This is a genomic window from Marinomonas sp. S3726, assembly GCF_000967665.1.
Classification (GTDB): Bacteria; Pseudomonadota; Gammaproteobacteria; order Pseudomonadales; family Marinomonadaceae; genus Marinomonas.
In genome coordinates this window covers 115,343-173,013 of record NZ_JXYC01000005.1, presented here as the reverse complement: position 1 = coordinate 173,013, position 57,671 = coordinate 115,343, and the positions used below count along the sequence as shown (strand labels likewise).

The 57,671-nt window shown below is 41.7% G+C and carries 53 protein-coding genes and 1 riboswitch (2 of these 54 running past the window's edge); of the genes, 22 read left to right on the top strand and 31 right to left on the bottom strand.

Annotated elements, in window-relative coordinates; translation table 11 throughout:
• Both purL and tadA read right to left on the bottom strand, forming a co-directional pair.
• A protein-coding gene (gene purL, locus TW85_RS05405) for a phosphoribosylformylglycinamidine synthase (protein WP_046016061.1) crosses the window boundary here: on the bottom strand, positions 1-623 show its 5' end (the start). Its footprint begins 3,283 nt before the window's first position; 623 of the gene's 3,906 nt are visible here — the first part of the coding sequence; its start codon is at positions 621-623; its stop codon lies beyond the left edge, outside the window.
• Positions 624-720: 97 nt separating this feature from the next.
• Positions 721-1,230 carry a tRNA adenosine(34) deaminase TadA gene (gene tadA / locus TW85_RS05400; RefSeq protein WP_046016060.1) on the bottom strand — a complete coding sequence of 170 codons (510 nt, stop codon included), beginning with the start codon at positions 1,228-1,230 and terminating at the stop codon, positions 721-723.
• A gap of 92 nt (positions 1,231-1,322) precedes the next feature.
• On the opposite strand from tadA, the gene TW85_RS05395 reads away from it, so the two are divergent.
• Positions 1,323-1,751: a CBS domain-containing protein gene (locus TW85_RS05395; protein WP_052701892.1), complete on the top strand. Its 429-nt coding sequence runs from the start codon at positions 1,323-1,325 to the stop codon at positions 1,749-1,751.
• 47 nt (positions 1,752-1,798) lie between these two features.
• Here the strand turns inward: TW85_RS05395 and TW85_RS05390 are convergent, their stop codons facing one another.
• The 10 genes from TW85_RS05390 to TW85_RS05345 all read right to left on the bottom strand — a co-directional run bounded on the left by TW85_RS05390 (position 1,799) and on the right by TW85_RS05345 (position 14,871).
• Positions 1,799-2,038 carry a cold shock domain-containing protein gene (locus TW85_RS05390; RefSeq protein WP_046016058.1) on the bottom strand — a complete coding sequence of 80 codons (240 nt, stop codon included), beginning with the start codon at positions 2,036-2,038 and terminating at the stop codon, positions 1,799-1,801.
• Positions 2,039-2,115: 77 nt separating this feature from the next.
• Complete coding sequence (gene fhuB, locus TW85_RS05385; RefSeq protein WP_084616126.1) at positions 2,116-4,077, bottom strand: Fe(3+)-hydroxamate ABC transporter permease FhuB; 1,962 nt, start codon at positions 4,075-4,077, stop codon at positions 2,116-2,118.
• On the bottom strand, positions 4,074-5,009 hold the full coding sequence (locus tag TW85_RS05380; RefSeq protein ID WP_046016057.1) for an iron-siderophore ABC transporter substrate-binding protein: 936 nt from the start codon (positions 5,007-5,009) through the stop codon (positions 4,074-4,076). Before TW85_RS05380 ends, fhuB begins: the two co-directional genes overlap by 4 nt.
• On the bottom strand, positions 5,003-5,770 hold the full coding sequence (locus tag TW85_RS05375; RefSeq protein ID WP_046016056.1) for an ABC transporter ATP-binding protein: 768 nt from the start codon (positions 5,768-5,770) through the stop codon (positions 5,003-5,005). Before TW85_RS05375 ends, TW85_RS05380 begins: the two co-directional genes overlap by 7 nt.
• Complete coding sequence (locus TW85_RS05370) at positions 5,758-6,501, bottom strand: siderophore ferric iron reductase (RefSeq protein WP_046016055.1); 744 nt, start codon at positions 6,499-6,501, stop codon at positions 5,758-5,760. The genes TW85_RS05375 and TW85_RS05370 overlap by 13 nt, the downstream gene beginning before the upstream one ends.
• 38 nt (positions 6,502-6,539) lie before the next feature.
• Positions 6,540-8,672 (bottom strand): TonB-dependent siderophore receptor, encoded by a 2,133-nt coding sequence (locus tag TW85_RS05365; RefSeq protein ID WP_046016054.1) that lies wholly within the window; start codon positions 8,670-8,672, stop codon positions 6,540-6,542.
• 106 nt (positions 8,673-8,778) lie between these two features.
• Positions 8,779-9,672 (bottom strand): AraC family transcriptional regulator, encoded by an 894-nt coding sequence (locus tag TW85_RS05360; RefSeq protein ID WP_046016053.1) that lies wholly within the window; start codon positions 9,670-9,672, stop codon positions 8,779-8,781.
• A 146-nt stretch (positions 9,673-9,818) separates the two neighbouring features.
• On the bottom strand, positions 9,819-12,602 hold the full coding sequence (locus TW85_RS05355) for a valine--tRNA ligase (protein WP_046016052.1): 2,784 nt from the start codon (positions 12,600-12,602) through the stop codon (positions 9,819-9,821).
• A gap of 144 nt (positions 12,603-12,746) precedes the next feature.
• Positions 12,747-13,145 carry a hypothetical protein gene (locus TW85_RS05350; protein ID WP_157196892.1) on the bottom strand — a complete coding sequence of 133 codons (399 nt, stop codon included), beginning with the start codon at positions 13,143-13,145 and terminating at the stop codon, positions 12,747-12,749.
• Between the two features lie 268 nt (positions 13,146-13,413).
• On the bottom strand, positions 13,414-14,871 hold the full coding sequence (locus tag TW85_RS05345; RefSeq protein WP_046016050.1) for a leucyl aminopeptidase: 1,458 nt from the start codon (positions 14,869-14,871) through the stop codon (positions 13,414-13,416).
• Positions 14,872-14,992: 121 nt separating this feature from the next.
• Here TW85_RS05345 and lptF point away from each other — a divergent pair, with 121 nt between their 5' ends.
• Positions 14,993-16,120: an LPS export ABC transporter permease LptF gene (gene lptF / locus TW85_RS05340; protein ID WP_046016049.1), complete on the top strand. Its 1,128-nt coding sequence runs from the start codon at positions 14,993-14,995 to the stop codon at positions 16,118-16,120.
• Positions 16,117-17,178, top strand: a complete 1,062-nt coding sequence (lptG, locus tag TW85_RS05335) for an LPS export ABC transporter permease LptG (protein WP_046016048.1) — start codon at positions 16,117-16,119, stop codon at positions 17,176-17,178. Before lptF ends, lptG begins: the two co-directional genes overlap by 4 nt.
• An 88-nt stretch (positions 17,179-17,266) precedes the next feature.
• Here the strand turns inward: lptG and TW85_RS05330 are convergent, their stop codons facing one another.
• On the bottom strand, positions 17,267-17,695 hold the full coding sequence (locus TW85_RS05330) for an RDD family protein (protein WP_046016047.1): 429 nt from the start codon (positions 17,693-17,695) through the stop codon (positions 17,267-17,269).
• 112 nt (positions 17,696-17,807) lie between these two features.
• On the bottom strand, positions 17,808-18,974 hold the full coding sequence (locus TW85_RS05325) for an aminotransferase class I/II-fold pyridoxal phosphate-dependent enzyme (protein ID WP_046016046.1): 1,167 nt from the start codon (positions 18,972-18,974) through the stop codon (positions 17,808-17,810).
• 179 nt (positions 18,975-19,153) lie between these two features.
• Here TW85_RS05325 and dksA point away from each other — a divergent pair, with 179 nt between their 5' ends.
• The 10 genes from dksA (at position 19,154) to TW85_RS05270 (ending at position 29,519) form a co-directional block, all read left to right on the top strand.
• Positions 19,154-19,594 (top strand): RNA polymerase-binding protein DksA, encoded by a 441-nt coding sequence (dksA, locus tag TW85_RS05320; protein WP_046016045.1) that lies wholly within the window; start codon positions 19,154-19,156, stop codon positions 19,592-19,594.
• A gap of 31 nt (positions 19,595-19,625) precedes the next feature.
• A complete protein-coding gene (gluQRS, locus tag TW85_RS05315) occupies positions 19,626-20,477 on the top strand; it encodes a tRNA glutamyl-Q(34) synthetase GluQRS (RefSeq protein ID WP_046016044.1) in 852 nt (283 codons plus the stop codon).
• Positions 20,478-20,544: 67 nt separating this feature from the next.
• Positions 20,545-21,957 (top strand): sigma-54 dependent transcriptional regulator, encoded by a 1,413-nt coding sequence (locus TW85_RS05310; protein WP_046016043.1) that lies wholly within the window; start codon positions 20,545-20,547, stop codon positions 21,955-21,957.
• Positions 21,958-22,456: 499 nt separating this feature from the next.
• Entirely contained in the window at positions 22,457-23,890 is a 1,434-nt protein-coding gene (gene pcnB / locus TW85_RS05300) for a polynucleotide adenylyltransferase PcnB (protein ID WP_046016041.1), read from the top strand.
• Positions 23,883-24,359, top strand: a complete 477-nt coding sequence (gene folK / locus TW85_RS05295; RefSeq protein ID WP_046016040.1) for a 2-amino-4-hydroxy-6-hydroxymethyldihydropteridine diphosphokinase — start codon at positions 23,883-23,885, stop codon at positions 24,357-24,359. Before pcnB ends, folK begins: the two co-directional genes overlap by 8 nt.
• Before the next feature lie 24 nt (positions 24,360-24,383).
• Positions 24,384-25,208 (top strand): 3-methyl-2-oxobutanoate hydroxymethyltransferase, encoded by an 825-nt coding sequence (gene panB / locus TW85_RS05290; RefSeq protein ID WP_046016039.1) that lies wholly within the window; start codon positions 24,384-24,386, stop codon positions 25,206-25,208.
• Positions 25,208-26,062 carry a pantoate--beta-alanine ligase gene (panC, locus tag TW85_RS05285; protein WP_046016038.1) on the top strand — a complete coding sequence of 285 codons (855 nt, stop codon included), beginning with the start codon at positions 25,208-25,210 and terminating at the stop codon, positions 26,060-26,062. Before panB ends, panC begins: the two co-directional genes overlap by 1 nt.
• 111 nt (positions 26,063-26,173) lie before the next feature.
• Positions 26,174-27,820 carry a glucose-6-phosphate isomerase gene (pgi, locus tag TW85_RS05280; protein WP_046016037.1) on the top strand — a complete coding sequence of 549 codons (1,647 nt, stop codon included), beginning with the start codon at positions 26,174-26,176 and terminating at the stop codon, positions 27,818-27,820.
• A gap of 182 nt (positions 27,821-28,002) precedes the next feature.
• A complete protein-coding gene (locus TW85_RS05275; protein ID WP_046016036.1) occupies positions 28,003-28,542 on the top strand; it encodes a heme NO-binding domain-containing protein in 540 nt (179 codons plus the stop codon).
• On the top strand, positions 28,539-29,519 hold the full coding sequence (locus TW85_RS05270) for an ATP-binding protein (protein WP_046016035.1): 981 nt from the start codon (positions 28,539-28,541) through the stop codon (positions 29,517-29,519). Before TW85_RS05275 ends, TW85_RS05270 begins: the two co-directional genes overlap by 4 nt.
• 98 nt (positions 29,520-29,617) lie before the next feature.
• On the opposite strand, the gene TW85_RS25325 is transcribed toward TW85_RS05270, so the two are convergent.
• The 12 genes from TW85_RS25325 to TW85_RS05210 form a co-directional block, all read right to left on the bottom strand.
• On the bottom strand, positions 29,618-30,733 hold the full coding sequence (locus TW85_RS25325) for a response regulator (protein ID WP_052701889.1): 1,116 nt from the start codon (positions 30,731-30,733) through the stop codon (positions 29,618-29,620).
• A gap of 245 nt (positions 30,734-30,978) precedes the next feature.
• Positions 30,979-31,455, bottom strand: a complete 477-nt coding sequence (gene greA, locus TW85_RS05260; protein WP_046016034.1) for a transcription elongation factor GreA — start codon at positions 31,453-31,455, stop codon at positions 30,979-30,981.
• Positions 31,455-34,670 (bottom strand): carbamoyl-phosphate synthase large subunit, encoded by a 3,216-nt coding sequence (gene carB / locus TW85_RS05255; protein ID WP_046016033.1) that lies wholly within the window; start codon positions 34,668-34,670, stop codon positions 31,455-31,457. The genes greA and carB overlap by 1 nt, the downstream gene beginning before the upstream one ends.
• Positions 34,671-34,687: 17 nt before the next feature.
• Entirely contained in the window at positions 34,688-35,830 is a 1,143-nt protein-coding gene (gene carA, locus TW85_RS05250) for a glutamine-hydrolyzing carbamoyl-phosphate synthase small subunit (protein WP_046016032.1), read from the bottom strand.
• A gap of 297 nt (positions 35,831-36,127) precedes the next feature.
• Entirely contained in the window at positions 36,128-36,733 is a 606-nt protein-coding gene (locus TW85_RS05245) for a DJ-1/PfpI family protein (RefSeq protein ID WP_046016031.1), read from the bottom strand.
• Between the two features lie 3 nt (positions 36,734-36,736).
• Positions 36,737-37,195: a ribosomal protein S18-alanine N-acetyltransferase gene (gene rimI, locus TW85_RS05240; protein ID WP_052701887.1), complete on the bottom strand. Its 459-nt coding sequence runs from the start codon at positions 37,193-37,195 to the stop codon at positions 36,737-36,739.
• Between the two features lie 7 nt (positions 37,196-37,202).
• Positions 37,203-37,871 carry a TetR/AcrR family transcriptional regulator gene (locus TW85_RS25320; protein WP_052701886.1) on the bottom strand — a complete coding sequence of 223 codons (669 nt, stop codon included), beginning with the start codon at positions 37,869-37,871 and terminating at the stop codon, positions 37,203-37,205.
• 43 nt (positions 37,872-37,914) lie between these two features.
• Positions 37,915-39,267: a DUF1302 family protein gene (locus tag TW85_RS05230; RefSeq protein WP_046016030.1), complete on the bottom strand. Its 1,353-nt coding sequence runs from the start codon at positions 39,265-39,267 to the stop codon at positions 37,915-37,917.
• Complete coding sequence (locus TW85_RS05225) at positions 39,267-40,106, bottom strand: outer membrane lipoprotein-sorting protein (RefSeq protein WP_084616124.1); 840 nt, start codon at positions 40,104-40,106, stop codon at positions 39,267-39,269. Before TW85_RS05225 ends, TW85_RS05230 begins: the two co-directional genes overlap by 1 nt.
• 36 nt (positions 40,107-40,142) lie before the next feature.
• Complete coding sequence (locus TW85_RS05220) at positions 40,143-42,509, bottom strand: MMPL family transporter (protein ID WP_046016029.1); 2,367 nt, start codon at positions 42,507-42,509, stop codon at positions 40,143-40,145.
• Positions 42,510-42,847: 338 nt separating this feature from the next.
• On the bottom strand, positions 42,848-43,690 hold the full coding sequence (locus tag TW85_RS05215) for a hypothetical protein (RefSeq protein ID WP_052701885.1): 843 nt from the start codon (positions 43,688-43,690) through the stop codon (positions 42,848-42,850).
• A 72-nt stretch (positions 43,691-43,762) separates the two neighbouring features.
• Positions 43,763-45,313: a 2-isopropylmalate synthase gene (locus tag TW85_RS05210; RefSeq protein WP_202904831.1), complete on the bottom strand. Its 1,551-nt coding sequence runs from the start codon at positions 45,311-45,313 to the stop codon at positions 43,763-43,765.
• Between the two features lie 232 nt (positions 45,314-45,545).
• A riboswitch (cobalamin riboswitch) is annotated at positions 45,546-45,776 on the top strand.
• A 62-nt stretch (positions 45,777-45,838) separates the two neighbouring features.
• On the opposite strand from TW85_RS05210, the gene TW85_RS05205 reads away from it, so the two are divergent.
• The 7 genes from TW85_RS05205 to TW85_RS05175 all read left to right on the top strand — a co-directional run bounded on the left by TW85_RS05205 (position 45,839) and on the right by TW85_RS05175 (position 51,913).
• A complete protein-coding gene (locus TW85_RS05205) occupies positions 45,839-46,516 on the top strand; it encodes an energy-coupling factor ABC transporter permease (protein ID WP_046016027.1) in 678 nt (225 codons plus the stop codon).
• A 108-nt stretch (positions 46,517-46,624) separates the two neighbouring features.
• Positions 46,625-47,401 (top strand): ABC transporter ATP-binding protein, encoded by a 777-nt coding sequence (locus TW85_RS05200; protein ID WP_046016026.1) that lies wholly within the window; start codon positions 46,625-46,627, stop codon positions 47,399-47,401.
• Positions 47,402-47,432: 31 nt separating this feature from the next.
• On the top strand, positions 47,433-48,404 hold the full coding sequence (locus TW85_RS05195; protein WP_046016025.1) for an ABC transporter substrate-binding protein: 972 nt from the start codon (positions 47,433-47,435) through the stop codon (positions 48,402-48,404).
• 6 nt (positions 48,405-48,410) lie between these two features.
• The gene (locus TW85_RS05190) at positions 48,411-49,481 is read left to right on the top strand and encodes an iron ABC transporter permease (RefSeq protein WP_052701884.1); all 1,071 of its coding nucleotides are present in this window, start codon (positions 48,411-48,413) and stop codon (positions 49,479-49,481) included.
• Between the two features lie 141 nt (positions 49,482-49,622).
• Positions 49,623-50,417, top strand: coding sequence for a transporter substrate-binding domain-containing protein (locus TW85_RS05185; protein ID WP_197477843.1), 795 nt, complete (start codon positions 49,623-49,625; stop codon positions 50,415-50,417).
• A gap of 95 nt (positions 50,418-50,512) precedes the next feature.
• A complete protein-coding gene (locus TW85_RS05180) occupies positions 50,513-51,325 on the top strand; it encodes an amino acid ABC transporter permease (RefSeq protein ID WP_046016024.1) in 813 nt (270 codons plus the stop codon).
• Positions 51,326-51,427: 102 nt separating this feature from the next.
• Positions 51,428-51,913 carry a DUF1456 family protein gene (locus tag TW85_RS05175; RefSeq protein WP_046016023.1) on the top strand — a complete coding sequence of 162 codons (486 nt, stop codon included), beginning with the start codon at positions 51,428-51,430 and terminating at the stop codon, positions 51,911-51,913.
• Positions 51,914-51,987: 74 nt separating this feature from the next.
• On the opposite strand, the gene TW85_RS05170 is transcribed toward TW85_RS05175, so the two are convergent.
• From TW85_RS05170 to TW85_RS05160, 3 genes are all read right to left on the bottom strand, one after another.
• The gene (locus TW85_RS05170; RefSeq protein WP_046016022.1) at positions 51,988-52,434 is read right to left on the bottom strand and encodes an NfeD family protein; all 447 of its coding nucleotides are present in this window, start codon (positions 52,432-52,434) and stop codon (positions 51,988-51,990) included.
• A 2-nt stretch (positions 52,435-52,436) separates the two neighbouring features.
• Positions 52,437-53,369: an SPFH domain-containing protein gene (locus TW85_RS05165; protein ID WP_046016082.1), complete on the bottom strand. Its 933-nt coding sequence runs from the start codon at positions 53,367-53,369 to the stop codon at positions 52,437-52,439.
• 116 nt (positions 53,370-53,485) lie between these two features.
• Positions 53,486-54,409 (bottom strand): DMT family transporter, encoded by a 924-nt coding sequence (locus TW85_RS05160; RefSeq protein WP_046016021.1) that lies wholly within the window; start codon positions 54,407-54,409, stop codon positions 53,486-53,488.
• A 164-nt stretch (positions 54,410-54,573) separates the two neighbouring features.
• On the opposite strand from TW85_RS05160, the gene TW85_RS05155 reads away from it, so the two are divergent.
• Positions 54,574-55,473: a LysR substrate-binding domain-containing protein gene (locus TW85_RS05155; protein ID WP_046016020.1), complete on the top strand. Its 900-nt coding sequence runs from the start codon at positions 54,574-54,576 to the stop codon at positions 55,471-55,473.
• Positions 55,474-55,546: 73 nt separating this feature from the next.
• Here the strand turns inward: TW85_RS05155 and TW85_RS05150 are convergent, their stop codons facing one another.
• Both TW85_RS05150 and thiL read right to left on the bottom strand, forming a co-directional pair.
• On the bottom strand, positions 55,547-56,026 hold the full coding sequence (locus tag TW85_RS05150; protein ID WP_046016019.1) for a phosphatidylglycerophosphatase A: 480 nt from the start codon (positions 56,024-56,026) through the stop codon (positions 55,547-55,549).
• An 84-nt stretch (positions 56,027-56,110) separates the two neighbouring features.
• On the bottom strand, positions 56,111-57,061 hold the full coding sequence (gene thiL / locus TW85_RS05145) for a thiamine-phosphate kinase (protein WP_052701883.1): 951 nt from the start codon (positions 57,059-57,061) through the stop codon (positions 56,111-56,113).
• A 228-nt stretch (positions 57,062-57,289) separates the two neighbouring features.
• On the opposite strand from thiL, the gene TW85_RS05140 reads away from it, so the two are divergent.
• Positions 57,290-57,671, top strand: partial view of a DM13 domain-containing protein gene (locus tag TW85_RS05140; RefSeq protein WP_238326162.1) — the 5' portion only. It continues 32 nt past the right edge of the window; only the first 382 of its 414 coding nucleotides appear in the window; its start codon is at positions 57,290-57,292; its stop codon lies off the right edge, out of view.

Genomic DNA, 57,671 nt, shown 5'->3' with positions numbered 1-57,671 from the left:
AGCTCAATGTCATTTGGATTACGGCCCAATTCAACAAAGGCAGTTACCAAGTAATCAATCTCATCATCGGCAAGCGCTAAACCTAAAGATTGGTTAGCCTCTTCAAGTGCAGCACGACCACCCGCTAAGATATCAACTTGTGATAAAGGTGCAGGAGTTGCTTGTGCAAAAAGTTGCTGAGCTTGCGCTTCACCAGATAAGACACTCTCTGTCATACGGTCATATAGCGCAGGAATAACAAGCGCTAATTCAGCCTCAGTTAAAGGCGCATCACTATGGATAAAATACTCTACGCCACGTTCAACACGAGCGATATCTTGCAAACCACAATTGTGTAGGATATCCGTTGCTTTCGATGACCAAGGAGAAATAGTGCCTAGACGTGGAACCACCAGCACATTTTGTGAAGAAGTGTTCACTGTTTCAGACTTAGCACCATAAGTAAGTGCTTTGCTCAATACGGTTTCCTGCTCAGCAGAAAGTGATTGAGCATCTAGAAGTTCGACGAAATGCAAATATTGCGCATCAATATCAATTACGGCTGGTACTGACTTTTGAACATTGGCCAGTAACTTTGTCTTACGAAACGCGGATAGCGCCGAAGAACCTTGCAAGGTAAGCATGACGTTTATTGCCTCGATTTGTGGTTTGAAGTGATGGGGCGTATTCTAAATCAAGCCAGCAAACCTAAGCTATAAAAGTCGTGTTTTTTTAACAGTTTTATGACGACTTTTTTTGTTCTTGAGCTAATTTTGAGGCGGTTCTGATCTTTTTCTTTTGATCTCGTCGATATTGAAAAAAATCGCTCAGCTTTTGTGAAGCTAAAGGCCCTAAAACACCCGCCTCAACCTTGACTGAATGGTTAAGAAAGTTCTGTTCAAAAAATCGATGCTGGGACTCAACCACACCACTTTTTGGCTCTGTCGCGGCGTAAACGACTCGCTCAATTCTGGCATGCACAATGGCACCTGCACACATAGAACAAGGCTCTAAAGTAACGTAAAGTGTTGCCTTTGGTAAACGATAGTTAGCCACATTTTTACAGGCATTTCGAATGGCTTGAATTTCAGCATGGGCAGTCGGGTCACAGGTTGAAATAGGCGAGTTATAGCCTTCACCAATAATTTCATTATCTAATACTAAGAGAGCGCCAACAGGCACTTCCCCTTCAGTTGCGGCTTTATCAGCCAAAACTAAAGCGCGTTCCATCCAGTATTCGTCACTGAACATTGACTTACCTCACGAAAAACTTGATTGTTTACAGGTATAAACTAACTATAAGTTAGGCTTATACAGAATTTTTTATGGAAGGAGTTCACCCTGTGCAGACCGTTTCTGATCTTATGGTTACCAACTTAGTCACTTTGGCTGAGACCGCCTCCCTTGCTGATGCTAAAAAAATCATGCAAGACAAGAATATTCGAAACTTGCCAATTATTGATGATGAAGGAAAATGCATCGGCATGTTAACCCAACGAGAATATTTAAAACATGCTTTTTACCTTGTGAGCCAATTTGGAACTGGCATGTTGAGTAAAAAAGAAATGCAAACACCCGTCAGTAAAGCAATGAACACTGACATGCTAACGATAGAAAAAGATACTCATCTTGATACTGCGGCAGAGTTTTTTGTTGAAAACAAATATGGCTGCCTACCTGTTGTAGACAAGGGCACCTTGGTCGGTATTTTAACACCTATAGATTTTGTGAAATTAGCACGTAACCTGCTAAGTGAAAAAACAGAAAATTAGAAGATAAAGGCCTAACACTATTTTAGCGTTAGGCCTTTTTATGAAGATTATTCAGCCACTGACGTTGCAACCTCTTTAGCGTATAGAGCCACTTCACTCGCTTGCTGTCCAAAATCGTTTTCAGTAATAAAAAAAGACACGGCTTGGCCTTTTTTCAAGGTTTTATGGCCTTCACTGACTATCGATTTGTAATGTACAAAAACATCGGCCTCATTATCTCTTTGAATAAAACCAACACCTTTGGCGTCATTAAACCACTTTACGGTACCCTTTAGCTTCTCTGTCATTGATCGCCTCTTTTTATTATTCTCAATCAATTCGACCCACCAGCCTTAGCTAGCGAGCTTAGCTGTCACCTCGCGCCTTAAGATACACTTCTGTTTCTCAATAACAAAAGCATAAAAAACACCCCACCTATAATGGCGGCCATGGTGCCAGCTGCAAGTTGATTAGGATAAATTACCATTTGACCCAGCCAATCTGCAAGTTGAAGGAAGCCCGCACCTAAAAGTGCCGATAGCAATATCTGAGTTGAGACTTGTCGCGCACCTAACAAACTTGCTAAATGAGGAGCAACAATACTGACAAACGCAATGGGGCCGAGAATAGAAGTCACTAATGAACATAAACTAACAGACAGAATTAATAACAATATAAAGGCACGTTTTACATTCACACCACGCGCGGCTGCAACCTCACGCCCCATGGACATTAATGTTAGCCATCTGTGTAAACTCAAGCTAATCAGAATAAGCACACTCACCCCTAACATCAAAACCCATGCTTGATCTGGTTTAACCCGATAAGTAGAGCCTGCGAGCCAACGCAAGATGTCATAAACCTCCTCCGTTCCTTTCATCAAAACGCCCTGTACCAGGGTTTCAATAAAAGCGGACAGAGCCACACCGGTTAAAATCATAGGAGCAGGTGCAAAACGAAAACGCGAGCCCAACACAAGCAAAATAAGCAGGATTAAAAAGCTGCCAGAGAAAGCAACTAATGGACCTAATTCGCCAATGCGCCACCCCAAGAAACCGCTCGTTGCCACAAGCGCCAGAACCGCGCCAGCAGACACTCCCAATAAATCAGGGCTTGCCAATGGGTTATGAATTAAACGTTGCATAATCACACCAGAAACAGCCATACCAGCACCAGCGGCAAGGCTTGCGACTATTCTTGGCCAACGAATCGGCCACGCAAACTCATCTGGCCAACGAAAATTTAATCCATTATCCATATGAGTAAGTAAAGCTAGCAATACAATAACAAGCAGCACTAAACCACTCACTAACAATTTAGTAGAGGTGAAAGACGCTTTGCTATAGTGAGTTAAATAGGTGATTTTATCTTGCTGAGAAAGGCGTTTTTGAATTAGCCAAATAAGTAGAGGCGCTCCTAAAAAGGCGGTAGTTAACCCAGTCGGTACCACTTCAAACGTGATCGTATTGAGATATAAGGCAAGACTATCGGCAACAACAAGTAGTATGGCGCCTAATAAGGTCGAAATATACAGCTCTTTACCTGCAGCTCTTGCACCTATTAGCCTAGCAAGATTAGGGGCAACCAAACCGAGGAAACCAACAATCCCAACCATGGTGATCGCTGCTGAAAGCATCCAAAGCCCAACAAGCATAAGCACCAGAAACAGAGCAGCAACATTCAAACCTCGACCAGAAGCAGCACTTTGTCCCATCTTCAAAAGATCTAACGGCTTACCTGCAAAGCCCAGTATTGCTAACCCAAGCAAGCAATGTGGCCATAACCAATGAACCTTCTCCCAGCCATTTTGGCTCAGATCCCCAGCCCCCCAGATAAAGAGGTTCTTGGCATATTGATCATTCATTAGAATCAATGCGATGGCGATAGCACCAAATAACAGGTTAACCGCCATGCCAGATAGCACCACAGATAAGCCTGTCAGGTTTCGCACCCCACAAATCATCAACACCAAAGCTAAAGCGATACAGGCTCCTAGCATAGCGGCAAATACTTGATATTGGCTTTGCCCCTCTGGCCAAACCACAGCAAGTATAATTAAGCCCAGCCAAGCACCACTGGAAGAGCCAAGTGTGGCAGGAGATAACAAGGGGTTGCGGGTCAGCTGTTGAATAACACTGCCAATCAACCCCATGCAAGCACCGACTAATAAAGCCATTACCAACCTAGGCAAACGTGAATAAGCCCAATCTATTTGTTCATAACTTTGATCTAGTTCTTGGTTAATCAGAATCTGCCCTTGCTGCCATAAGGAAAGGTCACTATCAATTTGCAAAGATAAAACACAGATAAAAGGCAAACTTACGCACAAAAGCAAAAAACGCATCATTGCTGTTTAGCAACCTCTAACAAGGAGTCTGTCATTGCTTGAGCTAAGTATTGTAAAGACATAGCGCCACCATAAGTCCAAGTAGAGGCAACCGATGCTACATTCCCTTGTTTTACAAAAGGCATACTGCGCCAAAGTGGCGACTTAGCGAGCTTTTTCTCGAAATGGAATGGTTTAAAGTAAAGGACAACACCCTCTTTAATACCTCTAAGAGATTTAAGGCGCTTTTGAGTTACTCCCCATTGTGTACTTGCTAAAGGCATAGCCGTTTGCAAGCCTAAATGCTCAAGGGCATATTGTGGCATGGCATTATCACCATATACATAAGCAGAAGTAGTACTGGCAAAACGTAAGCTAGTAACTTTAGGCAAACCTGCTGGAAAAGCGGCATTAAGCTGACCTCTTAGCTGCTCAAACACCTGCTGCCTAGCGGCCAATTTTGCTTGGGCATGGGCCTCTTTATCCAAGAGTTTTGCCAAGGTTAAGAAGACTTGATCCGCTTTTTCCTGATTATTATGATCGCGCTGATAAGTATCAAAGAAGACAACAGGTGCGATTCTCTCTAACTTAGCTTGAATATCCTTAAGTGCTGCCCCAATCAGGATAACATCAGGCTTAAGTTGGGCTAGCTTTTCAAGATTAGGCTCTGCTCGCCCACCTATATCGACACTTGATGCGGGTAATACAGGCTGCGCCACCCATTCTTGGTAAGCTTCTCGCTCTGGAATCGCCACAGGCTCAAGGCCTAACTCAATCACATCTTCAACCAGCTCCCAACTCAGTGCAGCAATACGCACAGGTGTTTGAGAAAAGACCTGTTCGCCCTGACTATCTTGGATTCTAACCTCCGCCAATACTGAAACCGAAAACACTAGAGCAAGGCAACTAAGGCTTACCTTGAACCAGCTAGACACTAAATTAATCATTAACATATAAGAGCCACTTTACTATCGTTTGAAGGGTGATCAATCAAAGACATAGGTACGCCGTACATGGCCTCTAGACGCTCTGATTGCATAAATTGGGCGGGGGTGCCCTGAAAGAAACATTGCCCTTGTCGCATGGCTAATATGTGATCCGCAAAACGAGATGCCAAGTTGATATCATGTAAAACAATAATCATGCCTTGGCCTGTTTCACGATTTAATTGCTGCAACAATCGCATTAATTCATATTGATGAGAGATATCCAGCGCAGACGTGGGTTCATCCAATAAAAGGACGGGAGATTGCTGAGTAAGCAACATAGCAACCCAAGCACGCTGACGCTCACCACCGGATAAGTCATCAATAAACTGATCGGCATAATGGGCGATTCCCACCAGCTCAATCGCCTTGTCGACTATATCGCTATCCTGTTTCGTGAAGCGACCAAATGCCCCATGCCACGGATAACGCCCCATGCAAATTAACTCTCTTACACTTAGACCTGCTGCACTGGGTAGCCCCTGAGGCAAATAGCCTATTTTTTGTGCCAGTTGTCGTTGCGATAAGGACTGTATATTTTGTTTATTGAGTAGCACCTCACCCTGATCCGGTACTAATTGATTCGCTAAACTTTGAATCAAAGTCGTTTTACCGGACCCATTGTGCCCCAACACGACACACACTTGGTCACTGGGTAAACTCAGATGAGGAATTGAGAGAATGGTGCGCGATGCCCGTTCAACTTTAATATTGTTTAATTCGAACATGAGCTCTTCTTTTTTGATTTATGACGAGGACAAGCAATACATAAATCGCCATCCTCTCTTTGATAGTGCAAACAGCAGGTATGTCGAATAAAGCGCACTTCATCTTGTTCATACTTAAGTCCACGCATCGACACTAAGGGTAGATTGAGTATTTTCGCCCATAAAGGCAGATCATCAATAAGCTGCTGAGGGGAGAGCAAAGAAAAGTGTGTTGCCTGCACAAGAGACTCAATGAACTGATCCGCAAGCAACGCCTGATACATCACAGATTTACCACCAAATAAATCCATGAATACTTCTGTTGATGGTGAAAAGATTTGATTCAACTGATACCCAGCTAGGTAAATGAGTTGATCACGATTACCTGCTTGCCAAGTATCATCTTCTAATTCGTATCCTGCGACATAATCCTGTGTTCGAGTTTGCTTCATCCGACCTAGGCTTGTGGGTACATAATTAAGCTGATACACACAAATCAAAGCAAGATAGATAGGTTGCCAGTTAATAAGCCCCCAACTTCTGATGCGCCAATATGAAGATCCGGCTTCAGGGTAATTGCGAGCCAGATAAGTATGTAATTCAACTAAGTTTTGCTCAGATAAAGTTAAAGCCAATGCCTTATCAGCATTAGCTTCTCCTTGTACCTGAGTGTTTACTCTTGTTTCTTTACCAGCCAATGCGGGGATACATTGACTGGCACTGAGAAACAAGCGCTCCACTAATCTAGCCATGCAAACCTCTCAGAGATTGCACTGCAAATAGCAAACACCTAGAACTCATAACGCCCACTTAGCTCAAACGCTCTTTCATCACCAAACCAACAATTACTTGCGTCATAACAGCTATAGTAGGTTTCATTAAGTGCATTTGAGACAGAAAGACGCACACTAGCACCCGCTAAAGAAGCCGAGGTATTTTCTAAGTCATAGGCCATAGATAGATCGACTAAAGTAGCACTAGGTACTGTATTTGAGTTGGCTGCATCGAGTTGCATTTTACCGATATAACGCACACCAGCCCCCACTTGCGCACCTTGCATCGTACCCTCGGTGAGTTGATAGTTTAACCAAGTAGACACTTGCTGCTCAGGCACCCAAATTGGTGTATTACCTTGAATACCACTGTTATCTTTAGTCACTTCTACATCTTGTACAGTCACTGCAACACGTACATCCATTTGTTCAGACAAGGCTTTATGTAGATCTAACTCAACGCCGCGAGAACGAACCTCTCCCACTTGGATTTTGTCATAAGCCGTACCCGCTGGATCTCGCGTTAATACATTTTCCTTTAAAATTTGGTAAGTCGTTAGACTTGCTTGAGTACCATTACCTTCATACTTAACCCCTAGCTCTAACTGATTAGCGGTTGAGGTGTCATAAGCTTTACCATTTTTGTCACTGCCTGAAACTGGCTCAAAGCTTTGCGCATAACTAACGAAAGGCGAAAAGCCATTTTCCATTTCATAAAGGGCACCCACTCGGCCTGTTAGCTGCGCTTGATCAACTTTGGTATTAGTATTCGAACCATATTTAACACCCTGCTCTTGCGAGTGGTAATCATCATAACGGGCACCAGCAATCACAACCCATTGGTCTATACGCATCTGATCTTGCAGATAAACACCTGTTTGCTCTTTTTCAATATCAAAGTCACTGGTATAACCAGAGGCTGCAAAGTTCAAACTGCCAGCAGAAATCTGATAGTGATTTGGGTTATATAAATCAATACTGGGTGCGACGGCATCTTCATACTTGATGTCTGATTCCAATTTAAAGTAATCAACACCAACCAACACATTATGCTCAACCTCTCCTATATCAAAGGCGCCAGAGAATTGGTTATCTAAGGTAATGCCCTTGCTATCTTCATCCGTTAAATAAGCACGACGATTCAACGTTCTCTCATCAGAATCTAGACTCGTTGAATAGGTATTTTCTTGATAGGCCGATGCATCCATTAAACGCACATTCTGCAAGAAGCTCCAAGTATCGTTAAACCTATGATCAAGCTTATAACCGAGTAATAGCACTTCTTTTTCAAAAGTTTCCCAATTTGCATCACCGGCATAAGCATCCGAACCTAGTGGACCATTAATATTGCTATAGACAGTTCCTTTAGAAGGTAATGAACTATAAACACCCATACTTGGGTCTTTTTGATAGTACATATTAAAGTTTATAAGTGTGTCTTCACTAACCCTCAAATCTAAGGATGGAGCAATGACGATGCGCTCTTCTTCTGAGGTGACAGCTTGCCCATCTTTGCTTCTCACTAGCCCAACAAGGCTGTAATTAAGAGAGTCACTTAAGGCCCCACGACTTTCAAATTCGACTTCTTTTTTATTGTCACTTCCCACAGACACTTCAACACTATGGGCACTTTCTGCTTGTGGGGCTTTACCAATGACATTAACCATACCGCCAGGTGGCATAGCGCCATATAAAGTCGATGTTGGTCCTTTAAACACTTCCACTTGATCAATTGCAATGGCATCAATTTGTGGCTGCAAGTTCCAATCATTGAACAATAACTGCAAGCCATCGTAATAATTTTGGTAGTTAGTAAAACCCCGTATATTGAAAAGATCCAAGCGGGTTACTGCACCACCACGAAGTTCAGTATTAATCCCTGACACATAGCGCACAGCTTCTGCCACACTTTCAGTACCGCGCACATCCAGCTCTTCTTCCGTGATATGTGAAATTGCCTGTGGCGTTTCTGCGAATTCCAGTTGAGTCTTGGTTGCTGTATTTCGATAGGCCTGCCCTTTAATCACTAAAGGATCCATGACATAAATATCGGAATCACCTGTCTGCACATCATTTGCAGATAACTGAGTGGATGCTAAGGCCACAGAGAAAGCGATTAATGTGGGGGTAAAACGCGCAGAGGTTTTCATTAAAGCTCCAAAGAATAAAAGAAAATATTGATAATGATTCTCATTTTATTAATTTGAGTTTTTTGAAACTTAACTTTTTGGTGCATCTTTAATCACTATAGAAATATTATCTTGGTGCAATAGGCAGCCAAAATTCCATATAGCTTGAAGGAGAGTAAGGATCATATTGAGGTGAGTACATTTCTAACTCATAACCTGTGATGCCATTGTAGTTAGATTCCGGTAACCAATGACGGATAAACCAAGAAACCGCTGACTCCAAAGAGCTCACCTTTCCTTGCACAGGGATAACAGCATATTCCTGTGCTGGAACCTGTATAGAGGCATGGTTATCTAGGTTGAGACCTTGATAACCAGCCCAGTATTGTAACTGCCCTGGGTTTTGAGCATGACCATGGGTATTAATCACACCAATTGGGTTAGTACTAGATGCATCACACTCAGAAGGTAGCTCAAGTGATCGCCAAAGCTTAGGGACTCGCTCTAGAAAATTGGGTGTCGCTGAAAAAGGACCATTAATCCAATCGAACACACCAGATAAGGCAAACGCCTCTTTGCTTTCAATGCGAATTTGCATAAAGCTTTTAGCATCTTGGGGCAGAGTATAAGCATGTTCACGATATTGAAGCGGTGTACGCAAACCTTGGCGCTTACCACGGTTACGATATTCTCTTGGAGAGCAGGTGAACATTTGTTTGAAGGCTCGACTAAAGCTTATTTCAGAGTCAAAACCACACTCTAAAGCAATATCCAGGTGCCTTTGATTTGTAGAGAGCAGGTTTTCTGCTGCCTGACTCAACCTAAGCTCACGTACATATTGTGCAACAGTGAGGCCGGTTTCTTCACCAAAAATCCGCTGTAGCTGCCAGCGAGACCAACAGCTTTTTTCTGCTAGGCTCACCACACTCAAGGATTCATCAAGATGGCAATGGATATAATCCAAAACCGCTTCAATACGGGTCAATCTGCTATGCACTGTTGGAGCTGTAGAATATGTCATGATACTAAATGATAAACTTTAATTGAGAACGATTATCATTTATTTGCATGAAGTTGTCAAAACTGAAGCTTATTACACAAAAAAGCCCCTTACTCCGTCTTAAAGAGTAAGGGGCTTTCAATCAACTCAGACGAAAAACTCACCTCTTATAGAGATTCGATACTCGCCTTTTGTTCATTTAGCTTAGCAACTGTCAGTGTCAAATCAGCCAATTTGGCTTGCTCTTTTTCAACTACTGCAGCAGGTGCTTTCGCAACAAAGCTTTCATTGCCAAGTTTACCTTGGATGCGTTGAAGGTCTTTGCTGGCTTTATCAATTTCTTTTTGCAAACGAGCAAGTTCAGCGTCTTTGTCGATCAAACCAGCCATAGGCACAAGCACTTCCATATCACCAACAAGCGCTGTTGCAGACATAGGCACTTCATCGCCTTCATTCAGCCAAGTAACGCTTTCTAGCTTGGCTAGCTTCTGCAAGAAATTCATATTGCTTTGTAAGCGTGATTTATCTTGCTCACTACCATTACGCATAAGTACGTTCAGGGCTTTCGATGGCGCTATGTCCATTTCGCCGCGAATGTTACGAATACCAACGATAACGTTTTTGATCCACTCAACATCTGCTTCTGCAGATTCGTCTTGCTTAGCCGTTTCCGCTTGTGGGTAAGCTGCCATCATCACGGTATCACCTTCAACGCCCGCCATAGGTGCAATCTTCTGCCAAATTTCTTCGGTCAAGAAAGGCATCATAGGATGTGCTAATCGCAGGAATGACTCAAGCACTCGAACCAAGGTACGACGTGTACCTAGAAGCTGTGCTGGTGTTGCATTTTCATCCCAAAGTACAGGTTTAGAAAGTTCTAGGTACCAATCACAGTATTCATGCCACATGAACTCATAAAGCGCCTGTGAAGCAAGGTCATATCTATGGGTATCAAAAGCTTGGTTAACAGCAGCTTCAGCTTTTTGTAAACGAGAAATGATCCATTTATCCGCTAAAGACAGTTCTGCATCACCACCATTCTGACCACAATCGTGTTCTTCCGTATTCATCAGAACATAACGTGTTGCGTTCCAAATCTTATTACAGAAATTACGGTAGCCTTCCAAACGGTTCAGGTCGAACTTGATGTCACGACCACCAGACGCAAGCGAGCACAAGGTAAAGCGCAACGCATCTGTACCATAAGCTTGAATGCCATCTGGATAAGTTTCACGAGTGGCTTTCTCAACCTTAGCGGCTAGTCGTGGCTGCATCATACCTGAAGTACGTTTGCTCACTAGGCTTTCAAGATCAATACCGCCAATCAAATCCAATGGGTCAATAACATTACCCTTGGACTTAGACATCTTATCACCGCGTTCATCGCGAATAAGACCCGTAATATAAACCGTTTTAAAAGGTACCTTGTTAGTAAACTTCAAGGTCATCATTATCATTCTGGCAACCCAGAAGAAAATAATATCGAAGCCGGTTACCAAAACATCAGATTCACTGAAAGCTTTAAAGTCTTCCGTTTCTTCAGGCCAACCTTGGGTAGCAAACGTCCAAAGCGCAGAAGAGAACCAAGTATCTAGTACATCGTTATCACGATTCAAAGTTACATCAGCCGCTAAACCATATTTAGCACGTACTTCGTCTTCTGTGTTAGCAACATATACCTTGCCTTCTGCATCATACCAAGCAGGAATTTGGTGACCCCACCAAAGCTGACGAGAAATACACCAATCTTGTAGATCACGCATCCAAGAGAAATAAGTGTTTTCCCATTGCTTAGGAACAAATTGAATGTCGCCGTTTTCAACTGCTTCAATCGCAGGTTTAGCTAGTGTCTCAACCGCAACATACCATTGGTTAGTTAAATAAGGTTCGATTACCGCATTACCACGTTCACCACGAGGTACTTTTAGTTTGTGATCATCGACTTTCTCTAACAGCCCAAGCGCATCAAAATCTGCAACAATTACCTTACGAGCTTCGAATCTATCTAAACCACGATATTTCTCAGGTGCAATATCATTAATCGCTGCATCATCAGTAAAGATATTAGTTAAAGGTAGGTCGTGACGCTTACCCACTTCATTATCGTTAAAGTCATGGGCAGGGGTAATTTTCACACAACCTGTACCAAAGTCTTTATCGACATAAGAGTCAGCAATGATAGGGATACGACGATCAACCAATGGCAACATAATTTCTTTGCCAACTAGATCAATGTAACGCTCATCTTCAGGGTCAACAGCAACCGCTTCATCACCTAGCATGGTTTCAGGACGTGTTGTCGCAACGACTATATAGTCTTTACCATCAGCGGTTTTAGCACCGTCGGCCAGAGGATAACGGAAATACCACATGAAGCCATTTTCTTCTTCAGAAATAACTTCAAGATCAGAGATTGCAGTGTGCAATACTGGGTCCCAGTTCACCAAACGCTGACCACGGTAAATAATGCCTTCATCAAACAAACGTACAAATACTTCTTGTACCGCAGCAGACATACCTGGGTCCATGGTGAAACGTTCTTTATCCCACGCAACAGAGTCACCCATGACACGCATTTGATCAGAAATAGTACCGCCAGACTGAGCTTTCCAATCCCATACTTTTTCAAGGAATTTTTCACGTCCTAGGTCATGACGTGTAATGTTATCTGCAGCTAGCTGTCTCTCCACAACCATTTGCGTTGCAATACCCGCATGGTCAGTACCTGGCTGCCACAAGGCACGCTTACCTAGCATTCTTTCACGACGAATCATGGCATCCATTAAGGTATGCTGGAAGGCATGGCCCATGTGTAAGGTACCCGTCACATTCGGTGGCGGAATCATAATAGAGAAAGGGTCACCCTCGCCCTGAGGTGTGAAATAGCCATTTTCTTCCCAACGTTGGTAAATTGGCTGTTCAATGCTTTGCGGTTGGTAGGTCTTTTCCATTGTGATGTCTTAAACTTTTTTAAATTGCGTGAATTTGATATGAAACTTAATTGCCGACTAGTATAACGCGACAGACGTTGATAAAGAATATCCACGACGAATCGATGTTCATTGTTACTAATAAATTAACTAATTTATTCTGGCTTATTGTTTCTTAGGAGTCTTTGTAAGCTCTAATTCGTTAACCACTTCTTCAATCAAGCTTGGCAGTAATTTCGCAAAAGCCTTTTCAATGGCTTGCTGCAACCTTGCAGGATCTATTTCTAGTGATTCATCAGAGGGAGATTGAGGCTCTATGACACTCTCTGCTGCAGTCGAAGACGCTGCAATGAGTTCCTCCTTCTCTTGGGGATCGTCTAGCTCGGTATCTGCACCTTGCGCTAGAACTTGGGACAGGTGCCCTTCTTGGCTAACTTTTGGCGCTAATCCTTCACCAACCACATCCATCAAGATAGGAATATCGTCTTGATTCCTAAGTGCTGATATGAGAACACTCTCATCCGGCTCAGGAATAAACTCTTCTTCTCTTGTGTGGTTAGACATAAAAGCACCCAAAAACGCTAACAGAAAATACATGTCAAAAATAACCAAGCCGCTTTTAACTCACACTTGATTTAATTATCAACATCGAGCTAACACTTTCTCATTGGAGCAAGTAAATGTCTAGGTCAAGAAAATGAAAATACGATATTTGTTAAAAATAACAAAGATTCAGTTTCCATAAGTGCCTAAAAAGCAAAAAGGCCGCAATCAATGCGACCTTTTATAATAAGCTTGCCACTAATCCATATTAGATTAGCAATAGCAGTGACTAGTTTGCCTTAGACAACAAGTACTGAGTTAGCAAAGCAACTGGACGTCCACTCGCGCCTTTTTTAGCGCCACCTGTCCATGCTGTTCCTGCAATGTCCAAATGCGCCCAAGGATACGACTTAGTGAAACGAGACAAGAAACATGCTGCAGTAACAGAACCCGCTTCTTTACCGCCTATGTTAGCAATATCAGCAAAATTACTATCTAGCTGCTGCTGATACTCATCATCAAGTGGCATTGGCCATACTTTATCTGCTGACACCTTACTCGCACCACGAAGATCATCATGTAATGCTTCATTGTTGGTATACATAGCAGAGTTAACGCCACCCAAAGCAACCACGCAAGCGCCAGTTAGTGTCGCTACATCAACAACGGATTTAGGCTCAAAACGCTCAATGTAAGTCAGCGCATCACATAAAACCAAACGCCCTTCAGCATCCGTGTTAAGAATCTCAACCGTCTGACCAGACATAGTCTTAACAATATCGCCTGGTTTTGAGGCATTACCATTAGGCATATTCTCTGCTGCTGCAATTACCGCTGTAAAATTCAGCTTAGGCTTAAGTTCACAGATCGCCTTCATAGTACCGAATACACTTGCTGCGCCACACATGTCGTATTTCATTTCATCCATGCCAGGTCCTGGCTTTAACGAAATACCACCTGTATCAAAGGTAATACCTTTACCCAGCATGACATAAGGTGCTTCACCTTCATCACCGCCTTTATAAGACATGACAATTAAATAACTTGGTTGATCACTACCGCGACCAACAGACAACAGGCAATCCATACCCAACTCAGACATACGACTTTCGTCAACTAGCTCAACGTCGATACCATAATCTTCACCTAGCGTTTGCGCTTTAGAGGCAAGATAGCTTGGCGTACAAACATTACCCGGCAGATCTCCTAGGCGACGTGCAACAGCAGAACCTGCAGCCGTTGCAACACCTACATCAAGTGCGCCTTGATCTGAACCTTCAAACAAGATGCTTTCAATTGTTAGAGCCTGATCATCTTGCTTAAAGCCTGTAAATTGATAAAAGCCTTCATGTAGCCATTGTGACGTTAGGCTAAGCACTTGTGCTTGTGTATGTTCTGCAACTGCTAACTCAGCCCCCGCAAAAGCAATGCTTGCATATGGTAAGCTTTTAACTTTTGCCGCAATGGCCGCCATTACTTTACGTGCGCTAGCGTCCGATAGGGTGTCGTCTTTACCAATACCCACAAGCAAAACCGCTTGTGCATAGTCTTGACTAGCAACGGGTAGCAAAAGGGTTTCAGCTAACTTACCAGAAAACACTTTTGACTCGCGTAGTTGCGAAATAAGTCCAGCTGTATTTTCATCGACCCAACTGGTTGATTGGGGTAACGCTGCTTCAGTTGGTACTAGGGTAACGACCAAATCAGCTTGGACCGCAGATAGGCGATCGAATAACGCTGTATTCATGAGTGTTTCCTTTAAAATTTATTATAAAAAAACTGGATAAAGCCCTTATTACCAAGGGATAATGGGTACAAAGCTTCAACAATCAACCCCAAGCACTATACAAAATACTTAAGAGGTACGTTTGAAATTATTCAGATACTTGGCGAAAGAAGTGTTGGTGTCAACCATGGCCGTCAGTTTTATTCTTTTATTAATTATAGCCAGTGGTCGTTTCGTCAGCTATTTAGGCCGTGCAGCTGAAGGAAAAATGTCATTTGAATTTCTTTTCATCATTCTTGGGTTCCATATTCCGAGCTTTTTACAAATTATCATCCCTCTATCCTTTTTCTTATCTTTGCTCCTCGCGTACGGCAGACTTTATATAGAAAACGAGATGTCTATTTTATTTGCCTGCGGCATTAGCAAAGTAAAACTCATGCTTTACACCTTAGGCATTGCCTTAATTGCAACCTTATTAAATGGTTTTATTAGCCTTTGGCTTGCCCCGACCAGTGAGTATCAATCGAAGCTTGCTGAGCAAGAGCAGAATCAACTGACTGTTTTTGACTTTATCCAACCCGGCCGTTTTCAAGGAAAAGGTTTTAATACAACCTATGTGGCCGAATTGACTCAAGAAGAAGGTTGGATGAAGGATGTATTTATTTCTAATACCGCCGTGGTAGACGGTAAAAGAGTCCCCACCCAAACCTTAGCTACCCATGCAGAACAGCTTAAATTAGAAGATGGCAGCACTTACCTTGTCTTTAAAAATGGCAGTCGTTTTGAAGGGACCCCAGGGGAGAAAGACTACAAAATCACCTTATTTGATACCTATGCAGTTTTAATGGACGAAAGCGATACGTTTGCCATCAATAATCCAAACACCAAACCCTCTCATGAGATTTGGGCAAGTGATGATCTTAAGGACCAAGCTGAATGGCAATGGCGTATCAGCCTTATTATTATGATTCCAATTTTAGCCATCATTGGCACGTCATTAAGCCAAGTAAACCCAAGACAAGGCCGCTTCTTTAAAATGCTGCCTGCAATCCTACTCATGATACTTTATCTGGGCATGATGATTTGGGGCCGAACAGCCCTAGAAAAAGGCAGGATTCCGAGCGAAATTGGCCTTTGGTGGATTCATGGCATCTTTGGTTTTATCGCCGCTTTTTTATTTTTAAACTTTAACGAGGTTAAACTCTTCCAAAAAAAGCCGGTTACAAGTTCTAAATCAAACCTCTCAGGCACAGGTAAACAATCAGCATGAAGCAACTTGACTCTTATATAGGCAAAGGCGTTGTCTGGTCGTTTTTTGCTGTCGCATTTGTTTTACTAGGTTTAGATTACGCTTTAACTTTTATCGAACAAGTTAAGAAAATCAATGAGTTCTATACTATTTCAAACTTGTTAGAAGTACTTGTTTTAAGGCTTCCTGGTAAGTTTTCCGAATACATTCCTATCGCATCCTTAATTGGCACACTCGTTGGCCTTGGCGCACTGGCCACCACCTCTGAACTTACTGTTATTCGAGCTGCCGGCATTCCTATTTGGCGTATTGGTTGGTCTGCGATTAAACCTATTTTAATCATCTCTTTGGTTGGCGTAGGGATTTCAGAATTTATTGCGCCAGATGCAGACCAAAAGGCAGACCTTATTGAGAAGTTGAGAAAGCAACGCTCCTCAGAAAACATTATCGCCGGCGGGGTTTGGCTAAGATCTGATAATAGCTACATTTATATTGGTGCTGCAGATAAAGAAGGCACGCTTTATGATATGCAGATTTTCACATCTAAAGAGCAAATGCTAACCAATACACAGTTCGCTAAAACTGTTCATCATGCAGACCAAGACAATTGGATTCTGAATTCTGTTAAAAGCACGACCTTCTTTGAAGATAAGGTGGAGTCCGTTGAGCTTGAGCAAAAAGACTGGCAAATGGCATTCAAGCCAGAACACTTATACCTAGCCACACAAGAGCCGGAAGCACTCTCTTTAAGCCAGTCGCTATCCTATCAGGATTACCTTACAAATCAGGATTTAAACACCTCACGCTACCAGCTAGAGTTTTGGACTAAGGCCCTTAGACCTTTTGCTTCGATAGCCTTAGTTATTATTGCGCTATCGAGTGTTTTCGGCCCATTACGTTCCTCCACTATGGGCAGCCGCATTTTCTCAGGTGTCATCATAGGTATCGTATTCCAGAATGGTCTTAACCTCTTTGGTCGTATGAGCTTAGCTGCGGATTTTCCGCCTCTGCTCGGTGTACTCATCCCTATCGCTATCTGCCTTATCATAGGAACAATTCAGCTCAAACGAGCCAAATAACAAGCACAAAAAAGGGCTACATAAATTAATGTAGCCCTTTCTAAAATTCGACACCCTGCTGGCTAAACCTTATATAAAAGACTCGCCATTAGGATTTCTGCTGTTTTTTATGATCAATAAAGACAAGTCGACTCTGGCTTAATTTATCGTGCCAAGTCAGGCCTTCTTTATCAAACAGTGACCACAAAAAACCCAAGCCAAATACAGCCCAAGATAAAATAGCGAACACCATACGAGCACTGGCTTGCTTAACCGTTAAAGGGCCGCCTCTTTCATTGACGACTTTTACCTTCCAAACTTGCATCCCCAAGGTTTGTCCTGGGGCACACCAGAATTTCACAAAAAACGCCCAACTAATAAAGAGTAGCACCCAGAAAAAGAGAGTACCGTCCACTGCCTCACCATCGTTTAGCATGACAGCAGCAAGGGTTGCTACAAAATACAGTGCCAATAAAATAATACTATCGTAAACAGCTGCTGCCAGACGACGCCACAAAACCACTTGCACCTGATTCATTAACTCATTTTTCCTAATTTAAATTAGCTCAAGTTGAGAGAGGGGCAATAATGCCCGCTCCCCATCACAGCATTCAAGCTATTTTCTTCTATTCACTCAAATTTAACCCTGATTATGACCCAAGAGACATGAAGCGCTTAATTCTAGTCAAAGCCTCTTTCAGTCGATCTAAGTCACAGGTATAGGCAAAACGTACGTATTTATGAGCTTCTTCAACACCAAAGTCAGCACCCGGCGTCAGAGCAACACCTTCTGCTTCTAATAAAGCAAGACACCAACCCATCGCATTATCTGTAATTGAAGATACATCCACATAAATATAAAAAGCCCCTTGTGCAGGCACAGCTGGCGTCAATCCCATGTCACTTAAGCCTGCTAGCAAGAGTTGTCGCCTTAAATCTAGCTCACCTCGACGCCTTTCAAACTCTTGCATAGATGTATCAGAAAAAGCATCTAATGCGGCATATTGAGAAACAGAAGGCGCTGAAATAAAAAAGTTCTGTGCCAATTTAGTTGCGCCTTCAATCGCCCACTCAGGTACGACAACCCAACCCAAGCGCCAGCCTGTCATGGCAAAGTATTTTGAAAAGCTATTAATGACAAAAATATCATCAGATAAGGAAAGTGCAGTAAAGTCTTCTCCTTGATATACCAAACCTTGGTAAATCTCATCCACCATTAGATGACCACCTAATTGATTGACTTCATCAAGCGCCGCTTGTAAATACTCTTTAGAAAGGACTGCACCCGTAGGATTAGCAGGTGACGCTAGCCAAAGACCCGCACTTTGGTCATTCCAATGACTTTTAATATCTTCAATGGGAATTTCAAAATTTTGCTTAGGCTGGGTTGCTATCAAGTTTGCCTTCGCCCCGACCTGAATCAAAAAATGTCGATTACAAGGATAACAAGGGTCAGGCATAAGCACGTTCTTACCCGCATCAACCATTAAACTTGCTAGTAGTTGTAAGGCTCCTGATGCACCTGGGGTAACAATAATGCGGTTAGGATCAAGCTCAACTTGATATTTATTCAGGTAATGCTGAGCAATTTTTTGTTTTAATTGAGGTAAACCTGTCGCCGAGGTATAACCCGTTAAGCCTTGCTCAATCGCATCTACACCGGCCTTCTTTACCGCCTCAGACGCCACAAAATCAGGCTCTCCCACCTCTAAATGAATTACATCAACACCTTGGGCTTGAATTTCTTTTGCACGTCCCAATATAGCCATGACTTGAAAGGGAGAAATTTGTTCAACACGGTTCGCCAATTGACTCATCTATACTCTCTTAACATAATTAATAAACTTAACTGGTTGCTTTATTGCATTCACTTACTAAAAAAGCCATTAAATAAGTGGTTTCATGACAAATAATTTGGTAAGTTTCCGGCCGCAATAAACACCACCCAAAAAATATATGTACAGGTTACCACACGGATTACCTGCGAAGTGAGGCGCTGCATATGCCAGATATGAGTTCTGAGTCGTTAATGAAAGACTTCACCCCTTACGAAGCGAAGGAAGGTGAAGAGTACATGAACGAGCAACAGTTAGACCATTTTAGAAATATTTTGCTTAACTGGAAGCAAAATCTAATGGAAGAAGTGGATCGTACTGTTAGCCATCTAAAAGAAGAAGCGGTTAACTACGCTGACCCTAATGATAGAGCCAGCCAAGAAGAAGAGTTTAGTCTTGAGCTACGTACTCGCGATCGCGAACGTAAGCTAGTGAAAAAAATCAATCAGACTATCGAGCTAATTGATGAAGATGACTACGGTTTCTGTAATCACTGTGGCATCGAAATAGGCATACGACGCCTAGAAGCAAGACCAACAGCGACCCTTTGCATCGACTGCAAAACGTTAGCTGAGATCAAAGAAAAACAGACTGGTAGCTAATTTCTTCTAGCTACTAGCTCTATATTTGATTATGCACTCTTCGTATGTAGGCCGGTTTGCACCTTCACCATCCGGCCCACTGCATCTTGGCTCACTTGTTAGTGCGTTAGCCAGTTACCTTGACGCCAAGCACAATGGCGGCAAATGGCTTTTACGTATCGAAGATGTCGACAGCCAACGCTGCAAACCCATTCACAGTCAAGACATCATAGATACCCTTTCTAGCTACCATATGAGTAGTGATGAAACCGTCATATATCAAAGCCAGCAAACGGACATTTATCAAAAGCACCTTTCTCAGCTGATCAAGAGCAATAAGGCCTTTCCCTGCCAATGCACTCGGCAAGCTTTAAAACAAACCCAAGGTAAACACACTCAAGTTTGTGATTCGAACACAGAACAAGCACACTCCTGGCGCTTTCTATCAAGTTCAGATGACATATCCTTTTTTGATCGCCTAATGGGTCAGCAAATTCAAAACCCTCTTGCGCAAATTGGTCATAGCATTATCAGACGCAAAGACCTTGATTACGCCTATTTGCTCGCCGCTGTCATTGATGACCATATTCAAGGGGTTAATCAGATAGTGAGAGGAACAGACCTACTGGAAACAACGGCTGCCCAGATAGATTTATTACAAACCTTTGGTTGGCCTCTTCCTGAGTATTGCCATATCCCTTTAGTTAAAAACGAACATTCATTAAAGCTCAGCAAACAAAACCATGCTCCAGCCATTAAAAAAGCAGATATCGATACATTTAAGTTAGCACTTAAACATCTGAATCAACCGATCCCTTACACAAATAACCTAACTGACGCCATGCATTTCGCGATTAAACATTGGTCACTAAGACAGGTTTATCAAGTCCAGACACAAACATAAATAGGGTGCTAGCCCACATAAACCCTGTGTGTATAATGGTGACATCAGTAGTTAATGGTGATACCCAATGAAACACATCCTGTTCATTCATGATAATACGCCCTATTTCAACGACATAGCCAGTTGGTTACAGCAGATTGATTTTCTCATTTCTGAAGCTAGCTCGATTGAACAAGCCAAAAATTATTATCAGGTATCTAGCTTTGATGCGGCCTTTATCATTCAAGACTGTTTGGGCCCTGAGTACGAACAAGAAGCCAATGGCCTTACTCCTTGCCCAATCATAGTACTTGATGACAAACCTAGTTTGAACAAAGCGGTAAGCCTCATGGCAGCAGGTATAAAATATTACCTCCCTTTACCGACTGACCCTGAAACCTTATTAGAAAAAACACTCACAACCATTAATAAGCAAGTGCAAGCAAATCACTTAGCGATTAGCACCTCTACTAACACCAAAACTAAAAAGCACACAGGCAAGCCCCAGACAGCTCCGTTTAGACGCCTTATCGGTAATAGCCCACCTATGAAGCAGCTATTTAAAGATCTAGAGAAGATAGCCTGTACAGATGTAACTGTATTAGTGCGTGGAGAGTCAGGCACAGGTAAAGAACTGGTAGCACAAGCGATTCATGACCTAAGTGAGCGTAGCAGTGAAGATATGATCAGCGTTAACTGTGCCGCTATCCCAGAGAGTTTGATAGAGTCAGAACTCTTTGGTCATGAAAAGGGCGCATTTACTGGTGCAGCCTCAACACGTGACGGCCTCATTGCCGCCGCTGACAATGGCACACTCTTCCTTGATGAAATAGGCGAACTACCTATAGAAGCTCAAGCTAGGCTTTTACGTGTGCTTCAAGAAGGTGAAATTAGACGAGTCGGTGCGACCCAATCTTCTAAAGTCGATATCAGGCTAGTCACCGCGACCCACAGGGATCTAAGGCAGATGGTTGCTGATGGCCTTTTCAGGGAAGATTTATATTATCGTTTATATGTCATGGAAGTTCTCCTTCCTCCTTTAAGGGACAGAGGACGCGATATCAGCTTAATTTGCCAATCACTCATCACTAAAGTGTGCCAAAGACATAATAAAACCGAATTTGCTTACACAAAAGAGTTTGATCAAGCCATCATTGCTCACAATTGGCCTGGTAATGTTAGGGAATTAGAAAACGCCATTGAAAGGGCGGTTATTCTAAGTGACGACTTTCTCGACCCAGACGCTCTAAAGCTTTATAAAAGTCAGGCAAACCCATTACTACCTAACAACCAAACACCCACAGAAAAAATAGTAAACACCAACCCTGAAACTCAGTTTTCACTGCAAGGAACCAGCCTTGACGACTACTTAAAAAGTTTTGTAAGCCACAATCAAGGCAAAATGACAGAAACTCAACTAGCATTAAGTTTGGGTATTTCTAGAAAAAGTTTATGGGAAAGAAGACAAAAACTTGGAATACAACGAAAAGTAACACCTTAAGTAACAATTGATACTTAAAGGAACACGAAAAAATCTTTAAAAAATCACTTTTTTGCCCTTTAAAAATAAAAAACGTTACTTTTCAACAAGATACAAAAATTGGCACAACAAATGCCTTATAGTGATCACAACGATAATAAGATTGACCCATAATAATAAGTTAATCATCGAGTGTAGGTTCCTAAAATAAAAATAAAATCTTGGAACACTCTGACCTCTCAAAATAAAAATAAAATCTGAGGTCAGGGAAAGAAAAATTGCTTTGGATAATTGATTTTTTTTGATATGCAAGCCTTCGGGCAATGAAAACATTGCAAAAATAAAAATAAAACTTGAGTAGAACTGCAGCAGCAGCACCAACTTTGTTTTCGGAATTAATATCTTCATGTATCCAAAGCAATTATTTTGTTTTAACAAATCCCCTCTAGCAAGCCTGTGTAATAAATTCGTTTTCCCGTGTAGAATACTCACTTTCTTTAATTGAATAATTTGTACTCTAATGCTGACAAGTTTTAAGTCTCTGGTTCGAAAGGCAACTGACCTTTTCACCCCCAAAAACGCGCAAGAATATCCTTTAATCATAGCTCGTTCAGATCATACTCTGTCACGAAAGAACCTAAGCCCAAATGCGGTAAAAGTACTTTATCGTCTGAATAAAGCTGGCTTTGATGCATTTTTGGTTGGCGGCTGTATTCGAGACCACCTTATTGATTTAACACCAAAAGATTTCGATGTTGTCACGAATGCGACACCTGAAGAAGTACATGCTTTATTCTCGAATTCACGCCTTATTGGCCGCCGCTTCCGACTTGTTCACGTCACCTTTGGCCGCGAAATAATTGAAGTATCGACCTTTAGAGCAACAGCAAGCCAAGATCAAAAAGCCAACACGAATGACAAACAGAACGATTCTGCTCGTTCAGCTCATGGCATGATTTTAAGAGACAATATCTTTGGTGATATAGAACAAGATGCTGAGCGTCGTGACTTCACCTTTAATGCCCTGTACTACGATATCAGTGACTTTAGTATCCACGACTATTGTGGTGGTTTAGAAGATATTGCCGCTCAACAGGTACGTATCATTGGTGATGCAAGATTAAGATACCAAGAAGATCCAGTACGCATGCTCAGAGCAATTCGCTTTGCGGCAAAGCTTGGTTTTGAAATTGAAGCAGAAACAGCCGCTCCAATTAAAGAAATGGCTCACCTACTCGACCACATTCCACCTGCCCGTTTATTTGAAGAAGTACTTAAGTTACTTGGCAGTGGCAATGGTGTCACAACATATAAGCTATTACGTGAATATGGTTTATTTCGTTATCTTTTCCCAGAGACAGATGAGTTGCTTGTTAGCAAGTGGCATAGAAATGATATCGATCCAGAAAAGTTTATTCTGCAGGGTCTAATCAATACAGACAAACGAATTGCCGAAGGAAAAACCACCGCACCTTATTTTTTATATGCCTTTTTACTTTGGCCAAAAGTACTCTTTCGTCACGAAGAGTTTATGGCACAGGGCTTACCAGCAACACCAGCCTTACACCAAGCCGCTTCTTTAGTCTTAGATAATCAGGTGACAGCAACTTCAATCCCTCGCCGTTTTTCTACACCTATGCGTGAGATTTGGGATTTACAGTACCGTTTACCTAAACGCTTTGGCAAACGAGCTTATATTTTAGAGCAACATGCCCGTTTTAGAGCCGCATTTGACTTTTTATTGATTCGAGAAGAAAGCGGTTACGAAAGTGGTAACCTAGGTGAGTGGTGGCAAGCATTCCAAGATGCAAGTGAAAAGCAACGTCGTGAGCTCATCACACTAGCTGACACAAAAAAATCTGACGACAAAGGCCCCAGAAGGCGTCGCCCTAAACGTCGCTCAAAAAGCAAAACGGATAATGCTAAGCCGAGGAAGGAAATTGATAATGAATGAGGCTTTTATTGGTTTGGGTAGTAACCTAAATACCCCCATGGAGCAGCTTCAACAAGCCATCACTCAGTTAAAGCAACATGCAGAAATCACTAATGTAGAACTCTCAAAGTTTTACTCTAGTAAGCCTGTTGGCCCTCAAGATCAACCCGATTACGTTAATGCCGTTGCCATCATTACAACTTCATTAGCGCCTATCCCTTTGCTTGATGCTTTACAAGCAATTGAGAACAGTCAACACAGGGTGCGAGAGCGCCACTGGGGCCCTAGAACTCTTGATCTGGACTTATTAAAATACAATAACGATAAAATAGACATGGATAGACTAACCGTGCCTCATCCTTTCATGCTTGAGCGCGGATTCGTCATTAAACCTATGGCAGATTTAGCGCCAGAAATGCTATTAGATAACGGCTGTACTGTGACAGAACAGCTTTCTAGTTTAGATACTTCTGACCTTATCCCGCTATAAAAATGTTATTTAGGAAGAGCACTTATGTATTCTGATACCTCGAAAAAATCATTGTCGCGCCCAGTTACCCTGAGCCGTTTACAAGAGATGAAACAAAGCGGTGAGAAGTTCACTTGTCTAACATCCTATGATGCCACGTTTACCCACGTGATGAATGAAGCTGGTATAGAAACAATTTTAGTTGGCGACTCTCTTGGCATGGTTATCCAAGGTCAAGATAGCACTCTACCCGTTTCTATGGATGATATGTGTTACCACATAGCAGCAGTAAAACGCGGTAATACAAATGCCTTCATTCTTAGCGACATGCCTTTCATGAGCTACAGTAAGCCAGAACAAGCGCTTGATAATGCAGCACGCTTGATGCAAGCCGGTGCTAGCATGGTGAAATTAGAAGGTGGTAGCTGGTTATGTGACACAGTTCGCTTACTTTCCCAGCGCGGTATTCCGGTTTGTGCTCACCTAGGTTTAACACCTCAGTCTGTGCATAAATTTGGTGGTTACAAGGTACAAGGTCGTGGCGATAGCGCAGCCCAAATTATCAAACAAGAGTCTATCGAATTGGTAGAAGCTGGTGCTGATATCTTACTATATGAGTGCATCCCGACTGATCTTGCAAAAGACATTACTGAGTCAGTAAATGTGCCAACCATTGGCATAGGTGCAGGCCCACATACAGACGGACAAGTACTTGTTCTACATGACATGCTAGGTATTAACCTAGGTCGTCGTCCTCGTTTTGTTAAAAACTTTTTAATTGGTGAACGCTCTATTCAAATGGCTTTTGAAGCCTATGTAGATGAAGTTAAAGACCAAACTTTCCCAGCCCAAGAGCATAGTTTCGAATAATGAAAACCATACACACAGTTGCCGAACTTAGAATCGCATTAAAAAGTATTAGATTAGCCGATAAAAAAATTGCCTTTGTCCCTACTATGGGGAATTTGCATGACGGCCATATGAGCCTAATTCGCCGTGCGACTAAAGAAGCAGATGTGGTGGTGTCTTCTATCTTTGTTAACCCTATGCAGTTTTCTGCTAACGAAGATTTAGAAAGGTATCCAAAAACCTTAAAAGAAGACCAAACATTATTAGAAGCAAATGGCTGTGACTTTCTATTCGCACCCGATGCACTAGAAATGTACCCAGATGGTCGTCGCAGCCAAACTCAAATAGAAGTCTCAGGAATTTCCGATATTTTATGTGGCGCGAGTCGTCCAGGCCACTTTGTGGGTGTAGCGACCGTTGTCACCAAATTATTCAATATGGTTCACCCTGACTGCGCCATTTTTGGCACAAAAGATTTTCAACAACTCATGGTCATAGAGAATATGACACGTGATTTAAGCTCAAGTGTACGCATCATAGGCGAAGACATTGCTCGCGCCGATGATGGTCTCGCATTGAGCTCTCGCAATGGCTACCTTTCCACAGAAGAAAGACGTATTGCACCTGTCTTGTATCAAACCGCTTTGTGGGCAGCCGATGCCATCAAGCAAAAGAAAATATCCATCGAAGATATTCGTGAACAAGCACAGCAAAAGCTCGAGGCAGCAGGATTCAAACGCGATTACTTTGAAGTCCGCTCACGAGCTAACTTATTGACACCCTCAGAGGAAGAAAGCAAGTTGGTCATTTTAGTCGCTGCCTATCTAGGTAGTGCTCGTTTGATCGACAATATTCAAATCGACTTAGATAACTAATACCTTTGTCATCTAGTTAACATTTAATCTTGATATGGTTTTCAAAATTAAAATTAAAATGTGACTTGATAACTGGGTATAGCTTATCCACTTATAAAGTAGGAGATTAGCATGGGGTCACCGGTTCGTTTGCCAGCATGGCAAGCACTTACAAGTCATCACGACACTTTGACAGAGCTCAATATGTCAAACTTGTTTCAAGAGAATCCAAATAGAGCAAAAGAATTTTGTGCCACAGGCGCAGGCTGGACCTTGGACTTTTCTAAAAACAGAGCCACCCAGGAAACGCTTTCATTACTAACCAAACTAGCTGAAGAAGCCGGTCTAAAAGAAGCAACTGATGCACTTTTTAGCGGTGCTGAAATCAACAACACAGAAAACCGTTCGGTTCTTCATACTGCCTTACGTGCAAGCCATAAACAAACCAGCCTAATGGTAAATGGCAGTAATGTACTTGATGAAGTGCGTGCTACCTTGGCTCAAATGAAAGATTTTGTTGCCCAACTAACTTCTAAGCAATGGCGTGGTTTTAGCGACAAAGCCATTACCGATGTTGTTTCTATTGGTATTGGTGGTTCTTACCTTGGCCCTAAAGTGGTTACTGAAGCATTAACCCCTTATGCAAATACAGGCCTTAAAGTTCACTTTGTTGCCAATATCGATGGTTCAGATATTTCAGGAAAATTAGCTAAGCTAAATCCTGAAACCACCTTGTTTTTGATCTCATCAAAATCCTTCGGTACTTTGGAAACCCTATATAATGCGAACGCGGCGAGAGCATGGTTCCTAGAAAACGGTGGTCCAGAATCAGAGGTGCACCGTCACTTTGCAGCCGTTAGTTCCAATGTTGAAAAAGCCGTTGCCTTTGGTATCGCAAAAGAAAACATCTTTCCTATGTGGGATTGGGTTGGCGGTCGTTACTCACTCTGGTCTGCGATTGGTTTACCCATTGCTATCGCTGTAGGCATGGATAACTTTGAGCAATTACTTGAAGGCGCGCATGATATGGATGAGCACTTCCAAAGTGCCCCATACGAGCAAAACCTTCCTGTTATCATGGGCTTATTAGGCGTTTGGTATAGCAACTTCTATGATGCACAATCCCATGCTCTAATTCCATATGACCACTATTTGAGAGCTCTACCAGCTCATATTCAACAACTGGATATGGAAAGTAATGGTAAAGCTAACTTCTTAAATGGTGACAAGGTCGATATCAATACTGGCCCTATCATTTGGGGTGGCGCAGGAACAAACGGCCAGCACGCTTATCATCAGCTATTACACCAAGGCACTCGCCTTATTCCCGTTGATTTTATTGCACCGCTAACAAGCCATAACCCTGTTGCAGACCACCATGCTCAACTGTTTGCTAATTGCTTAAGTCAATCTCAAGCACTTATGCTGGGTAAAAGTTTGGCACAAGCTGAGCAGGAGCTAAAAGATGCCGGATGCAGTGAAGCAGACATTGCCAAGATAGCACCACATAAAGTGATTAAAGGTAATCGTCCAAGCAATACGCTATTAACCGAAAAAATGACGCCAAAAACAGTCGGCGCTTTGATTGCTCTGTATGAACAAAAAACCTTTGTTCAAGGCACTATTTGGGGAATCAACTCTTTCGACCAATGGGGTGTAGAACTAGGTAAAGTGCTAGGCACAGATATCTATAATCGTCTTGCTTCTGATCAAGCTAACGACACTCTAGACAGCTCAACTCAAGCCTTAATAGCAGCGTTTAAACTAGGAAAGCTATAAAACTATAGCGAGAGGGAGCACTAACTTAGCCCTTCTCGCTCACCATCTATCCTTCAAATGCGCCCTCAAAGTTAATACAACCCCTTTCACTTCCATATAAATCAACCAATACAAATTTTCACAATTTTCAATATTACAAAAGTAAGCTTTAACTCTATCTTTATAAGAAAAAGGAAAAGCATATGAAAGGCGTTGTTTTTAATATCCTCGAAGAAATGGTTGAAACCAATTACGGCATGGAAGTTTGGAATGATATCCTTGATGAAGCAGAGCAAAACGAAGGCATTTTTATCGCTGGGCAGAGTTATGCAGACGAAACCCTTTTTAGATTTGTTGAGATTATTTGCAAAAAACTAGAACTACCAAGCGCAACTGTCGTCCAAGCCTTTGGTGAGTTTATGTTTGAAGGCCTAGTAAATAGACACAAGGTCTTAATGGAAAATATGACTGACCTAGATGGCTTTCTTAAGAGCATTGATTCCATTATTCACGTAGAGGTTGGCAAGCTTTACGTCGACCCTAATCTACCAACAATAGAATGCTTCGATCATGAATCAGGTAAGATGACAATGCGCTATCGCTCACCACGCAAACTATGCCCTCTCGCTGAAGGCCTTGTAAGAGGTGCTGCCGTACACTTTGGCAAAGAAATTAACCTAGAGCACAAAACCTGTATGCACAAAGGCTCTGATTACTGCGATCTTGAGATAGAATACCTATGAGTGATGATGCCTATAAAAGAGCCTACACCCGTGAAAAAATGGCACGTCTTGCTGCCGAGCAGTTGCTTGAAGACAAATCTCGTGAGCTATACCTAAGCAGTCAACAACTCTCGGAAGCGCATGATGAGCTTAAAAAAAATCATGCTGAGCTAGTTACCCAGCAAAGCGCTCTCGTTAAAAATGAAAAATTAGCATCAATCGGTCTTTTGTCTGCTGGTGTTGCACACGAGATCAACAACCCCCTAGCATTTGTAAACAGCAATTTAGAAATGCTGAATGATTATTGGCAAGCCATGTTCAGTCTATATAGCGCCGTTGAGCAACTTTTAGAAAGCACAGATCTTTCTAATGATAAAAAGAGTGCTCTCAAAAAGCTAATAGATGAAGAAGATTTAGAGTATATTTCTTCAGATTTTAAAAACCTATTCAATGATACACAAGATGGGCTTATTAGAGTCACGAACATCGTACAAAATTTACAGCACTTTTCTAGAATCCATGACGAGGACTGGGACAATGTTGATATCAACGCCAGCCTAGAGAGCACGCTAAAAATAATCAATCATCAGATAAAAAACTCTCTTTGCGAGATTAAGCTTAACCTAACTTGCAAAGAGCTGGTTTGGTGTAATTTGGGAGAGCTTAACCAAGTCTTCTTAAACCTATTACAGAACGCCATTCATGCAATGGAAGAGACAGAAACAAAGATATTAACCATAAGCACTGAAGAAAGCGCAGATAATATCTTAATCCGTATTTCTGACACAGGCTACGGCATTAAAAAAGATAACTACCAGAAAATATTTGATCCTTTTTTCACAACAAAAACCGTTGGACAAGGTACAGGTCTTGGACTTTATATCAGCTATAAGATAGTAAAAGACCATAATGGCGACATAGATATCAAGAGCGAAGAAGGAAAAGGATCACAATTCACTATCACCCTTCCCCTTAAGAAAGCAGATGAAACACTTTAAAACTCATTAGGATACTGACTTTTTTATTAAAGATAATAAAAAAGTCAAAGTAATTAAACTCCCTCTAACTTTAGCAAACCAAACCCAATCAGTATCAGTCAGAGCCTCTTCTGAGTCACATCAAAGTGAAGCAGGATTTTCGATCCTTTAGGAGCATGGGTCGCTTTAATCTTCACCCAAAAGTTTTCTTTCAAAAGATGCTCATTAGCATCATCGTTAAACCGACTAAACTCTTCATACCAAGCATTTTGGTCCTCTGACGCATCAGGAAAAGCTCCGTTTTCTATACAAGAACCAATAAAATCCTGCAAAGGAGTATCCATATCAGGAAAATGAAAGTCACCATAAAGATCAACCAACTTTTGGTTGTAGCGCTTAATAACTCCTGCTTTATCAATTAAAAGATAGGGACCATGAATACTTTTTAAAATTGAATCTAAACCTTTTCTTTTCACTAAATCTTCACCCAACTTCATTGAGCAAATAAATTTTTCACCGGTAAAACAAACACTAATTTCTACAGAGAAAAGTTGCTGCTCCCTTGTTTGAGCAACTCGCTTTTTAACTGGCAACTCCCAACTCTCAGACCCTTTATCAAAGCCTAACATCAACTCTAGATGCTCTTCGTAAGAGTGATCTGCAAATAACGTTGATAAGCCCTCTGTAATCAACTCATCAACATCATAACCAAACAATTCAGCCAACTCGTCAGGTATTGCTATAATTTCGTTATCTTCGGAAATTTCTATTTCAAAGATTTGGTCAGAATCACCTACTTTTGGCTCTTTACTTAATTCTTTATTGACTAAGGATGCTGCCGACTTATCACCCTCTTCTCCTGGATACACACCTAGCTCTAAAGCTTTGTTAATTTGTTCGATTAACACTTCATTAACCCAGGGCTTGGCAAGAAATTTATGAACAATGCCATGCTGAATAGACTGCAATACAGTTTGAAAGTCTGAATGCCCACTTAAAATAATTCGAACTGTATTAGGCTGGATATCTGCAGCCTTAGTTAATAGCTCAGTACCGTTTAGCCCTGGCATCATATAATCAGACATAATTAAAGCCACCTCATGCTGCTTTAATATCTCTAACGCCTCTTCTCCATTATTTGCAAAATGAATATTATACTTCTGTCTTCGTAGTGCCCGCTTTAAGGCATCGAGTATCTGAGGCTCATCATCTACAACTAATATACTTTTATCCATACATTCGCCATCACATCTAATTAATTTAAACTGCCAAGCACTCCTCTCAAAAAGTACTTACATCGAATAACAACAAGTCTAATTTGCATTTAAATACAGTATAGTCACGCCTTCTCATTAAATAACGCCATTCTGCTGTATTTTAAAAAATACTTATCAAATGAAACATAAAAACATAGTTTTTATACAAAAAAAAACCAGCCTATTAGATAGGCTGGTTTTTAAAGTGCTTTATCTTTAATTAATTAAAGATGCTCAACACTTTCAATTTCGTAGACAACTTCACCACTTGGTATCTTGATGGCAACTTCGTCACCTTCTTGCTTACCAATGAGAGCCTTGGCAATAGGTGAAGCATAAGAGATTTTTTTATCTTTCACTTCTGCTTCGTCATCACCCACAATGCGATAAGTCACCGTTTCTTCTGTGTCCACATTAAACAAGGTAATAGTACTACCAAAAATAACCTTGCCAGTGTGTGCAATGGCTTTAACATCAATCACTTGAGAGTCTGAAAGTTTACCTTCAATCTCTTTAATACGACCTTCTGCAAACCCTTGTTCTTCACGAGCGGCATGGTATTCAGCGTTCTCTTTCAAGTCGCCATGTTCACGTGCAATCGCAATATCATTAATGATACGTGGACGCTCCACAGATTTAAGGTGACCCAGCTCTTCACGTAAACGTGCTTCGCCTTCTACCGTCATTGGTACTTTTCTCATTATTTCCCCTGGTGCAAATCTTGTAATCTACGAACTTTCGTTTCTTCATTCCAGCCCAGCGCATAGCTAGTCGCTTCAGCGCCCGTTAATGTTGTAGTGTAACAAACCTTACGCTGTAATGCTGTACGTCGGATCACAGAAGAGTCAGCGATTGCTTGAGTACCTTCAGTCGTATTGACAATGTAATCGATTTCGCCGTTTTTCAGCATATCAACGATATGAGGACGACCTTCGTTTACCTTGTTGATCTTACGAACTTCAACACCTTGCTCTGTCAAGTAGCTCGCTGTACCGCTTGTTGCTACCAGTTCGAAGCCGTTTTCAATCAGACGCTGAGCAACAGAAACCAGTTTAGGCTTATCCATGTCACGCACACTGACAAATGCAGTACCGCCTGTTGGCAATACAGTACCGCCACCAAGAACCGCTTTACCAAAGGCTTCAGCGAAAGTATCGCCCACACCCATGACTTCACCGGTAGATTTCATTTCAGGCCCAAGAATTGGATCAACACCTTGGAACTTATTGAATGGGAATACGGCTTCTTTCACACTTACATAAGAAGGGATAATTTCTTTAGTAAATTCAAGTTCAGCCAATGTCTTACCAGACATAACCAAAGCAGCAACTTGAGCTAAAGAACGGCCAATGCACTTAGAGACAAAAGGTACAGTACGTGATGCACGAGGGTTAACCTCAATCACATAAATCTCACCGTCTTGAATCGCTAGCTGAGTATTCATCAAACCAATAACACCAAGCTCTAGGGCCATTTTCGCAATCATTTCACGAATGTCGTCCTGCTGTGCTTGTGTTAGAGAGTGTGGAGGCAAGGCACAAGCCGAATCACCAGAGTGAACACCCGCTTGTTCGATGTGCTGCATAATGCCGCCTATCACAACCTGCTTACCATCAGAGATACAATCAATGTCTATCTCGATCGCCGCATTTAGGAAGTGATCTAATAGCACTGGGCTATCATTAGAGACTTTAACCGCTGTTGTCATATAACGGGTTAATTCTGACTCGTTATAAACAATCTCCATCGCACGGCCACCTAGTACATAAGATGGGCGAACAACTAGTGGGAAACCAATTTCAGCTGCTTTGATTAGCGCTTGATCCGTACTACGTACGGTTGCGTTGTTAGGCTGTTTGTAGCCTAGACGCTGAATCATGCTTTGGAAACGTTCTCTGTCTTCTGCACGGTCAATCGCTTCTGGTGTTGTACCAATAATTGGCACACCTTCAGCTTCTAAAGCACGGGCAATTTTAAGTGGTGTTTGGCCACCGAATTGAACGATTACACCTTTTGGCTTCTCTTTACGAACGATTTCTAATACATCTTCAAGCGTTACTGGCTCAAAGTACAAACGATCAGAGGTGTCGTAATCAGTGGATACTGTCTCAGGGTTACAGTTAACCATGATGGTTTCAAAGCCATCATCACGTAATGCTAGCGCAGCGTGTACACAGCAGTAATCAAACTCAATACCTTGACCGATACGGTTTGGACCACCACCTAGGATAACGACCTTATCTTTATTGCTTGGCTCAGCTTCACATTCATCTTCATAAGTAGAGTAAAGGTAAGCGGTATCTGTTGCGAATTCAGCCGCACAAGTATCAACACGCTTGTACACTGGGTGTACATTCATCAAGTAACGACGTTCACGTAGAGACTTTTCTGTCACATCCATTAATTGAGCAAGACGAGAATCAGAGAAGCCTTTACGTTTCAGACGACGAATATAATCATAATCAAGATCCGCTAGACCCGCTTTCGCTAAGCCCATTTCTTCTTTAATAAGATCTTCAATTTGTACTAGGAACCAGTGATCTACACCTGTTAGCTCGTACAATTCGTCAACTGACATACCTAAACGGAATGCATCGCCTATGTACCAAATACGCTCAGCACCTGGAGACTTAAGCTCATGAATCAGTTTATCTTTACTGTTTTCATCTGCAAAATTTAACTGTGGATTAAAACCATCCGCACCAACTTCAAGGCCGCGTAGTGCTTTTTGTACAGATTCTTGGAAAGTACGACCGATTGCCATAACTTCACCCACAGACTTCATCTGCGTCGTCAGACGGTCATTCGCTTGTGGGAATTTCTCGAAAGTAAAACGAGGAATCTTAGTCACAACATAGTCAATCGCAGGTTCGAAACTCGCTGGAGTACGACCGCCTGTGATGTCATTTTGCAATTCATCTAGGGTGTAGCCAATCGCCAATTTAGCGGCGATTTTTGCAATTGGGAAACCTGTTGCTTTTGACGCAAGAGCTGAAGAGCGAGAGACACGAGGGTTCATCTCGATAACAACAAGACGACCTGTTTTAGGGTCCATACCGAATTGAACGTTAGAACCACCGGTTTCTACACCAATCTCACGTAATACTGCCAAAGAGGCATTACGCATGATTTGATATTCTTTATCTGTCAGTGTTTGAGCAGGCGCAACTGTGATTGAGTCACCTGTGTGTACGCCCATGGCATCAAAGTTTTCGATGGCACAAACAATAATACAGTTGTCTTTCTTGTCACGTACCACTTCCATCTCATACTCTTTCCAACCGATCAAAGATTCATCGATTAGCAATTCGTTGGTTGGAGATAAATCCAAACCACGAGTACAGATTTCTTCAAACTCTTCCATGTTATAAGCGATACCACCACCGGTACCACCCATGGTGAAGGAAGGACGGATAATACAAGGGAAACCAACTTCACGCTGAACACCGTGAGCTTCTTCCATATTGTGCGCAATACCCGCACGAGGACACTCAAGGCCAATCGATTTCATTGCTTGGTCAAAACGGTTTCTATCTTCCGCTTTATCAATCGCATCAGCCGTTGCACCAATCATTTCCACGCTGAACTTTTCCAATACACCATGACGCTCAAGGTCAAGTGCACAGTTCAATGCTGTTTGGCCACCCATAGTAGGCAATACCGCATCTGGGCGTTCTTTTTCAATGATTTTCGCAACCGTTTTCCATTCGATAGGCTCAATATAAGTTGAGTCAGCCATCGCTGGATCTGTCATGATAGTTGCTGGGTTAGAGTTAACCAGAATAACGCGTAGACCTTCTTCACGTAGCGCTTTACACGCTTGCGCACCAGAATAGTCAAACTCACAGGCCTGACCGATGATGATCGGACCAGCACCTAAGATTAAAACGCTTTTTATATCAGTACGTTTTGGCATAATAATTTGTTTCCTGCTTAGGCTTTAGTGGCTTTGATAGAGTCAATGAACTGATCGAACAAAGGTGCAACATCATGAGGGCCTGGACTAGCTTCTGGGTGTCCTTGGAAGCTAAAGGCCTGCTTATCAGTTCTTGCGATACCTTGCAAAGAACCATCAAACAATGATTTATGCGTTGCTTCCAAGTTACTAGGAAGGCTATCTTCATCAACCGCAAAACCGTGGTTTTGGCTAGTAATCATCACAGTGCCAGCTTTAATGTCTTGCACTGGGTGGTTAGCGCCATGGTGACCAAATTTCATTTTCTTGGTCTTAGCACCACTTGCTAATGCCAACAACTGATGGCCTAGGCAAATACCAAACACAGGAATGTCTGTGGTTAAAATTTCTTTTATTGCCGTGATCGCATAATCACATGGCTCTGGATCACCAGGTCCATTAGATAGGAATACACCATCAGGATTCATGGCTAAAACATCAGCGGCAGGTGTTTGCGCTGGTACCACGGTCACTTTACAACCGCGCTCAACCAACATACGCAAGATATTGCGCTTCACACCGAAATCATAGGCAACAACATGGAAGTCAAATTCACTTGGTGTTGTGTGACCTTTTACTAGGTCCCAAGTTGATTCAGTCCATTCACATTGTTCTTTAACTGTTACTTCTTTGGCGAGATCCATGCCTTTAAGCCCAGGGAAGGCACGTGCAGCGGCTAAAGCTTTAGCCTGAACTTCTTCAGATAGAACGTCATCACCCGCCATAATACAGCCAGCTTGTGCGCCCTTTTCTCGTAAGATGCGTGTTAATTTACGAGTATCAATATCTGCAATGCCCACAACATGTTTACGTGTTAGGTAAGCATCTAAAGTTTCTTGTTTACGCCAGCTGCTTGCAACAAGTGGCAAGTCACGAATAATCAAGCCGTTACACCAGATGCTATCTGATTCTTCATCTTCTTCTGTCACACCGGTATTACCGATATGAGGATAAGTAAGAGTAACGATTTGTCGAGCGTAGGAAGGATCTGTAAGAATTTCTTGATAACCGGTCATAGAGGTATTGAATACCACCTCGCCAGTTGAGGAGCCATCTGCCCCGATCGACACGCCTTTAAATATAGTGCCGTCTTCTAGAGCTAGAATCGCTGATGTTGCCAAAGGAGCCTCCCGTTTTATGCCTATCTGGTTGCAAAAAAGCGAGACGCTCCCGAAGGTGCATCTCGCTTTTTTGAATAGCGGTTTCATTGGACAATCCCGCAATTGAAAACTGCCCAAAAATCTGAACAATTTTACTCTTATCTGGCTCAAGCGTCTAGCAAATAACCGATTTAATGACAGTTATTTAAGCTCTTTTTTTAAGATTCTATTGACCTTAAGGTCAAGATTAGTATACGCCCCATTGTTTTAATAATGAACAGGGCAAATACCCAGAAAAGTCCCTTCAATTCGTATGGATTAACACAAAAGTCCTGCTGCAACTTCTTGCGTTTCTTCATAACCAATCAAATTCGCTAACAAACTCAATGAAAACACCATAGCTGTGGCCGGACCTTGACTTGTCATAATATTGTCATCCATTACTACAGGCTGATCAGCCACATATTGAGCGCCTGTTAGACCTTCTTCAAAACCAGGATAGCAGGTTGCCTGCTTATCCATCACAAAACCGTGAGTACCTAGTACTAAAGCAGGTGCCGCACAAATAGCCGCTAAAATTGCATCATGAATATCATGTTTTTCTAAAATATCCACCAGCAGCTCAGAATCCCTTAAATGTTCAGCACCCGGCAAGCCACCTGGCAATGCAATAGCATCAAACATGACATTTTCATCCAAAGCCTCACCCACGCTATAGTGGCTACCATCAGCAAAGGTATAGGTTTCTAATTCAGACAAAAGCACATCGGCTTCTACCTTACTGCCTCTTGCTGCTGTAATTTGCAGGCTGTCATGAACACTAGCGACAACAACCTCAACTCCACCACGACGTAATACATCAATAATAGTAATAGCTTCAATATCTTCACTACCATTAGCAATTGGCACTAATACTCTTGGCATGGGCTAATCCTTAGTTAAAGTTAAATTCATTAGCACAGCGGCTTCTTTACCACTGTCTGCTACATAATAGTTTTTGCGTAAACCAACCTGAGTAAACCCCAACTTCTTATATAAGGATAAGGCTGAGAGGTTAGACTCTCTTACTTCTAATAAGCAAAGGTGTACTGGAATAGGTCGAATACTTGTTAACCAAGTGTTCATCAAACCCTCTGCTAAACCTTGTCGTCTCGCTTGAGGCGCAATCATAATAAGCTCTAACTCAGCTTCATCTAATACTTGGCTCGCTGTTAGCCAACCACAAAGGTTTTGTGACTGATCCAATACGACTAGATTAAAACGAGAAGATTGCTCAATTGTTTGAGTAACTATTTTTTCTCCCCAAGGGTGAGGGTTAGCACTCAGATCAAGAGCAACAATGGCTGCAAGATCATCCAGTCTAGCTTGACGATAAATGTATTCCACTGAGCAATTATTCCGCGTCTTTTTTCAAGCAGGCCACTAGGCCTTCTACTAGAATGTATCCCATATTATCAAATACATAATCGATCGATTCTTGATTCTCCATGGCAAATACCATAGGCCAACGTTCGGTTATACAAGCAGATTGGTTCATTTTTTTAGAGGATAATGCGGTTATCCCGTGACTTAAGCTCCATGCCATAAAAGTCCCTAAGGCTTCACTTTCTTTAGAAAGAGGTATATCTCTTTCTAGCAAGAGATCGCACACTACCTTACGAGTCGTTGCTTCTGCCAACATGCCAGCTTCAATTTGTTCTACATCCACATACTCTGGCGGTATCACATAGTCAAACAAAACACCTGCCATATGAGGGAATTCACAAGTAAAGGAATAATAGGCTTTCCCTAAGCTCACGAGCTGGTCAATTGGCTTAGCATTCTCGTCATGACCTTCTTCAAGGTACTGTGCAAAGCGCTTAAGACATTCAACAGATACTGCGGCTAACAAAGCATGCTTATCAGCAAAATGGTTATACACAGCAGTGGGCGTGACTCCCACATGCTTAGCCAGTTTGCGTAAAGAAATCTCTTCTAATGTTTGCTCTTCTAATAAAGACAACATTTCAACCACTAGGGTTTCTTTCAGATTTCCATGATGATAGGCGACTCTTTTGTTCACAATATTCCTTGCTTACCTTCTACGGGTAATGTCTTAAGTTGAGTTAAAAATGATATGAATAACGCAACTTTACCACATCTTGATCGCGATAAGCATATAAGTCATCTGACTCAGAATTCGCCCGATAAGCCACATATTCTGACCCAATGCTCATACCATCCTGAATATCATAGTCACTACTGAGTCTGTATATTTGGCCCTCTCCTCCCAAAAGGTTTAATACACTGAATTGAGAGGTAAGCTGATCATTTAAGGTTGTCCATCTCGCGCGAGCAAAATACCCTCTTGTTTGCTCTTTAGAGGCAACTGAGTCTGAGTAATCATGGGTATAACTAGAATCTAGTTCAAACGTCAGCACCCATTCATCAATACCTGAGTATTCAAGAATCAAGGCAGCTAAAGTCTGATCATATTCTTGCCAAGGGGCCGAAGTCACACTATCTGGCTGCAAAGCCTTATCCCAGTGTTGAGCAATATCATATTTAAATAAATAATCACCTTTTACCCAACTACCCGATACTCCCAACACCTTAACTCTAGAAGACTGAAACACTAACTCATTAGTATTAATAAAAGCGGCGCCACTTATTTCATCCCAGTTAACATCAGCCAAGGTAATGGCAAAGTCACCACCATTAAAGCTTTTATATAAACGCCCAACAAATTCGAGAGAGTGATCCGGCTCCTGCTCACTCACCCTTAAGCCTGCATTGGTATAATTTATATAAGGATCAAACTCCTCCCCTCTGCCCGCCATTTCATTCGCGTCAGCATCATAAACAAAAGCAACTTCAGCCTGCATACCTAACCAAGGGTGAGAGGCGAATAACACAGGTGCTTGCAGCCGAATATCTTCTAGATCGGCCTGCCCTAATTTAGAGAGATCCCTTGGATTCACCACATCCGTGATAGCCAAAACATCCGACTCCCCCCAAGCAAGAATTTGATTACCCGCCCTTATCCATAAATCCTCTTTGACCCAATCTAGATATAAGTCACGCCACATAAAATCAGTGTCGTCACTATTGTAGCTAAGCTCGCCCGTCCGCCAGTTAGCCCAATCAAGAGACAAATCAAATGAGGCTTTTAGCAAAACCTCGTCAGACACATCTTTTTCTAATGCCAAATAAAGACTGGTATCTAGCTCCTCTACCCCTTTGTCATCACGATCAAAGCCCGAAGTAGAAGGTTTTTGCACGCCATAACTTACACCCTGTTTGAAATGCCCCGTGATTTGATAATCCGCAAGAGAGGACTCTTCTTCATCATACTCAACTTCAATATCCGCAAAAAAATCGTCATTAGCATAAAGAGAGCTTGAAGAAAGCAGTATTAAGGAGATAAAACCAGCCAGCGCATTTGCGCTGGCTGGTTTCTGAAATATCGGCTTCTTCATTATAAGCCTCTCTGCAAACGGCTATTTTCAAACATTTTGTCATCAACCTTGGTTTGATAATCTACCGCATTGATTTTTAATACGCTTGAATGCTCTAGCTTATTACGCTTGGTCGTAACCATCTGCAAGGTTTTCGCCGTCCAGATACCTTGAATCTGCTCTATATCCTTAGCCTGGAAATATTTAACTCGTTTGCCTTTTTTAACCTTAATGATGGCTTTAACCTGCATAAAGATATCTTTACGCACCCAAGAAGTTGTTGTCAGGTAGCCAGTTTCTTTAATAATGGCCTTACTTTTAGGAATCGATTCAATCACCCAACAATCATGGCCGTTTACCTCTTCACTCTCTTTGATAAGACGATAGGTGAAATCTTCCACGTCCACACCATCTATATCAGCATAAGAGAAGTCACTCCCCATAAATGCGCCAGATTTATCACTGGCTGCGATTCGATTTGTTTTCTGTAAAGCGGGTAAATAAAGCCATGAGTCATCTTCTTTGGCATCATCATCCCAATCAAACGACATATAAGCTGTGTCTTTCACATCCGCTGGCGATAAGAAAAAAGACACACTTTTATCAACTTCATTGTACTCTTTCGAAAAAAGCTTTAATTCCCTCACTCGCTGACGCTTTTTCTTGTCGATCAAAATCAAAACACTTTCTGACACTATGGTTTCACCCGTGTCTCTATCATCTACTTTTTGCATAATTTGCTTAGCCGTTAGCTCTACTGCATGAGTAGGCAAACTCATAAAGCTTGCGGCCATTAAACCAAAATAAACAAAGGTAAGACCTGTCTTCTTTTGCATTGTTTTATAATTAAAGATCTTCATTTCAAATTACTCCTATTTAGCTCACGGGTGCTTACACTACTTAGATAAAGGTTGGCTCGAATTTGTGTGTGTCATCTTGGCAGCCAAAGAGAGGTCTTTTTTGCCATCTATCATATAAAGCAGAGCAGGTAAGACGATAAGATCTCCTACTAATGCCAGTCCCATGATGACGGCAGAAAATAGACCAGTATTGATGTAAGGGATAAAGGAACCTAGCAACATGACGCTAAAGCCAACGACCAAGATGACAGAAGTAAAGACAACGGCACGACCTGACTCATTCATAGCTCGCCCTATCGCCTGATTCACATCGGCACCTTGAGAACGTGCAAGTAGGTAACGGCTGACCACATGAATGGCATCATCTACTGCAATGCCCATGGTCATAGCACCCACTATCATGGTGCCAAGGTCTAATGAGATTCCCATTAAGGTGACAACGCCACCTGCCATTAAAATAGGAACCACACTCGGAACAAGTGCAATCAGTCCATATTTAACCGAACGGAACAGCACAAAAAAGCTCAAACCTATTAATAGAAGCGCAATACTAAAGGAATTAAACATGCCTTCATTAATGTACCTATCTTGCACGTTGTACATCACCATAGGCCCTGTAATCTCTACGGTAAGATCTGAATACTCAGCTTCTATCTCTGTATTAATTTGCTCTAATAAAAGTGTCATCTGGCTAGCTGACATATTGATTAGAGGAACCGTTAAACGCAGATGCCTTTGATCAAAATCTTTCAAATCAGAAAGGTCTTCATCTGGACCAGAGTTTTCATATAAAAGCAGCAGTTGAGCTGTCATTTGCGCTGAATCAGGCAAGATAAAAAAATCTGGATTATCTTCAGATACGGCTTGGCGTATCTGCTTTAAAAAGTCGAGTAAAGAGTTAGTATCTCCCGCCTCTGGCAAACCCTCTAAGTAATCTTGTAGTGATTCAACCCGACGTAAGAATTCAGGTGCCTTAACGCCGTCTTCAACACCAGAATCAACCATGACTTCTAAGTTAGAGATTCCTTTAAAATGCTCATCAAAATAATGCATATCTTGGGTGATCCAACTGTCCTTCTTAAAGTAGGTAATAAAGTTGGAATCCACAGTAATCTTACTAACAAAGAATAAGCTGAAGAGTAAGGCAATTGCCCCAACAAAAACGATCGGCAAACGCTTACGATAAGTGAAAGCAGGAATGCTTTGAGTCACTCGCCCAACTAAATCATTTTTAAAAGCTGTTTGCGTTCGTTTGGGCATCCAAGGAATAAAGCTTAACAAGGCAGGTAGACTTGTCATGGCAACCAAAAAGATAATCAGTGGCCCCATTGCCGCTAGATAGGCATATTGTTTTACGGGCAATAGCTCGGTAATGGCTAAAGCAGCAAAACCCATTGAGGTAGTTAAAGCGGTAAATAAAACAGGTTGAAACAGGTGTGTAATGGTTTCATAAGCCGCTTCTTTTGGTACTAACCCTTTGCCACGAAAATGATAAAACTCCACCAACACATGCACACTGACTCCCATACCTATGATAATCAAGGTAGGCACTAAGGCAGAGTTCACCGCGGTAAAAGGCCAAGCAAAATAGGCTTGAATACCCGTAATACTGATAATGGAGATACCTATTACCAGCCAAGGGACTAAGGTTCCAGTAATAGAACGAAAGGTAAGGAAAAGGATAACCAACATGACAAGCGCCATTGTTGGATTAATCCAAGCCATATCTTCTTTGGTTAGCGTTTCAAAACGCTCACCTATTACAGGCATACCAGCGAGATGTAATTGATAGCCTTGCTCAGCAAATTTTTGCGTTTCAATGAAATCGAGTAAATCAGTCACAATCTGTACCTTGTGTGAATTATCACCCGCCCGATACTCTGTTCTAGCTAGTATCCTGACTTGCTGAAAGTCCTTTGTTATCAAGGTATTTAGCGCTAACTTTTCCCCCGCCATAATCACTCTTGCCTTAGCAAGATCTTGCGCAGTGACGGCATCTGGCTCTTCAAATAAATCATCTGTTGCCAATAAACCATCATCGTTATGGGTATATTGATATTTCGAGAGGCTTCTAACCTGAGTCACCACCTCATGCTCTTCAAGCATCTGAGTTAATGAGTCGATCAGATGAATCGTATCTTGGCTAAAAACGTCTTGATCTTGTGCCCGTGCTTCAACCCCAATAGAGAGATACTCAGAGTCACCAAACAAATCCGTTAGTTCATTAAATGCCAATAAACTTGGGTCATTGGGCAAGAAGTACATTTCATTCGAATTGTCATAAGGAATCGGCCTACTAACAATCGATAAAATTGCAAAACCGAGCAACAGTCCTGTCAAAGCAAAAATAGGCCAAGGCCTTGTCACCACAAAGCGTGCCCAAGCTAACTTAAAGCGATTCATTTCATTCTCCCTGAGAAAGTTACAATAAAAATATTTACACTGTTTATTTGTGCTGTATATTTACATCGTATATATAAAATTTACACTGTCAATATAAAGATTAGGAATAGCTTAATTAAGTTTTTAAGCATATCTTGGACTTGATGAAAAGAAGTCAAATAAATCAATAATTTAGATTGATTTATTTGACAGAAGAGAGGCTTTAAATAAAGAAGATAGAAGTAAAGGCTCGGTGAATCAGCACCCAATACGGTGAATGAAGAAGTGACAACAGGGTATTTTCTTTTTAAGAATGCTAAAAAGGAACGGTTTAATAACCGCTAACAAAGACCGAACACTTAGACAATTAAGCTTTGCAGTGCTTTCCATGCGTCTGCTTTAAGTTCAGGAATTCGGTACAGCTGAGGCAGGCTAACAATTTCTGCTTGCTTGGTATGGATAAATTGAGGTTTATTGGCAATTTCTGCAAACACTTTCTGAATATTTTGACCCGCTAGAACAATGGATAAAGGCGCACCTTTATCTTGATGACTTTCACCTAAACGTGCTTCGATATGGCTCTCAAGTGCCCCTAATAACCAATCACTTCTATCGTCAAAGAATGGATTTCTAAGCTGTCCAGGCCAGTTAAAAGTGCCTGATTGCCATTCACTCAAAGCTTGCTTAAGTAAGGCTTGGGCCATTTTCAATGCCAGCTTTTCGATTTCGGCATTATCATGAAACCCCATAGGAACATCAGATAAAATAAGCAGTTTATTTTCAATCAATAGGCTAAAACAATGTAGCTGTTGTGGAAGACCTTCAACAATAACGGGAGCAGGCTCTATCGCAACCGATAACTCTTCAATGGGTTGCAAATCCTCAACGATAACTCCCGCTTCCGCTTCTAGTTCCTGCTTTAACCCTGCCACTGTTTTATTTTGGCTAGCAGAGTCTATTTTGGCACTCACTTGAGCAGGAGAAAAACCATCTGAGCGAGTTTGCTTTGAACTTATTTCATGAGGAAAAACATCGGATTGCTCAAGGCTATCATGTGTATTGTCTGTATGTGGAGTCTGCCAAGGGTTAACTGGCCTATGGATAACAAAGGCATGTTCATTTATCGGTGTTTGCCATCGAGAAATGCCCATCTGATCTAAGCAATAAGCCTGCTCTGACGATAAGTTTGCCACTGTTTTCATTCCACCTTAATACACACTATGACGTAAATGCCCCTGATTATCAGGCAGAGCCTTTAATCAGGGGCAAGTCTATCATAAATGGTGTGGCTGGGGATGCGCCTTATCGACTTCATTCCAAAGTAGGTTTAACGCATTAATATAAGCTTTTGCTGAGGCAGCAATAACATCAGTATCCGCACTCATACCATTAACAATTCGACCATCTCTTTCTAATCGTACTGTTACTTCCCCTTGCGCTTCTATCCCCTGAGTCACAGCATTCACTGAGTACAAGCTCAGCTTCGCATGAGAATGCGCTAAAGACTCAATCCCTTTAAATAGTGCATCAACTTGGCCGTCCCCTGTTGTCTCAACACTGTGTTCCTTACCATCCACATTCATCACTATGCTAGCTTTTGGTGAGGACCCTGTTTGTGATGAGGAGGTCATAGAAACAAACTTAAAGTGATCTTTGTTATCGCTAAAACTACGTTCAGCCGACATAAGCGCGGTTAAGTCTTCATCATAAATATCATGCTTTTTATCCGCTAGTTCTTTAAATCGAGCAAAGGCGGAATTCAGCGCTTCGTCATTTTCAAAGTTGATATCCAACTCTTCCATTTTTGATTTAAAGGCATTACGACCAGAGTGTTTACCCATTATGAGTTTGTTGTTTTTCCACCCCACATCTTCGGCCCGCATAATTTCATAGGTTTCCCTATGTTTTAAAATGCCGTCTTGGTGAATGCCTGACTCATGGGCGAAAGCATTAGCGCCAACAATGGCTTTGTTTGGTTGTACTGGAAAGCCTGTCACGCTTGAAACCAATCGAGATGCAGGCACAATAAAGCTAGTATCTATATTAGTATCAAGCTCTAATAAATCATGGCGAGTTCTTAGGGCCATCACCACTTCTTCAAGTGATGCATTACCCGCCCTTTCACCTAAACCATTAATAGTACATTCAACTTGGCGCGCCCCATTGGCAACCGCTGCAATTGAGTTCGCCACGGCCAAGCCCAAGTCATTATGGCAATGCACAGAAAAGATGGCTTTATCAGCATTAGGAATATTATTAAGTAGGTATTTAATTTTATCGCCAAACTCATGAGGTAAAGCATAACCCACTGTGTCTGGGATATTGATGGTTGAGGCCCCTGCATCAATCGCCGCTTCAATGATTTGGCATAAAAAAGGCAGTTCAGAACGCCCTGCATCTTCACAAGAAAACTCAACATCTGCCACTAAATTACGTGCACGTTTTACCGCATGTACCGCTTGTGCAACCACGTCTTCTGGTTGCATTTTTAACTTGTACTGCATATGAATCGGAGAGGTTGCAATAAAGGTATGAATTCGCCCTGAATTGGCATTTTTAAGTGCTTCTGCAGCACGGTCAATATCTTTATCTAATGCACGAGACAAAGAGCAAATGGTTGAATCTTTTACACTATCTGCAATTGCCTTTACTGATGCAAAGTCTCCAGGACTTGCAATAGCAAAACCCGCCTCGATAACATCCACTCGCATTTTTTCTAATGTTTTCGCGATACGCAGTTTTTCTTCTTGCGTCATAGATGCGCCTGGACTTTGCTCACCATCACGCAAGGTTGTATCAAAAATGATTAAATTATTATCTGCCATAATACTCCACCTTCATCTAGCCTTTTCCTACCCGAAAAAAGAATAGTCTGTCTGTTTTTATTCTAGTGCGGTTTGGTTAACCCATGTCAGATTAAATCTAACACAATGAATAAAGTAATATTCTCTTTAACGTGAATTTTTATCTAGTTAGATAAGTTGCGATGACCATTGCAAATGGTTACTCTCTCGCCTAATTAAACTCATAAACGAGTTTATCGCGTTAGGTGCTTTAAGTTTGAATCTAAAAATAGGTTTTATTATCTGATTTAAACAAAAGTTAAACGGGAAACAGGTGCACTTCAGGAAGAAGTAAAGCCCGTACTGCCCCCGCAACGGTATATAAGAGCAAGTAGCACTGTTCAATTTCACTAGCTAGATTAAGTAGCCTCTATTTAATCTAAACTGGGAAGGAATGAACTTATCTTATTCAGTCCGGAGACCGGCCTATACGTACTTCAGGGCGAAATTCGCCACCCTTTTTAACGTCATACGGGTGTGTATGATCATAATAATTGGAGATGCAAAGTGCATATCGAACCAGAAATAGTAACAGGAGCCAAGCTTCTGCTTAGCTACGCAACCGCTACAGTATCCTTTGGCCTAGTCGCTAAATCAGCGTATCAAAGTATTAAAGAAAGTGGCTTAAGCACACTTATGATCAGAAGCATGTTAGCCATTCTTTCTGTTTTCGTCTTTTTTCAGGTCTTCCCGCACCATCCAGTCGGTGTTTCAGAAGTTCACCTTATTCTAGGCTCAACTCTATTTCTGATTTTAGGCCCTGCAGCCGCCGCCATTGGCCTAATTGGTGGTTTATTAGCACAAGGTGTTTTCTTTGCCCCATTCGACCTGCCTCAATTTGGCATGAATGTGACAACACTACTTTTACCTCTCTTTGCTATGTCTGTCATCGCTCGAAAAATTATCAGTGACAATACAGCCTATGTGGACATCAAATACTCTCAAGCATTCAAGCTGTCTCTCACTTATCAAGGTGGTATTGTCGCTTGGGTCGCTTTCTGGGCATTTTACGGTCAAGGCTTTAACGCCGAAAACCTAGCCTCTGTTGGCGCCTTCTCAGGTGCTTATCTAACCGTTGTTTTACTTGAGCCTCTTGTCGATCTCGCTATCCTCGCGGCGGCAAAAGCAATTAACGGATTGCAAGGTACTGGCTTGGTATATAAGCGCCTTTATCAAGCAAGCTAATCACTAAGTATCTACTTAATGACGAGTTGATGACCATTTATTGATTGGCAATTTTTAGGCATTGCAGTTTGCTTTGCCTAATCCATTATTCACCTTAGCGAAACAATTATGTCCTTTATTAAAGCAGAGCAAATTAGTTTGACCTTAGATAATGGTAAAACCCTATTATCAGATGTCAGCTTTGAACTTGCTAAGCAGCAAACTCTAGGCATAGTTGGCCCTAATGGTGCGGGTAAATCATCACTCATCCATTGCATTCTTGGGCTTAACGCCAATACTACTGGGCAAATCAGTATCCAAGGTAAAACACTGTCTTCTTTTAAAGAGAAATCACGGGCCAAACTCATCAGTGCCGTGATGCAAGAGATGCCAAGTGACATTTACTTAACGGTTGAAGAAGTGATTGAGTCTGGTCGAACACCCTATCGACATTGGCTTTGGGGACACGATGATGAGGCTCAGAAATGGATAAACTACGCCATAGATAAACTAAAATTGGATTCACTTAGGCATCAAGTCTTCCACACCCTATCAGGTGGTGAGAAGAAACGTGTCTTAATCGCTCGAGCCCTTGCTCAAAACACCCAAATTTTAGTGTTAGATGAACCCGCCAATCATTTAGATATACAACATCAAATAGAACTTATGTATTTACTTAAGTCCTTGCCTATCACCTTAATCATTAGCTTGCACGACATCCAATTAGCAGCAAGGTTTTGTGACAAGCTACTGGTGATGAGCCAAGGCAAGGTAATACAGCAAGGTCCAGCAAAAGACATACTCACCCAGTCACTGTTCAAGCAGGTATTTAAAGTAAAAGCGACTACCTATACCAATCAACATGACTGTTTAAGCATTCACACAGAGCCATTAACAAGTTACTAACCATTGGCTCAGACCATAATTTGAGAAACATATGACTTCTTTAAAACTGATTAAGCACTCTTTTCTTCTAACACTAGGTGTATTAAGCCTTGGGGCAAGCTTTCAAGTAAGTGCAAGCGACTTTCCTGTCACTGTAACCAGCTGTGATAGAAGCATTACCTTTGACCAAGCTCCCACAAGAGCCGTTATTCATGATCAAAACATGTCTCAAATGGCCTTTGCACTCGACCTTCAAGACCAGATTGTAGGCCTAACAGGCATTACAGGGTGGTATAAAACCTCTCCTAGCTTTGATAAAGATCGCCAAGGCATTCCAGAATTAGCGAGCAAAAATCCAAGCTTAGAAAATATCTTATCTGCTAACCCTGATCTCTTTTTTGCCGGCTGGAATTACGGCATGCGTATTGGCGAAGATGTGACACCACAAGGGCTTGAACGCTTTGATATCAAAACCTTAGAGCTAAGTGAGTCTTGTGTTCATTTAGACAAACAAGGTGAAGATGCAAAAATGGCACTTTTATACGATGACATGATTCGTTTAGGCGCCGTTTTTGGGGTACAAGAAAAAGCAGAAAAACTGGTTAACACTTGGCAGGATGAAATCCAAGAAATTCAAACGTCAGTAAAAGACAAACCACCAGTTAAAGTCTTTTTGTATGATTCAGGAGAAGATAAAGTATTTACTTCAGGAAGGTTTGGTATGCCTACCGCGTTAATCAGAGCGGCAGGTGGTATCAATGTAATGGATCACCTAGATACGAGTTGGGGCAAGGTGAGCATTGAAGCTATTATGGACACTAATCCTGACTTCCTGATTTTGGTTGATTATGACAAAGGTGGTTGGAAACAATCTTGGAACTTCTTACAAAACCACCCATTACTGTCTCAACTAAGTGCGGTTAAAAATAAACGTTTCTTACCACTTGAATATGGGGAAATCACACCAGGGCCATTAAACATTGGCGCCATAAAAAAACTTTCTCAACAAATGTTCCCAGAGTAACTTAGTGTGAGCTTAATTCAGTCTCAAGGATCTCACCCCAATACAATAGTAAGTAAACACTTACTTAGCATTATATTGCTGGGACTGCTATTACTCGGGCTCTTTTTGAATATCAGTGAAGGTGTTTCTAATATCACCTTCATTGATATTGTGAATATTTTTAAGATCAAGCTGTATCACTTACTTCAGATTCCAATAGACCCAGAACTTGCCTCTGCAGTTAGCCCAATACATACCAGTATTATTTGGCAACTAAGACTACCTAGAAGCATACTAGCCATACTAGCTGGCGGTGGTTTAGCGGTAGCAGGTGCCGTATTGCAAGCCGTTACACGCAACCCTTTAGCTGACCCTTTTTTATTAGGAGCCTCTTCAGGTGCGTCTTTAGGAGCGGTAATAGTCATAGCTCATATAGGCTTATTTGCAGGTATTTACTCTCTCACCATAGCAAGCTTTTTAGGCAGTCTATTATCCCTTCTCTTCCTCTTTGCACTACTTAGCAAAAAGACCAACCAATCACCAGATAAAATCATTCTAGCCGGTGTCGCTATATCATTTTTACTCATGGCTGGAACTAACTTTTTGATCTATCTAGGAGATCAAAGTACAGCTAATTCTATTCTTTTTTGGATGCTAGGTGGCCTTGGTCGTGCTCAATGGGGGAACTTGTTATTACCCTGTATCACAGTCATTAGCACTTGCCTCTGGTTAATTTGGCAGGCCCCAGTACTTAACACTTTAATGATGGGTAGCCAAAGCGCTCATACCTTAGGCATTCCAGTAAAACGTTACCAGATCATTTTCTTATTATGCACAGGCCTACTTACCAGTGTTATTGTCTCTTTAACTGGCTCAATTGGCTTCATCGGGCTAGTCATACCCCATATCTTACGTCACTGGATTGGCGGCAATAACCGTACACTGATTCCTCTGAGTTTCCTCGCTGGTGCAGGCTTTCTACTTTATATGGATTTATTAGCTAGGAACCTCACAGCGCCACAAGAACTGCCCATCGGCATCCTATCTGGCGGCATAGGTGGAGCCTATTTTTGCTACCTGATTCTGAAAAAAGATTAAATCCGGTTTTAGCGGAGTAAATAAAGCAAATTAAATTAATACCATGGTTAAAAAACCACCATTTCAAAGTGCAGAATTTTGCATTTCAGCGTATTATTCCTCACCAAATTTGAACCCTCTTACAATGTCGATAGGAAGATTATGATCACTATGCCATTTAAACGTCTTTTAGCACTTACTCTCGCCTGTGTACCGACTGTCTTGATGGCAAATGATTTGCCTGATTTGAATGGTCAAACCATAGTGGCGGTCACTGAAAATGCCTACACGCCGCTTAACTTTGCTGATCCTGAAACAGGCAAAGGCATAGGTTGGGAATATGACGCCTTTAATGAGATTGCACACCGCTTAAATGCCAAAGTAGATTGGCAGCTAAGTAGTTGGGACACCATGATACAAGCGGTCAAACAAGGCCAGTTTGATGTAGGAATGGATGGCATCACAATCAATGAAGAGCGTGAACAGCAAATTGACTTTACTGATGCTTATCTAGTATCTCAGCAATACATGCTAGTTCGAGCTGATGAAGACAGATTCAATAATGCCGAAGAGTTTGCCAAAGATGATGATTTTTTATTTGGCGCCCAACCTGGCACAACTAACTTCTATGTTGCTGTTTATAATGTTTTAGATGGCAACGAAGCCAACCCACGTATCGTATTGTTTGATAACTTTGGCCCTTCTGTTCAAGCCCTTAAGACAGGTGATGTTGATTCAGTACTTATGGATTCCACTTCAGCACAAGGCTACATGGGTGCTAACCCGGGTATGTTTAAAGTCATTGGCGGTCCATTAGGCACAGAGGAGTTTGGTTTTATTTTAACCCCTGGATCTGAATTACGTGCTCCAATCAATGCCGCTCTTGCCAGCATGAAAGCAGATGGCACACTGGAAGCCTTAAATAAAAAATGGTTCTTTGATTATAAAAACAAATAGTGAAAGCACCCTTAAAATAACGCCCCATTACCTTAGGTAGTGGGGCGTTATTTGCTTAAAAGCACATCTCTTAGCGACTACAAATTACATTTTATATGACCTCAAAATATTCATTCAATCGTCTGCCTTGGTGGCTACTCGCAATTATCGTGAGTGGTATTTTACTGACATGGAATATTGCAGCGGATACGGGTTATCAGAAAATTTTCAACACCCTAAGTCAGGGGATAGTTACTACCATCACAGTAACTTTAATTGCATTTCTGATCGCCTGTTTGATAGGGCTTTTGATGGCTTTGGCTGGTTTTTCTCGCTATCGATTAATTCGAGAAGTGGCTAGGTTTTACGTAGAAGTGATTCGTGGCGTACCGGTTCTAGTGCTGCTTTTTTACATTGCCTTTGTTGGTGCACCTGAGCTTGTGGATTTTTACAACTGGGTCATGCAAAAACCGATCGAGTGGCAATGGCTTGATAAAGCTAGAACCCGTGACTTTAGTATGGTTTGGCGTGCTATTTTAGCGCTTTGTATCAGCTACAGCGCCTTTATTGCGGAAGTTTTTCGTGCAGGTATCCAAGAGGTCGATAAAGGCCAAATTGAAGCAGCTAAAGCGCTCGGTCTTAATGGTTGGCAGAGATTCCGCTTTATCATTTTCCCACAGGCCTTCAGAAAAATATTACCACCTCTGGGTAATGACTTTGTTGCCATGATCAAAGACTCAGCTTTAGTTTCAGCGCTTGGGGTACAAGATATTACCCAACTAGGTAAAGTCTATAGCTCTTCCAGTTTCCAGTTTTTTGAAACCTATAATGTAGTCGCCTTTGTTTATCTTTGTCTTACGATCACGCTTTCTTTGTTGATTCGTGGGTTTGAGCAATATCTGAATCGAAAACAGAAACAAGAGCTTTGACCCAATAGGTCCTATTTTAAATCCCTAAGATAAAATAGGACAATAGAACAGATACCCGTATAATTAACACTCACTTTCAATCACTATTTAGTAGACAATTTCATGACAAATAACGACGTACTTCGCCGTATCCGCTACATACTTGACCTTAATGACAAGAGTATGATTAAAATTTTTGCGCTTGCTGAACATACGGTAGATCGTGCTGAAGTAAGTAGTCTACTAAAGCATTATGCTGATAAAGACTTTAAAGCCTGTAACGACAAGTTATTGGCCTACTTTCTAAATGGTTTAATCGTGTTTAAACGTGGCCAGCGAGACGGCCCTAAGCCACCCGTTGAAAGTAAATTGAATAACAACATGGTATTTACCAAGCTAAAAATTGCTTTTAGCCTGACCTCTGATGACATCATGGAGTTAATGGCATTAGCTAACTTCAAGTTAAGCAAGCATGAGCTAAGTGCTTTTTTCAGAAAACCCACCCACCAACATTTCCGTCCTTGTAAAGATCAAATCTTAAGACAGTTTGTTAAAGGCCTACAGATCAAACATCGTGGCCCTATGACAGATAGTGATTTTGAAGATTAGGAAAATTTAAAACTAGACCCTATCTCATAAGCTTCTCTAACTAAACATTATTAGAGAAGCTAAAATGAGTCTTTTTATTTCACCTCACTCACCCAAAGCACACCCACCTCGATTTTATCAACCTTTACCAAGGTGCCTTTGCTAATCTCATTTTGGCTTTTCAGCTGCCACATGATGCCTGAGTATTGATATTGGCTCTCGCCGTTAATATCCACATCATGCTCTAGCACAAACTCTTTATCGCTAAACTCTGTCTTACTTTCGCTCACTTCTACCTTATTTTGCATTGCCTTAAGGGGCTTCCAAAATAAAACCGAAAGCAAAAAAGTAAAAGCCGTAGTCGCTGAGAAAGCCCAGATCCAACTCGTCTCTATTAATTCAAATACCATTAGGCTACCTGATAAAATCATGGCAACACCGGCAAAAAGTAAGACAAAGGTTGATAGCCCTAATACTAAGACCTCAACCGTAATCAGAATAATCCCTAAGATAATAAAGCCTTGAGCTAGGTACTCGAGCATGACTAGTCCTTTTTATTTAAGGTATTAATAATCGTCATTGCTGATGCCACCATACCAGTTGCGTCTGTACTCGATTCGGGTAATAACACCACAGATGACTCTTTAGCAATCGCCTGTTTAGCTTCAATTGCTTTTGTTGCCAAATCAAGTTGGATCGCTTTTTGGCCCGGTGTGGTATTAGCAGACTCACCCACCAACTGCAGCGCCTCAGCTTGCGCTTGAGCAACCGCAAGAATCGCCTTCGCTTCACCTTCTGCTTTTAAAACTTGCTCTGCTTTATCCGCTTCTGCTGCGAGTACCTGAGCTTGCTTCTGACCTTCTGCAACGTTAATCGCCGCTTGTCTATCCCCTTCGGATTCAAGAATTTGCGCACGTTTCACACGCTCAGCTTTCATCTGGGCTTCCATAGACTCCATGATGGAGTTAGGTGGCACTATGTCTTTGATCTCATAACGCAGCACCTGAATACCCCAAGGTTCTGCCGCTTGGTTAATCGCTGTCACTATACTGGCATTTAGCTGATTTCTCTCTTCAAAAGTACGGTCTAATTCCATCTTACCCAGCTCAGAACGCATAGTTGTTTGTGCAAGTTGTGTTACAGCAAAAGTATAATCATCAACCCCATAAGTAGCTTTGTAAGGGTCGAGCACACGGAAATAGAGCACACCATCTACCGCTAATGAGATATTGTCTTTCGTAATAACAGATTGGCTAGGTACATCTTGAGCTTGTTCTTTCAAACTACGATCCGCAGCAACCGAATCAATGAAAGGTATAATGAAATTTAAACCCGCTTCCTTGGTTGACTGATATTTACCAAAACGCTCAATCACCCAAGCGCGGTTTTGCGGTACAAACTTGATACCACTTTTTAGCACGACTAAAACAAAGATAAATAAACAAATACTGATAATTGTCGACAAAGACAAATACATCTCTAATTCTTGCACCTTAAGCTTCCTTTTATTAACTATCCATAGTTATATTTGAAGCCCAAGACAATACACCTTCTCCCTCTAAATATCTAACCTGATACACTAGGAAGCCGAACTCAGCTTTCTCTTAAATGCTTTCCCTTCAATACTGAAGGCTCACTCTCACTCGCTTGTTTCTTGTTAATCAACAAAATGGCAACAAGAATCAAAGCGGTTGCAAACACTTCATATAAACCTATTGCTTCACCTAAAAAAGCACCTATTACTAAAGCAACTACAGGGGGAATATAAGTCACAGACGAGGCGACTACCGGTCCAGACTTAGCAATAATAAAATAGTAAATAAGATAGGCTAGCCCAGTACCAAGCAAGCCTAAACCAATGATTAAACCTAAGCTTGCATGTAGATCTCCAGTAATCTGTTCAATCCCCTCAAAAGGGGTAATGATACTTAACATAATCAGGCTTAAGGCTAATTGATAAGTGGTGAGCGCTGCTGCAGGAATATTTAAAGGTAGGACATAACGCTTAGCATAAATAAAAGAAGCACCCACACTAATTGAGCCTAGTGTCATATAAAGCACGCCTTCCAAATTAGTTGCACCAATATCACCAGCAAAAGGCTTAGCAATTAAAACGACACCAGTTAAACCAGAAAGCAGTCCTAACACTCGCATGAGGTTGGCTTTTTCTTCGGCCAAAAATAAGACACTAAATAAGAGAGCAAAAAGCGGTATGGTGCCACTTAGTGCCCCAGCGATACCCGAAGGTAACAAAGAAGCCCCCTTAGCAAAGCTAAAGTAATATACACTGGTTGCTAACAAAGACATGACAACAAAGTGAGGCAAATGTTTAAAGTGCGAGCGCTTCAATACACCTAAAAAGTAGGCATAAATAAAGACTGGAGCAAAACCAAATGCCACTCGTAAAAAGACAATTTGCAATGGGCTAAGATATTCAGCAGCCATCTTCATATAAATAAAGTTGCTGCCCCAAACGATACCCAGTAACCAAAACGCCATTAGGGGTAAATACTTCATATTCTTTCAGCCTCATAATGAATTAGGCTCAATTACTTTGTGCCTATAAATACTCTATTCATTATTGAGATTAGCGCCTCAAGTACAAACGATTTATCTTGTCCTATAGAATAGATAAACTATTGTATAAAAGACTTTAAGATATTTTTTATGAAAGAGCTACTATGCAAAAACCACTACCTCCTTTAAATGCCCTAGTTGCTTTCGAAGCATCCGTGCGTTTTGCCAGCTTTAAGTTAGCAGCTCAAGAGCTTCATATCACAGCTGGCGCCGTATCTCAGCAAGTTAAAAAGTTAGAAGACTGGTTAGGTTATGCCTTATTTGAACGTCAAACTAGACAGCTAGTAGTAACAGACAAAGGGTTAGCCTATTTCTCCCAAATTGCCCCGGCATTAGAGCAAATTGGTGCAGCAAGCCAAAAGCATAAGCTAAACGCCTCTAATTGTGTTTACTTGTCTCTTACTCAAACCTTAGCAGCTAAATGGTTAAGCCCTAGGTTGAGCACCTTCATGACACAACACCCTGATATAGAAGTGCACATTAATGCCTCTAACAAGCCGGTCGACTTTCAAAACGAAAACACAGATTTAGCCTTGCGTCACTTTGATGGCAAAGATAAAAAGCTGAATGTTCAGCTCATACTTAATGATGAAATACGCTTATTTTGTGCACCTGAATATTTAAAACGCCACCAGCTAAAACAGCCAAATGATCTAACTAAAACAAGCCTTATCGTAAACACCTTGCACCCTTGTTGGGATGAATGGCTAGATCACTTCAGCGAAATTAGCCGAAATGAGAGACAAGCTATACCCAAAATTCATTTTGACCAAACATTACTGGCTATCGATGCCGCTAAACATGGCCAAGGGGTGGTAATAAGCAATAGAGCATTGGTACAAAAGGAATTAGAACAGGATGAGTTAGTTGAGCCTTTCGGTTACAAACTCCCTAATAGCAAGAATTTCTATCTCGTTCATCCGAAGCAGACAAAACTAAGCCCAGCAGCAAAGCAGTTAAAAGCGTGGTTACTAGATGAGTTTGAAAGGTCGAGACATCTTTAGCCGCAAGAAAGATATAGCAGCAAAGAAAATAGCGCTGCCAAAGAGAGAAATCACTTTGACAGCAATAAAAATATTAAAGCCCCATTTGTATCAGGCCTTGTAAGGCTGCGAAGGCAAGAACACCTGCTAGTACATCATCTATCATGATGCCAAATCCGCCATGCACATGCTTATCAACCCAAGAGATAGGCCAAGGCTTTAAAATATCGAAAATACGGAATAAGACAAAGCCCACTATAATATATAACCAGCCGGCTGGCGCTAAAAACATAGTAATCCAATAACCAACAAACTCATCCCAGACGATACCTGGGTGATCATGTACCCCTAGGTCTTTACTGGTTTTATCGCAAAGATAAACACCCACAATAAAACTAGCTAACAAAAGCCAAAAATAAACTTGATAATCAAGGTTCTGCATTAATAAGTAAGCAGGAATCGCCGCCAGCGTACCAAAAGTACCCGGCGCTTTATCAACCGTACCCGACCCACAACCAAACGCTAGAAAATGAATTGGATTGCGCCATACGGACTTAGGAACATCATTTGCCATTTATTCTTTACCTTAAAAAATAATCAGTTTTTTTAATTTCTTTTTATTCGTGTCTTTCTTATTCGCACTTGAAACTTGGGGAAGCTAGAAGTGCTGCCAACCTTCAAACTCACCATCATAACCCTGTACAACAAAGCCAGAACTCGTGATCTGACCAATTTTTTTACAAGGTAGGTGTAAGGTCTGCGTGATTAAAGCAATCTCCTCTCGCGCAGACTCAGGCGCAGTAAAACAAAGCTCATAATCATCCCCACCCGTTAAAGCTAATTTGAGAGCAGAGTCCGGTTGCCATTGTAATAAAGCCTCAGACACAGGAATTAAACCCGCATCAATTTGTGCACCGACAGAGGATGCCTTAAGAATATGTTGAATATCTTGAACCAGACCATCTGAGACATCTAACATACTGGAGACAACACGCTTGAGGGCCATAGCAGCAATGAGGCGTGACTCTGGGCGCCAATAAGCATCATAAAAATGCTCATATATATCACCCTTCACCATCATTTCTCCCGTCATAATGGGAATCGCAGCAGCGGCATCGCCTAAAACACCAGTAACATAAATATCATCACCCTCTTTAGCCCCACTTCGAGTAATGGCAAATTCAGGCTCAATATAACCATGTACTTGCAAACTAACGGTTAAAGGCCCCTTAGTCGTATCACCACCAACGAGTACCAAACCAATTGGCTCAGCCAATTCAGACATGCCTTGTGCAAAAGCAGATAACCACTGAGGATCAGAGTCCGGCAGAGTCAGACCTAAAGTGAAAAAGGCGGGCTTAGCCCCCATAGCGGCAAGATCACTCACGCAAGTAGCGACTGCACGATAGCCAATAGCAGCAGGATCCGCATCAAAAGGAAAGTGACGACCTTCAACCAAGGTATCCATAGAGAAAACAAGATGTTGGCCTGTTGGTATTTGGACTTGCGCACAGTCATCCCCTATACCTAAAATCAGATCTTGGCGGCCCGCTATACTTGCCATTTGGGCATTCTTAAAAATATTTTCGATTAACTCAAATTCTTTCACTCATGCCACCTAAAGATCGAATCTGTTAAAGCACTAAACCAGATAAAAATTCATGACGCAGTATATTTTCTTTGAACCTAATTAACACCCTTTGTCATGGTAAATTGATGTGAATAAATAGAGTAAAGCCAAGATAAGCCACTAAACTTAGGCCGTGAAGGAACATTTTTACGATTTCAGCGTCTGATAAATTTATTAAGAATTTGCTTATTAATATAAGAGGTGAGTGTGAAACATTTAATTCTGAGTTTTATCCTGTTATTCGGTTTTACATCCGTTAATGCTGCCGACAAGGTGCTTTTTTGGGGAGAGCTAGAAGCAGACTTTCGCTCTTGGGGATCTGATGCTGTCGAAGGCGATTGGCGAATTAGTGAAAGGGGTGGCAAGAAATACATTCAACTATTAGACAACTTTGAAGCTAAGGAAGGTCCAGATGTTAAAATATTCTTATCTAAACAAGATGCAAATAGCGTCAATGGCAATAACGCCACGAATGATGCAGTATTTATCTCTTTAGTAAATAGCTTTGAAGGTAAGAGCGAATACGAAATCCCTGCAGGTATTGATGTGAAGCAGTTTAAATCTCTCGTTTTCCACTGCGAAGCCTATA

Coding starts and splice junctions, on each gene's coding strand:
- tadA (WP_046016060.1), bottom strand. CDS start 1,230: ATGTTCAGTGACGAATACTGGATGGAACGCGCTTTAGTTTTGGCTGAT.
- TW85_RS05390 (WP_046016058.1), bottom strand. CDS start 2,038: ATGACAGAGAAGCTAAAGGGTACCGTAAAGTGGTTTAATGACGCCAAA.
- fhuB (WP_084616126.1), bottom strand. CDS start 4,077: ATGATGCGTTTTTTGCTTTTGTGCGTAAGTTTGCCTTTTATCTGTGTT.
- TW85_RS05380 (WP_046016057.1), bottom strand. CDS start 5,009: ATGTTAATGATTAATTTAGTGTCTAGCTGGTTCAAGGTAAGCCTTAGT.
- TW85_RS05375 (WP_046016056.1), bottom strand. CDS start 5,770: ATGTTCGAATTAAACAATATTAAAGTTGAACGGGCATCGCGCACCATT.
- TW85_RS05370 (WP_046016055.1), bottom strand. CDS start 6,501: ATGGCTAGATTAGTGGAGCGCTTGTTTCTCAGTGCCAGTCAATGTATC.
- TW85_RS05365 (WP_046016054.1), bottom strand. CDS start 8,672: ATGAAAACCTCTGCGCGTTTTACCCCCACATTAATCGCTTTCTCTGTG.
- TW85_RS05360 (WP_046016053.1), bottom strand. CDS start 9,672: ATGACATATTCTACAGCTCCAACAGTGCATAGCAGATTGACCCGTATT.
- TW85_RS05355 (WP_046016052.1), bottom strand. CDS start 12,602: ATGGAAAAGACCTACCAACCGCAAAGCATTGAACAGCCAATTTACCAA.
- TW85_RS05350 (WP_157196892.1), bottom strand. CDS start 13,145: ATGTCTAACCACACAAGAGAAGAAGAGTTTATTCCTGAGCCGGATGAG.
- TW85_RS05345 (WP_046016050.1), bottom strand. CDS start 14,871: ATGAATACAGCGTTATTCGATCGCCTATCTGCGGTCCAAGCTGATTTG.
- lptG (WP_046016048.1), top strand. CDS start 16,117: ATGAAGCAACTTGACTCTTATATAGGCAAAGGCGTTGTCTGGTCGTTT.
- TW85_RS05330 (WP_046016047.1), bottom strand. CDS start 17,695: ATGAATCAGGTGCAAGTGGTTTTGTGGCGTCGTCTGGCAGCAGCTGTT.
- TW85_RS05325 (WP_046016046.1), bottom strand. CDS start 18,974: ATGAGTCAATTGGCGAACCGTGTTGAACAAATTTCTCCCTTTCAAGTC.
- gluQRS (WP_046016044.1), top strand. CDS start 19,626: ATGCACTCTTCGTATGTAGGCCGGTTTGCACCTTCACCATCCGGCCCA.
- TW85_RS05310 (WP_046016043.1), top strand. CDS start 20,545: ATGAAACACATCCTGTTCATTCATGATAATACGCCCTATTTCAACGAC.
- pcnB (WP_046016041.1), top strand. CDS start 22,457: ATGCTGACAAGTTTTAAGTCTCTGGTTCGAAAGGCAACTGACCTTTTC.
- folK (WP_046016040.1), top strand. CDS start 23,883: ATGAATGAGGCTTTTATTGGTTTGGGTAGTAACCTAAATACCCCCATG.
- panB (WP_046016039.1), top strand. CDS start 24,384: ATGTATTCTGATACCTCGAAAAAATCATTGTCGCGCCCAGTTACCCTG.
- panC (WP_046016038.1), top strand. CDS start 25,208: ATGAAAACCATACACACAGTTGCCGAACTTAGAATCGCATTAAAAAGT.
- pgi (WP_046016037.1), top strand. CDS start 26,174: ATGGGGTCACCGGTTCGTTTGCCAGCATGGCAAGCACTTACAAGTCAT.
- TW85_RS05275 (WP_046016036.1), top strand. CDS start 28,003: ATGAAAGGCGTTGTTTTTAATATCCTCGAAGAAATGGTTGAAACCAAT.
- TW85_RS05270 (WP_046016035.1), top strand. CDS start 28,539: ATGAGTGATGATGCCTATAAAAGAGCCTACACCCGTGAAAAAATGGCA.
- TW85_RS25325 (WP_052701889.1), bottom strand. CDS start 30,733: ATGGATAAAAGTATATTAGTTGTAGATGATGAGCCTCAGATACTCGAT.
- greA (WP_046016034.1), bottom strand. CDS start 31,455: ATGAGAAAAGTACCAATGACGGTAGAAGGCGAAGCACGTTTACGTGAA.
- carB (WP_046016033.1), bottom strand. CDS start 34,670: ATGCCAAAACGTACTGATATAAAAAGCGTTTTAATCTTAGGTGCTGGT.
- TW85_RS05245 (WP_046016031.1), bottom strand. CDS start 36,733: ATGCCAAGAGTATTAGTGCCAATTGCTAATGGTAGTGAAGATATTGAA.
- TW85_RS05230 (WP_046016030.1), bottom strand. CDS start 39,267: ATGAAGAAGCCGATATTTCAGAAACCAGCCAGCGCAAATGCGCTGGCT.
- TW85_RS05225 (WP_084616124.1), bottom strand. CDS start 40,106: ATGAAGATCTTTAATTATAAAACAATGCAAAAGAAGACAGGTCTTACC.
- TW85_RS05220 (WP_046016029.1), bottom strand. CDS start 42,509: ATGAATCGCTTTAAGTTAGCTTGGGCACGCTTTGTGGTGACAAGGCCT.
- TW85_RS05215 (WP_052701885.1), bottom strand. CDS start 43,690: ATGAAAACAGTGGCAAACTTATCGTCAGAGCAGGCTTATTGCTTAGAT.
- TW85_RS05210 (WP_202904831.1), bottom strand. CDS start 45,313: ATGGCAGATAATAATTTAATCATTTTTGATACAACCTTGCGTGATGGT.
- TW85_RS05200 (WP_046016026.1), top strand. CDS start 46,625: ATGTCCTTTATTAAAGCAGAGCAAATTAGTTTGACCTTAGATAATGGT.
- TW85_RS05195 (WP_046016025.1), top strand. CDS start 47,433: ATGACTTCTTTAAAACTGATTAAGCACTCTTTTCTTCTAACACTAGGT.
- TW85_RS05185 (WP_197477843.1), top strand. CDS start 49,623: ATGATCACTATGCCATTTAAACGTCTTTTAGCACTTACTCTCGCCTGT.
- TW85_RS05180 (WP_046016024.1), top strand. CDS start 50,513: ATGACCTCAAAATATTCATTCAATCGTCTGCCTTGGTGGCTACTCGCA.
- TW85_RS05175 (WP_046016023.1), top strand. CDS start 51,428: ATGACAAATAACGACGTACTTCGCCGTATCCGCTACATACTTGACCTT.
- TW85_RS05170 (WP_046016022.1), bottom strand. CDS start 52,434: ATGCTCGAGTACCTAGCTCAAGGCTTTATTATCTTAGGGATTATTCTG.
- TW85_RS05165 (WP_046016082.1), bottom strand. CDS start 53,369: ATGTATTTGTCTTTGTCGACAATTATCAGTATTTGTTTATTTATCTTT.
- TW85_RS05160 (WP_046016021.1), bottom strand. CDS start 54,409: ATGAAGTATTTACCCCTAATGGCGTTTTGGTTACTGGGTATCGTTTGG.
- TW85_RS05155 (WP_046016020.1), top strand. CDS start 54,574: ATGCAAAAACCACTACCTCCTTTAAATGCCCTAGTTGCTTTCGAAGCA.
- TW85_RS05150 (WP_046016019.1), bottom strand. CDS start 56,026: ATGGCAAATGATGTTCCTAAGTCCGTATGGCGCAATCCAATTCATTTT.